The organism is Cupriavidus campinensis, assembly GCF_905397395.1.
Lineage (GTDB): Bacteria > Pseudomonadota > Gammaproteobacteria > Burkholderiales > Burkholderiaceae > Cupriavidus > Cupriavidus campinensis.
Genome location: NZ_CAJPVH010000003.1, coordinates 110,772 through 166,304, shown reverse-complemented (window position 1 = coordinate 166,304; position 55,533 = coordinate 110,772). Strand labels below are relative to the sequence as shown.

At 65.5% G+C, this 55,533-nt stretch carries 55 protein-coding genes and 1 other RNA gene (2 of these 56 running past the window's edge); 38 read left to right on the top strand and 18 right to left on the bottom strand.

The features are described 5' to 3' along the window. Positions 1-874: the final stretch of a cyanophycin metabolism-associated ABC transporter gene (locus KHO18_RS03535; protein WP_144197424.1), read on the top strand. The gene continues 1,427 nt to the left of window position 1, outside the view; only the last 874 of its 2,301 coding nucleotides appear in the window; the start codon falls outside the window, past its left edge; its stop codon occupies positions 872-874. A gap of 34 nt (positions 875-908) precedes the next feature. Next, positions 909-1,379, top strand: a complete 471-nt coding sequence (locus KHO18_RS03530; RefSeq protein WP_144197528.1) for a cyanophycin metabolism-associated DUF1854 family protein — start codon at positions 909-911, stop codon at positions 1,377-1,379. 70 nt (positions 1,380-1,449) lie between these two features. Here KHO18_RS03530 and KHO18_RS03525 read toward each other — a convergent pair whose 3' ends face one another. Beyond that, positions 1,450-1,854, bottom strand: a complete 405-nt coding sequence (locus KHO18_RS03525) for a hypothetical protein (RefSeq protein WP_144197529.1) — start codon at positions 1,852-1,854, stop codon at positions 1,450-1,452. Between the two features lie 141 nt (positions 1,855-1,995). Between KHO18_RS03525 and KHO18_RS03520 the strand changes: the two genes are divergently transcribed. Then, complete coding sequence (locus KHO18_RS03520; protein ID WP_144197425.1) at positions 1,996-2,364, top strand: hypothetical protein; 369 nt, start codon at positions 1,996-1,998, stop codon at positions 2,362-2,364. A 121-nt stretch (positions 2,365-2,485) separates the two neighbouring features. On the opposite strand, the gene ssrA is transcribed toward KHO18_RS03520, so the two are convergent. From ssrA to ompA, 4 genes are all read right to left on the bottom strand, one after another. Further along, positions 2,486-2,846: a transfer-messenger RNA gene (gene ssrA / locus KHO18_RS03515) on the bottom strand. Positions 2,847-2,900: 54 nt separating this feature from the next. After that, positions 2,901-3,560, bottom strand: a complete 660-nt coding sequence (gph, locus tag KHO18_RS03510; RefSeq protein ID WP_144197426.1) for a phosphoglycolate phosphatase — start codon at positions 3,558-3,560, stop codon at positions 2,901-2,903. A 3-nt stretch (positions 3,561-3,563) separates the two neighbouring features. Next, entirely contained in the window at positions 3,564-4,319 is a 756-nt protein-coding gene (gene ubiG / locus KHO18_RS03505) for a bifunctional 2-polyprenyl-6-hydroxyphenol methylase/3-demethylubiquinol 3-O-methyltransferase UbiG (RefSeq protein WP_144197427.1), read from the bottom strand. A gap of 135 nt (positions 4,320-4,454) precedes the next feature. Next, positions 4,455-5,111: an outer membrane protein OmpA gene (ompA, locus tag KHO18_RS03500; RefSeq protein ID WP_144197428.1), complete on the bottom strand. Its 657-nt coding sequence runs from the start codon at positions 5,109-5,111 to the stop codon at positions 4,455-4,457. Between the two features lie 447 nt (positions 5,112-5,558). Between ompA and gyrA the strand changes: the two genes are divergently transcribed. The 7 genes from gyrA (at position 5,559) to aroA (ending at position 14,888) form a co-directional block, all read left to right on the top strand. Further along, entirely contained in the window at positions 5,559-8,309 is a 2,751-nt protein-coding gene (gene gyrA, locus KHO18_RS03495) for a DNA gyrase subunit A (protein ID WP_211942777.1), read from the top strand. Between the two features lie 81 nt (positions 8,310-8,390). Next, complete coding sequence (locus KHO18_RS03490; RefSeq protein WP_144197430.1) at positions 8,391-8,960, top strand: DUF2059 domain-containing protein; 570 nt, start codon at positions 8,391-8,393, stop codon at positions 8,958-8,960. Positions 8,961-9,076: 116 nt separating this feature from the next. Next, the gene (gene serC, locus KHO18_RS03485; RefSeq protein WP_144197431.1) at positions 9,077-10,240 is read left to right on the top strand and encodes a 3-phosphoserine/phosphohydroxythreonine transaminase; all 1,164 of its coding nucleotides are present in this window, start codon (positions 9,077-9,079) and stop codon (positions 10,238-10,240) included. A 57-nt stretch (positions 10,241-10,297) separates the two neighbouring features. Next, a complete protein-coding gene (pheA, locus tag KHO18_RS03480; RefSeq protein WP_144197432.1) occupies positions 10,298-11,446 on the top strand; it encodes a prephenate dehydratase in 1,149 nt (382 codons plus the stop codon). Between the two features lie 16 nt (positions 11,447-11,462). After that, positions 11,463-12,608 carry a histidinol-phosphate transaminase gene (gene hisC / locus KHO18_RS03475; RefSeq protein ID WP_144197433.1) on the top strand — a complete coding sequence of 382 codons (1,146 nt, stop codon included), beginning with the start codon at positions 11,463-11,465 and terminating at the stop codon, positions 12,606-12,608. 48 nt (positions 12,609-12,656) lie between these two features. Continuing rightward, positions 12,657-13,553, top strand: coding sequence for a prephenate dehydrogenase (locus tag KHO18_RS03470; RefSeq protein WP_144197434.1), 897 nt, complete (start codon positions 12,657-12,659; stop codon positions 13,551-13,553). A 21-nt stretch (positions 13,554-13,574) separates the two neighbouring features. Next, entirely contained in the window at positions 13,575-14,888 is a 1,314-nt protein-coding gene (gene aroA / locus KHO18_RS03465) for a 3-phosphoshikimate 1-carboxyvinyltransferase (protein ID WP_144197435.1), read from the top strand. Positions 14,889-14,901: 13 nt separating this feature from the next. Here the strand turns inward: aroA and KHO18_RS03460 are convergent, their stop codons facing one another. Beyond that, on the bottom strand, positions 14,902-15,132 hold the full coding sequence (locus tag KHO18_RS03460; RefSeq protein WP_144197436.1) for a DUF2061 domain-containing protein: 231 nt from the start codon (positions 15,130-15,132) through the stop codon (positions 14,902-14,904). Between the two features lie 168 nt (positions 15,133-15,300). Here KHO18_RS03460 and cmk point away from each other — a divergent pair, with 168 nt between their 5' ends. From cmk to cysM, 11 genes are all read left to right on the top strand, one after another. Beyond that, on the top strand, positions 15,301-15,963 hold the full coding sequence (gene cmk, locus KHO18_RS03455; RefSeq protein WP_211942776.1) for a (d)CMP kinase: 663 nt from the start codon (positions 15,301-15,303) through the stop codon (positions 15,961-15,963). Positions 15,964-16,003: 40 nt separating this feature from the next. Next, entirely contained in the window at positions 16,004-17,791 is a 1,788-nt protein-coding gene (gene rpsA / locus KHO18_RS03450) for a 30S ribosomal protein S1 (protein ID WP_280527750.1), read from the top strand. A 30-nt stretch (positions 17,792-17,821) separates the two neighbouring features. Further along, positions 17,822-18,229, top strand: a complete 408-nt coding sequence (locus tag KHO18_RS03445) for an integration host factor subunit beta (protein WP_144197439.1) — start codon at positions 17,822-17,824, stop codon at positions 18,227-18,229. A gap of 211 nt (positions 18,230-18,440) precedes the next feature. Beyond that, a complete protein-coding gene (locus KHO18_RS03440; protein ID WP_092298428.1) occupies positions 18,441-18,764 on the top strand; it encodes a lipopolysaccharide assembly protein LapA domain-containing protein in 324 nt (107 codons plus the stop codon). 3 nt (positions 18,765-18,767) lie between these two features. Beyond that, positions 18,768-19,997 carry a lipopolysaccharide assembly protein LapB gene (gene lapB / locus KHO18_RS03435; RefSeq protein WP_144197440.1) on the top strand — a complete coding sequence of 410 codons (1,230 nt, stop codon included), beginning with the start codon at positions 18,768-18,770 and terminating at the stop codon, positions 19,995-19,997. A gap of 44 nt (positions 19,998-20,041) precedes the next feature. Beyond that, positions 20,042-21,415 (top strand): UDP-glucose dehydrogenase family protein, encoded by a 1,374-nt coding sequence (locus KHO18_RS03430; protein WP_144197441.1) that lies wholly within the window; start codon positions 20,042-20,044, stop codon positions 21,413-21,415. A 6-nt stretch (positions 21,416-21,421) separates the two neighbouring features. Continuing rightward, the gene (rfaE1, locus tag KHO18_RS03425; protein ID WP_144197442.1) at positions 21,422-22,363 is read left to right on the top strand and encodes a D-glycero-beta-D-manno-heptose-7-phosphate kinase; all 942 of its coding nucleotides are present in this window, start codon (positions 21,422-21,424) and stop codon (positions 22,361-22,363) included. A 42-nt stretch (positions 22,364-22,405) separates the two neighbouring features. Continuing rightward, positions 22,406-23,401 (top strand): ADP-glyceromanno-heptose 6-epimerase, encoded by a 996-nt coding sequence (gene rfaD / locus KHO18_RS03420; RefSeq protein ID WP_144197443.1) that lies wholly within the window; start codon positions 22,406-22,408, stop codon positions 23,399-23,401. Positions 23,402-23,584: 183 nt separating this feature from the next. Next, complete coding sequence (locus KHO18_RS03415; protein ID WP_377731476.1) at positions 23,585-23,959, top strand: ComEA family DNA-binding protein; 375 nt, start codon at positions 23,585-23,587, stop codon at positions 23,957-23,959. A gap of 147 nt (positions 23,960-24,106) precedes the next feature. Continuing rightward, a complete protein-coding gene (locus KHO18_RS03410; RefSeq protein WP_144197445.1) occupies positions 24,107-25,420 on the top strand; it encodes a solute carrier family 23 protein in 1,314 nt (437 codons plus the stop codon). A gap of 133 nt (positions 25,421-25,553) precedes the next feature. Next, a complete protein-coding gene (gene cysM, locus KHO18_RS03405; protein WP_144197446.1) occupies positions 25,554-26,456 on the top strand; it encodes a cysteine synthase CysM in 903 nt (300 codons plus the stop codon). A 70-nt stretch (positions 26,457-26,526) separates the two neighbouring features. Here the strand turns inward: cysM and KHO18_RS03400 are convergent, their stop codons facing one another. The 3 genes from KHO18_RS03400 to mltB all read right to left on the bottom strand — a co-directional run bounded on the left by KHO18_RS03400 (position 26,527) and on the right by mltB (position 28,547). Then, the gene (locus tag KHO18_RS03400; RefSeq protein WP_211942775.1) at positions 26,527-27,012 is read right to left on the bottom strand and encodes an SRPBCC family protein; all 486 of its coding nucleotides are present in this window, start codon (positions 27,010-27,012) and stop codon (positions 26,527-26,529) included. Next, positions 26,984-27,352 carry an ArsR/SmtB family transcription factor gene (locus KHO18_RS03395; protein ID WP_211942774.1) on the bottom strand — a complete coding sequence of 123 codons (369 nt, stop codon included), beginning with the start codon at positions 27,350-27,352 and terminating at the stop codon, positions 26,984-26,986. The genes KHO18_RS03400 and KHO18_RS03395 overlap by 29 nt, the downstream gene beginning before the upstream one ends. A gap of 88 nt (positions 27,353-27,440) precedes the next feature. Beyond that, entirely contained in the window at positions 27,441-28,547 is a 1,107-nt protein-coding gene (gene mltB / locus KHO18_RS03390) for a lytic murein transglycosylase B (RefSeq protein WP_144197449.1), read from the bottom strand. Positions 28,548-28,677: 130 nt separating this feature from the next. Between mltB and KHO18_RS03385 the strand changes: the two genes are divergently transcribed. From KHO18_RS03385 to KHO18_RS03355, 7 genes are all read left to right on the top strand, one after another. Continuing rightward, positions 28,678-29,601, top strand: coding sequence for a histone deacetylase family protein (locus KHO18_RS03385; protein WP_144197450.1), 924 nt, complete (start codon positions 28,678-28,680; stop codon positions 29,599-29,601). A gap of 212 nt (positions 29,602-29,813) precedes the next feature. Further along, positions 29,814-30,848, top strand: coding sequence for a methionine ABC transporter ATP-binding protein (locus KHO18_RS03380; RefSeq protein ID WP_144197451.1), 1,035 nt, complete (start codon positions 29,814-29,816; stop codon positions 30,846-30,848). After that, a complete protein-coding gene (locus KHO18_RS03375) occupies positions 30,838-31,491 on the top strand; it encodes a methionine ABC transporter permease (protein ID WP_092301909.1) in 654 nt (217 codons plus the stop codon). The genes KHO18_RS03380 and KHO18_RS03375 overlap by 11 nt, the downstream gene beginning before the upstream one ends. Before the next feature lie 39 nt (positions 31,492-31,530). Continuing rightward, entirely contained in the window at positions 31,531-32,328 is a 798-nt protein-coding gene (locus tag KHO18_RS03370; protein ID WP_144197452.1) for a MetQ/NlpA family ABC transporter substrate-binding protein, read from the top strand. Between the two features lie 235 nt (positions 32,329-32,563). Continuing rightward, on the top strand, positions 32,564-33,313 hold the full coding sequence (locus KHO18_RS03365; RefSeq protein WP_144197453.1) for an electron transfer flavoprotein subunit beta/FixA family protein: 750 nt from the start codon (positions 32,564-32,566) through the stop codon (positions 33,311-33,313). A 17-nt stretch (positions 33,314-33,330) separates the two neighbouring features. Next, the gene (locus tag KHO18_RS03360; protein WP_092301918.1) at positions 33,331-34,266 is read left to right on the top strand and encodes an electron transfer flavoprotein subunit alpha/FixB family protein; all 936 of its coding nucleotides are present in this window, start codon (positions 33,331-33,333) and stop codon (positions 34,264-34,266) included. 120 nt (positions 34,267-34,386) lie between these two features. Continuing rightward, the gene (locus KHO18_RS03355) at positions 34,387-36,171 is read left to right on the top strand and encodes an acyl-CoA dehydrogenase (RefSeq protein ID WP_144197454.1); all 1,785 of its coding nucleotides are present in this window, start codon (positions 34,387-34,389) and stop codon (positions 36,169-36,171) included. A gap of 90 nt (positions 36,172-36,261) precedes the next feature. Here KHO18_RS03355 and KHO18_RS03350 read toward each other — a convergent pair whose 3' ends face one another. Continuing rightward, positions 36,262-37,566 (bottom strand): D-amino acid dehydrogenase, encoded by a 1,305-nt coding sequence (locus KHO18_RS03350; protein ID WP_211942773.1) that lies wholly within the window; start codon positions 37,564-37,566, stop codon positions 36,262-36,264. A 109-nt stretch (positions 37,567-37,675) separates the two neighbouring features. Here KHO18_RS03350 and KHO18_RS03345 point away from each other — a divergent pair, with 109 nt between their 5' ends. Both KHO18_RS03345 and KHO18_RS03340 read left to right on the top strand, forming a co-directional pair. After that, on the top strand, positions 37,676-38,170 hold the full coding sequence (locus KHO18_RS03345; protein WP_092301927.1) for an Lrp/AsnC ligand binding domain-containing protein: 495 nt from the start codon (positions 37,676-37,678) through the stop codon (positions 38,168-38,170). Between the two features lie 16 nt (positions 38,171-38,186). Next, complete coding sequence (locus KHO18_RS03340; RefSeq protein WP_144197456.1) at positions 38,187-39,359, top strand: PA0069 family radical SAM protein; 1,173 nt, start codon at positions 38,187-38,189, stop codon at positions 39,357-39,359. Positions 39,360-39,640: 281 nt separating this feature from the next. Here the strand turns inward: KHO18_RS03340 and KHO18_RS03335 are convergent, their stop codons facing one another. Next, the gene (locus tag KHO18_RS03335) at positions 39,641-40,135 is read right to left on the bottom strand and encodes an NINE protein (protein WP_144197457.1); all 495 of its coding nucleotides are present in this window, start codon (positions 40,133-40,135) and stop codon (positions 39,641-39,643) included. 318 nt (positions 40,136-40,453) lie between these two features. Beyond that, positions 40,454-40,861 (bottom strand): hypothetical protein, encoded by a 408-nt coding sequence (locus tag KHO18_RS03330; RefSeq protein WP_144197458.1) that lies wholly within the window; start codon positions 40,859-40,861, stop codon positions 40,454-40,456. Positions 40,862-41,215: 354 nt separating this feature from the next. Here KHO18_RS03330 and rpsP point away from each other — a divergent pair, with 354 nt between their 5' ends. The 5 genes from rpsP to KHO18_RS03305 all read left to right on the top strand — a co-directional run bounded on the left by rpsP (position 41,216) and on the right by KHO18_RS03305 (position 44,292). Further along, entirely contained in the window at positions 41,216-41,467 is a 252-nt protein-coding gene (gene rpsP / locus KHO18_RS03325) for a 30S ribosomal protein S16 (RefSeq protein ID WP_144197459.1), read from the top strand. Positions 41,468-41,528: 61 nt separating this feature from the next. Then, a complete protein-coding gene (gene rimM / locus KHO18_RS03320; RefSeq protein WP_144197460.1) occupies positions 41,529-42,206 on the top strand; it encodes a ribosome maturation factor RimM in 678 nt (225 codons plus the stop codon). 28 nt (positions 42,207-42,234) lie between these two features. Next, positions 42,235-43,017, top strand: coding sequence for a tRNA (guanosine(37)-N1)-methyltransferase TrmD (trmD, locus tag KHO18_RS03315; protein ID WP_144197461.1), 783 nt, complete (start codon positions 42,235-42,237; stop codon positions 43,015-43,017). A gap of 76 nt (positions 43,018-43,093) precedes the next feature. After that, positions 43,094-43,483 carry a 50S ribosomal protein L19 gene (gene rplS, locus KHO18_RS03310; RefSeq protein WP_144197462.1) on the top strand — a complete coding sequence of 130 codons (390 nt, stop codon included), beginning with the start codon at positions 43,094-43,096 and terminating at the stop codon, positions 43,481-43,483. 128 nt (positions 43,484-43,611) lie between these two features. Beyond that, positions 43,612-44,292: a CoA pyrophosphatase gene (locus KHO18_RS03305; protein WP_144197463.1), complete on the top strand. Its 681-nt coding sequence runs from the start codon at positions 43,612-43,614 to the stop codon at positions 44,290-44,292. Positions 44,293-44,336: 44 nt separating this feature from the next. Here the strand turns inward: KHO18_RS03305 and KHO18_RS03300 are convergent, their stop codons facing one another. Continuing rightward, on the bottom strand, positions 44,337-45,185 hold the full coding sequence (locus KHO18_RS03300; RefSeq protein WP_144197464.1) for a sulfurtransferase: 849 nt from the start codon (positions 45,183-45,185) through the stop codon (positions 44,337-44,339). A gap of 195 nt (positions 45,186-45,380) precedes the next feature. On the opposite strand from KHO18_RS03300, the gene dnaE reads away from it, so the two are divergent. Then, positions 45,381-48,890, top strand: a complete 3,510-nt coding sequence (gene dnaE / locus KHO18_RS03295) for a DNA polymerase III subunit alpha (protein WP_144197465.1) — start codon at positions 45,381-45,383, stop codon at positions 48,888-48,890. Next, positions 48,883-50,133 (top strand): glycosyltransferase, encoded by a 1,251-nt coding sequence (locus KHO18_RS03290; protein WP_244844493.1) that lies wholly within the window; start codon positions 48,883-48,885, stop codon positions 50,131-50,133. The genes dnaE and KHO18_RS03290 overlap by 8 nt, the downstream gene beginning before the upstream one ends. Here the strand turns inward: KHO18_RS03290 and KHO18_RS03285 are convergent. After that, positions 50,063-50,848, bottom strand: a complete 786-nt coding sequence (locus KHO18_RS03285; protein ID WP_211942772.1) for a glycosyltransferase family 2 protein — start codon at positions 50,846-50,848, stop codon at positions 50,063-50,065. The two genes, KHO18_RS03290 and KHO18_RS03285, sit on opposite strands and share 71 nt — an antisense overlap. 96 nt (positions 50,849-50,944) lie before the next feature. On the opposite strand from KHO18_RS03285, the gene msbA reads away from it, so the two are divergent. Beyond that, positions 50,945-52,711 carry a lipid A export permease/ATP-binding protein MsbA gene (msbA, locus tag KHO18_RS03280; RefSeq protein WP_144197467.1) on the top strand — a complete coding sequence of 589 codons (1,767 nt, stop codon included), beginning with the start codon at positions 50,945-50,947 and terminating at the stop codon, positions 52,709-52,711. A 24-nt stretch (positions 52,712-52,735) separates the two neighbouring features. On the opposite strand, the gene KHO18_RS03275 is transcribed toward msbA, so the two are convergent. From KHO18_RS03275 to phnL, 4 genes are all read right to left on the bottom strand, one after another. Then, the gene (locus KHO18_RS03275) at positions 52,736-53,248 is read right to left on the bottom strand and encodes a hypothetical protein (protein ID WP_144197468.1); all 513 of its coding nucleotides are present in this window, start codon (positions 53,246-53,248) and stop codon (positions 52,736-52,738) included. A gap of 206 nt (positions 53,249-53,454) precedes the next feature. Next, complete coding sequence (locus KHO18_RS03270; protein ID WP_144197469.1) at positions 53,455-54,027, bottom strand: MOSC domain-containing protein; 573 nt, start codon at positions 54,025-54,027, stop codon at positions 53,455-53,457. Then, entirely contained in the window at positions 54,027-55,235 is a 1,209-nt protein-coding gene (locus KHO18_RS03265) for an alpha-D-ribose 1-methylphosphonate 5-triphosphate diphosphatase (protein ID WP_144197470.1), read from the bottom strand. The genes KHO18_RS03270 and KHO18_RS03265 overlap by 1 nt, the downstream gene beginning before the upstream one ends. Before the next feature lie 15 nt (positions 55,236-55,250). Continuing rightward, positions 55,251-55,533, bottom strand: partial view of a phosphonate C-P lyase system protein PhnL gene (gene phnL, locus KHO18_RS03260; protein ID WP_144197471.1) — the end only. Its footprint extends 455 nt past the window's final position; 283 of the gene's 738 nt are visible here — the last part of the coding sequence; its start codon lies off the right edge, out of view; its stop codon occupies positions 55,251-55,253.

The following is a 55,533-nucleotide window of genomic DNA, read 5'->3' as shown; positions in this document are numbered from 1 at the left end:
CGGCGCCAAGCGGATCTTCGACATCCTCGACCATGTGTCGAGCGTGCCGGAGCCGCAGCGCCCGGTGCACCTCGAGAAGGTGGAGGGCGCCATCGAACTGCGCGACCTCGGCTTCCGCTACGGCAACCGTGCTGTGATCCGTGGCCTGAACCTGTCGATCCGGCCGGGCGAGATGATCGGGCTGGTCGGCCACAGCGGCTCGGGCAAGAGCACGCTGGTCAACCTGATCTGCCGTTTCTACGATGTGTCCGAGGGCGCGATTCGCGTGGACGGCATCGACATCCGCTCGCTGCCGGTATCCGAATTCCGCCGCCATATCGGACTGGTACTACAGGAGCCGTTCCTGTTCTTCGGCACGATTGCCGACAACATCGCCTACGGCAAGCCCAGCGCCACGCGCGAGGAAATCGTCGCCGCAGCGCGCGCCGCGCATGCGCACGAGTTCATCCTGCGCCTGCCGCACGGCTATGACTCGCTGGTGGGCGAGCGGGGGCAGGCGCTCTCGGGTGGCGAGCGCCAGCGCATCTCCATCGCGCGTGCGCTGCTGATCAATCCGCGCATCCTGATCATGGATGAGGCCACGTCGTCGGTGGACACCACCACGGAGAAGGAAATCCAGAAGGCGCTGGACAACCTCGTGCAGGGCCGTACGACGATTGCCATCGCGCACCGGCTTTCCACGCTGCGCAAGGCCGATCGGCTGGTGGTGATGGATCGCGGGCAGATCGTCGAAGTCGGCAATCACGACGAACTGCTCGCACGCGAAGGGGCCTACTACAAGCTCTACCAGGCGCAGGCGCGCAACGTCGATACCGAAGCGGAGTTGCCCAGCGCGGGCGAACGCCTCGATACGGAGGCCGTCAATGCGCAGTGATACCCCTGGTGATTCGATTTCTCGGCAAACGGCTATGCAGACGCCCGACTACACGTTGTCCCGCAACCCGTTCGGCAAGCTCGTCCTGACGATGGCGGACGGCATGGCGCACGAGGGCGTGGTGCCCGTGCGCGCCTTCCCGATTGCCGCGCCGGACGACGGTGTCGGCATGATCAGCACCGATGGCCGCGAGTTGGCGTGGATTCCGCGCCTCGATGTCCTGCCGCCGCCAATGCGCGCCCTGATCGAGGCCGAGCTGGCCGCGCGCGAATTCATGCCGGAAATTCGTAGCATTGTGGGAGTGTCCACCTATGCCACGCCGAGCGTGTGGACGGTGCGGACCGATCGCGGGCAGACCGATCTCGTCCTGCGTGGCGAAGAGGACATCCGGCGACTGACCGGCAGCACGCTGCTGATCTCCGACAGCCACGGCATTCATTACCTGATTCGCGACCTGTTCGCGCTCGACAAGCCGAGCCGCAAAATACTCGATCGCTTTCTTTGATTTATAGTCTTGTTCGCGCAAGCAAAACGGCACGCCCCAGGGCGTGCCGTTTCAATTTCCGGTGGTGGATTTAGTGCAGCATGGACGGCATATCGTCGTCTTCGTCATCCCAGTCTTCATGCGTGATGGGAGACTCCGGCGCCATATCCCACACCATGGAATGGAAACGCGGCGTGAACCATTCGCGGAACATGGCCAGGGACATATTCTCGGGCCACATGGAATCATCAAACCATTCGCCCAACATGAATTCGAAGAACGCCTGCCAGCGCTTTTCCACCCAGCGCATAGCAGTCTCCGGGGAATCCGCCACTTCCGACGGCAACAGGAAGACGCTGGCGTCGTCGCGGACGTCCTCGAGCGACAGGCCTGGCACGGGCTCCGGGTCGACGGCCTTGATCCAGTCCAGGAACGGCTGCTCGGGCAGCAGCATGACCATGGAGCGGTTGAGGGTGAAGCGGGGATGGTCGGTCATGGGGTTGGGCAGGAAGAGGCGGGCGTCCATTGTAGCCCCGCGCGGCCAAGGGACCCATGCGTTATCTCGTGTCTTTGCGGAAGGGTTCAGGAAAATGGCAAATCTGCCGATATCCATGGGATCTGGCATTGGAGATTGGCAATGAGCCTGACATTCCAAGCGCCCGGAGAAGCGGTCGCCCAGACGGCGACGGAGCGCTTTGCCGAGGCGGAGAAACACGAAGACCGGCAAGTGCGCTGGGCTGCCCAAGCGGCCATTGCGCTGGATTCCGGCGATATGTACCTGGTGGGCCTGGTGCTGTTCAAGGCCATCCAGGAGCACGGCATGGAAGCGTTTGCCGAACTCAGCGGGCAGACCCCCGGCCGCCTGCAGCGGCTGTGGATGCCGGGTGTGCTGGTATCGGTGAACGAGGCTGCACATCTCTTCGGCCTGCTCGGCGTGCACGTGGTGCTGGACCGATTCTATGCCGCACGCCTGGCAGCGAGCCAGCCGGCGGAATCGGTGCATTGAGGGTGCACTGAGCGGCACACGGATTTTGGGTCGGCAGAAAAGAAAAAACCCCGTCATCGATTGACGGGGTTTTCGCTTGTCCGGCGTTTCCTGAAGAAAAAGGAATGTCGGACGGTAATACTGGTGGAGCCGGCGGGAATCGAACCCGCGTCCGCAAGCCCTCCACAGAGAGTTCTACATACTTAGTTCTGTCATTTGATTTAACCGCCGCATCGCGGACGAACACGCTCTACGACGGCGAGTCACTAGGTTTTCGTCCTCGGGCCCGTGACACTCCCGAAGCTTATCTGACGTAAATGACCTCGCCAGTTCTTGCGAACCCTAGCCCGTCAGCGAGCCAGTGCGAGGACGGCTAGCCCTTAGGCTGCCAGTGCGTAACGTTCGTCGTTAGCAGTTATTGCATTCCCATTGATTAACGAGGTGACGGGTCCTCGGTATGCCCTCCACTGCTTCGCAACCCACGTCGAAACCAGGTCGGCCCCAGTGTGAAGATGTAGGAGTCGGATTGTACTCGCTTTGGCCGCTGGCCGGGGGCTTCAGTTCCCGAACAGCGCCAGCAGCTCGGCCGGGTGACGGATCAGGTAGTCTGCGCCCCAGGCTTCGGGCGGCTCGCCGTCGCCGCAGTAGCCGTACGCGGCGGTCACCGTGGCCATGCCGGCCGCCTTGCCGGCCTGGATGTCGCGCAGGTCGTCGCCCACGTACAGGCAGCGTGCCGGCGCCACGCCGCTGACCTCGGCCGCGTGCAGCAGCGGGGCGGGGTGGGGCTTGGCATGTGCCGTGGTGTCGCCGCTGACCACGGCCGAGGCGCGGGGCGCGAGGCCGATCGCGGCCACCAGCGGTACCGTGAAGCGGGTGATCTTGTTGGTCACGATGCCCCAGCGGATGCCGGCGGCTTCCAACCGGGCCAGCACGTCGTCCATGCCGTCGAACAGGCGGGTGTGTACCGCGATGTCGGCCTCGTAGTAGTCGAGGAACGTATCGCGCAGGGCGGGGAACTCGGGGTCGTCGGGCGACTTGCCGAACGCCGCGCCGATCAGGCCGCGTGCCCCGTGCGAAGCCACCGGCCGCAGCTTCTCATAGGCCACGGGCGGCAGGCCGTGTTCCACCACGAGCCGGTTGGCGGCTGCGGCCAGGTCGGGGGCCGTGTCGGCGAGCGTGCCGTCGAGATCGAAAAATACCGCGTCGAAAGTGCGCATGGGTCAGCCCGCCGCCTTCGCCGCCGTCTTGCGGAAGGCCATCATGTAATTGACGCCCGTGTCATGGCCGAGCGAGTACGTTTGCGACAACGGGTTGTAGGTCATGCCGCGCATCTCGATCAGGTCCAGCCCGGCCTGGCGCGCGAAGCGGGCCATCTCGGATGGCGTGATGAACTTCTCGTAGTCGTGGGTACCGCGCGGCAGCATGTTCAGCACGTACTCGGCGCCGACGATAGCCAGCAGGTAGGCCTTGAGATTGCGGTTGATCGTCGAGAAGAACACGTAGCCGCCCGGGCGGACCAGCGTGGTGCAGGCGTGCACGATGGAGGCGGGGTCGGGCACGTGCTCGAGCATTTCCATGCAGGTCACCACGTCCACGCTGCCGGGAATGCGCGCGGCGAGGTCTTCGACGGCAATTTCCTCATAAGTGACGGGCACGCCCGACTCCAGGCTGTGCAGGTCTGCCACCTTGAGGGCCTTGGTCGACAGATCGATGCCGCGTACGGTGGCGCCAAGCCGCGCCATGCTTTCGGACAGGATGCCGCCGCCGCAGCCCACGTCGATCACCTGCTTGCCGGGCAGGTGCGCGATGCCGTCGATCCAGCCCAGGCGCAGCGGGTTCAGGTCGTGGAGTGGCTTGAACTCGCTGTTGGGGTCCCACCAGCGGTGGGCCAGCTCGCTGAACTTGTCGATCTCTTTCGGATCGGCGTTGCGGCCGGGGGGGCTGCCAGCAGGGGAGAGGGTGGAGGTTTGCGACATCGTCAAAGGAGTGGGGTCCCCGGCGCACGGCCCGGAACCTGAGTGCGGAGAGAAGCGTCCGGCAACTGTACCAAAAATAGCGGGCAAAAAAAAAGCCCAGCTTGCGCTGGGCTTTCTTCATCGGAGAGGATCCGATTAACGTGCGCTGCGGGTGCCGACCACTTCGACTTCCACGCGGCGGTTCGGCTGCTGGCAGGCGATCTGTGCCGTGCGGTTGCCCTTGCACGACTTCGGATCCACCTTCAGCTGGCGCTTGCCCTTGCCTTCGGTGTACACGCGGTTGGCTTCCACGCCCTTGCTCACCAGGTAAGCCTTGACGGATTCAGCACGACGGATCGACAGGCGATCGTTGTACTTGTCCGAACCGAACGCGTCGGTGTGGCCCACGGCGATGATCACTTCGAGGGTGATGCCTTGCAGCTTCGAGACCAGGTCGTCCAGCTTGGCCTTGCCTTCGGGCTTCAGAACAGCCTTGTCGAAGTCGAACAGGGTGTCAGCTGCGAAAGTGACCTTCTCGCTCGACACAACCGGAGGAGCCACCGGGGTCGGTGCCGGAGCCGGAGCAGCAGCCGGAGCCAGTGCGCCATCGCACAGGGCATTGGCCGTTGCCGGGGTCCAGGAACTGTCGCGCCAGCAGAGCTCGTTCGTGCCATTCTTCCACACGTACTCGCTCGTACCGTTGCCCCAGTTGTCGTTCACAGCCTTCTTTTCATAGGGGACGGACTGGGCTTGAGCGGATGCAGCCATTACTGCGGTAGCTGCAACGAGCGCGAGCTTGGCAAATTTTTTCATATTTCTCCTCTCAGGATGAGATCACCGCAGGGTTACTGCGAGCAAATGGACGAAAACAAGTCATACATTCTTCGGAGTATAACATTCTCGATGTGGTGGATGCTCCACTTCGAACAATGTCTGGCTCTTCGCTGGGGAATTGTGCCACAAGGCTCGTTTCCTAAGAAGTAAATATATTCGATTCAACCCTGGGGTTTTGGGCCTGTGGTGTTTGTGCAACATCACGCTTGCGGTGCCCGCAAACCCTTGTCCCGTATGGCTTGCGGGCGGTAGGCGCCGCGCCGCGGAGGGCGCCGGCGGGCCCGTTTCCGGGCCGTCCGGTGGGCGTCGGGAAGGGGTGGCGCGCGTGGTAGAATGCCATGTTGCCCGTCCCGGACAGGCGCCCCCGCCGGCGCTCCTGGGGCCAGGGTCTCATTCGCTAAAACCCGCCGCATAAACCAAGCCGCAATGGATCAATTCGCCAAAGAAACGCTTCCGGTTTCCCTGGAAGAGGAAATGCGCCGCTCATACCTGGATTACGCGATGAGCGTTATCGTCGGGCGTGCGCTTCCCGACGTCCGGGATGGCCTGAAACCAGTACATCGGCGCGTGCTCTTTGCGATGCATGAGCTGAATAACGACTGGAACCGAGCCTATAAGAAATCGGCCCGTATTGTCGGTGATGTGATCGGTAAGTATCACCCGCACGGCGACACCGCCGTTTATGACACGATCGTCCGCATGGCGCAGAATTTCTCGCTGCGCTACATGCTGGTAGACGGGCAGGGCAACTTCGGCTCGGTCGATGGGGATAACGCGGCAGCCATGCGTTATACGGAAATCCGCCTGTCGAAGATCGCGCATGAAATGCTCCACGATATCGACAAGGAAACTGTCGATTTCGAGCCGAACTACGACGGTTCTGAAAAAGAACCGAGTATTTTGCCGGCGCGTATTCCGAATTTGCTGATCAATGGCTCGTCGGGTATTGCGGTGGGTATGGCCACCAATATCCCCCCGCATAACCTCAATGAGGTGGTGGACGCCTGCCTGCATCTGCTGCGCAATCCCGACGCCACGGTGGATGACCTGATCGAACTGGTGCCGGCGCCCGATTTTCCGACGGCCGGCATTATTTATGGCATCCAGGGCGTGCGAGAAGGCTATCGCACCGGCCGGGGCCGCATCGTCATGCGTGCCCGGACGCACTTCGAGGACATCGACCGCGGCCAGCGCCAGGCGATCATCGTCGACGAACTGCCGTACCAGGTGAACAAGCGGACACTTCTCGAGCGCATCGCCGAGCTGGTGACCGAGAAGAAGGTCGAGGGCATTTCAGACATCCGTGACGAGTCCGACAAGTCGGGCATGCGCGTGGTGGTCGAGCTGAAGCGCAACGAGGTGCCCGAGGTCGTTCTCAACAACCTATATAAGAACACCCAGCTGCAGGACACCTTCGGCATGAACATGGTGGCGCTGGTCGACGGCCAGCCGCGCCTGCTGAACCTGCGTCAGATGCTGGACGCGTTCCTGTCGCACCGGCGCGAGGTGGTCACCCGCCGCACCGTGTTCGAGCTGCGCAAGGCGCGCGAGCGCGGCCATGTGCTGGAAGGCCTGGCGGTGGCGCTGGCGAACATCGACGAGTTCATCGCGATCATCAAGGCCGCGCCGACGCCGCCGGTCGCCAAGCAGGAGCTGATGGCCAAGTCGTGGGACTCGGCCCTCGTGCGCGACATGCTTGCGCGTGCCGAAAGCGACACTGCCGGCGGCCGTGCCTCGTATCGCCCGGATGGCCTGCCCGCCGTGTTCGGCATGCAACCGGATGGCCTGTATCGCCTCTCCGACGGCCAGGCGCAGGAAATCCTGCAAATGCGCCTGCAACGCCTCACGGGCCTGGAGCAGGACAAGATCGTCCAGGAATACCGCGAAGTGATGGCGGTGATCGCAGACCTGCTGGACATCCTGGCGCGTCCGGAGCGTATTACGACCATCATCTCCGACGAACTCGGCGCCATCCGCGCCGAATTCGGCGACGAGCGCCGCTCCACCATCGAACTGAACGCGACCGAACTCGACACCGAGGATCTGATTACGCCGCAGGACATGGTGGTCACGCTCTCGCACAGCGGCTATATGAAGAGTCAGCCGATCTCCGAGTACCGCGCGCAGAAGCGTGGCGGGCGCGGCAAGCTGGCTACGGCCACCAAGGAAGACGACTGGATCGACACGCTGTTCGTGGCCAACACGCACGACTACATCCTGTGCTTCTCCAACCGTGGCCGGCTGTACTGGCTCAAAGTGTACGAAGTGCCGCAGGGGTCGCGCAACTCGCGTGGCCGTCCGATCGTTAACATGTTCCCGCTCGCCGATGGCGAGAAGATCAATGTGATCCTGCCGGTGCGCCAGTTCGACGCCGAGCACTTCATCTTCATGGCCACCGCGCGCGGCACGGTCAAGAAGACCGCGCTGACCGAGTTCTCGAACCCGCGCAAGGCCGGCATCATCGCCGTGGACCTGGACGAGGGCGATTTCCTGATCGGTGCCGCCGTGACCGATGGCCAGCATGACGTGATGCTGTTCTCCGACGCCGGCAAGGCCGTGCGCTTCGACGAGAACGACGTGCGTCCGATGGGCCGTCAGGCTCGTGGCGTACGCGGCATGAATCTCGAGGAAAGCCAGTCGGTCATCGCCATGCTGGTAGCGCCGGCAGAAACTGCGGTGGCGGAATCGGCCGAATCGGCAGCGTCGACCGAAGGCGACGCAGGGTCCGAGGGCGCCGTCGCGGCGGTGGGCAGCGTGCTGACCGCCACCGAGAACGGCTACGGCAAGCGCACGCCGATCTCGGAATACACTCGACATGGCCGCGGCACCAAGGGCATGATTGCGATCCAGACCAGCGAGCGCAATGGCCGCGTGGTGGCCGCCGCGCTGGTATCTCCCGAAGACGAGATCATGCTGATCACGACCGGCGGCGTGCTGATCCGCACCCGTGTGGCCGAGATCCGCGAGATGGGCCGCGCCACGCAGGGCGTGACGCTGATCAACGTGGACGAGGGCACCAAGCTGTCGGGCCTGCAACGGATTGTCGAGACCGATGCCGATAATGGCGCCGGGATCGAGGGTGCCGAGGATGCGGACGCCGATGTGGTGGAAGGTGCCGCTGGCACCGCCGGTGCAGAAGGTGCCGACGGCGCAACCGACGCGGACGCGAATTCGTAATTTGTTGCAACAACAGGACGACGGCCGGAACTCGCCAGACGGCCGTGCGGACTAATCGGACATATTTTCCAGGGAGTCATAATGCTCAAAACCTATCGACGTATTGCTGTTCTGGCTGCTTTTGTCCCGACGATGATGGTGGCCCAGGCCGCCCACGCTCAGGCGCAGGATGCCGACAAGACCGCCGCTATCAAGGAACTGCTCTCCGTCATGCAGGCCGACCAGGCCGTGAAGGGCCAGGCCGAAAACTGGCAGAACGGCGCCAAGCAGGAAGCTCCGCTGGTCCTCGAGCAGGTCCTCGTGGAAAACAAGACGCTGAACGACAAGCAGAAGCAGGCCGCTGTCGACAAGCTGAAGAAGAACGGCGCAGTGCAGCGCATGGTGGATGGCGCCGGCACGGCGTTCAACACCGACGGTTTCCGTCAGGACGCCATCAAGGCCCACTACGACGCGTTCGGCAAGTACTACAGCACCCAGGAAATCAAGGACCTGACCACGTTCCTGAAGTCGCCGACGGGCCAGAAGTTCATGGCCAACCAGGGCAAGGCGACCCAGGAAATCTGGGGTTCGATGATGCAGAAGTACGGCCCGCAGGTTGGCAAGTCGATGCGTGACTCGGCCGAGAAGGAAATCGCCGCCGCTGCGAAGTAAGTGATCCGCAAGGAATCGACGGCCGATCCGGCCGCCGAGCCGCTGCCCTGGCGGCGCGCGTTTGAGGGATAATGGCTGCCTGGTTCAAACCGGCAGCCATTTTTCCTTCTTCCTCCATGAACGATCCCCAGAATCCCGCCCTCGCTGGCCTGCAACGCAACGTGGCCGAGCGCGTGTTCAATTTCTCGCCCGGTCCGGCCGCGCTGCCGACCGAAGTCCTGCAGCAGGCGGCCGAGGAAATGCTGTCGTGGCGTGGCACCGGCGTGTCGGTCATGGAGATGAGCCACCGCAGCCGCGAGTTCGAGGGCATCCACAATGAAGCCCTCGCCGATCTGCGCGAACTGCTCCATGTGCCGAAGAACTTCCGCATCCTGTTCCTGCAGGGCGGGGCGATTGGCGAGAATGGCATCGTGCCGCTGAACCTGGCCAGCCGCGTCAATGCGGCCAAGCCGAAGACCGATTTCGTCGTGACCGGCACGTGGTCGGTCAAGACCGAGCAGGAAGCACGCCGCTATGGCGAGGTCAATATCGCGGCCTCGAGCGCGGATCGTAAATTTACGAAAATTCCGGATGTCGCCAGCTGGAAGCTGTCGGACGACGCGGCCTATGTGCACCTGTGCACGAACGAGACCATCGTCGGCGTGGAATTCCAGGAGATTCCCGACATCGGTCAGACCGGCACGCACGACAAGGGCCGCATCGTGGTGGCCGACGCGTCCAGCCATATCCTGTCGCGCCCGATCGACTGGTCGCGCGTGCAGGTGGTCTACGGCGGCGCGCAGAAGAACATCGGCCCGGCCGGCGTGACCATCGTCATCGTGCGTGAGGACCTGATCGGCTTCGCGCATCCGCTGTGCCCGTCGGCGTTCAACTGGCGCCAGGTGGCCGAGCATGATTCGATGTACAACACGCCGCCCACCTATGCGATCTATATCGCCGGCCTCGTGTTCAAGTGGCTCAAGGCCCAGGGTGGCGTGCCCGGCATCGAGCAGCGCAATATCGCCAAGGCGCGCGCGCTGTACGACTTCCTGGACCAGAGTGACTACTACCGTAACGAGATTGACCCCAGCTGCCGCTCGCGCATGAACGTACCGTTCTTCCTGCGCGATGAATCGCGCAACGAAGCGTTCCTGACCCAGGCGCGCGCGAACGGCCTGGTACAGCTCAAGGGCCACAAGTCCGTGGGCGGCATGCGCGCCAGCATCTATAACGCGATGCCACTGGAAGGCGTGACCGCGCTGATCGACTTCATGCGCGAATTCGAGCGTACTGCCGCCTGACGGCGGGTTTGCACCGATTCTTCCCGGCCGCCCCGGCGCGGCCCACCAGGCTTTGACATGACTAGCGAAGACAAGCGCGCGAACAACGACGCGCCGCCCACAGGGAACCCCGGTCCCAGCGCCCAGGAGCAGGCGCTGTCCGCCGACCTCGCGCCGCTGCGCGGCCAGATCGACGCGGTGGACCGCGAACTGCTGGCGCTGCTGAACCGCCGCGCCCAGCTCGCCCTCGATGTGGGCGAGGTCAAGAAGAAGTACGGCGCGCCCGTGTTTCGCCCCGAACGTGAACTGCAGGTCATCCGCAAGGTGCAGGCCGCCAATCCGGGCCCGCTGCTGGGCGAGAGCGTGGCGTCGATCTGGCGCGAGGTGATGTCCGCCTGCCGTGGGCTGGAAAAGCCGCTCGAGATTGCGTTCCTCGGCCCGGCCGGCACGTTCTCCGAGCAGGCGCTGTACGCCCATTTCGGCCATGAAGTGAGCGGCGTGCCGTGCCCGAGCATCGACGAGGTGTTCCGTGCCGTGGAAGCCGGCACCGTCGAATATGGCGTGGTGCCCGTGGAGAACTCGACCGAGGGCGCGGTGTCGCGCACGCTCGACCTGTTCCTGCAGACCTCGCTGAAGATCAGCGGTGAGATTGCGCTCAAGGTCCATCACAACCTGATGGCTTCCACGCCGGACATGAAGGGCGTGACCGTGGTCCGCGCGCACGCCCAGGCGCTGGCGCAGTGCCAGCACTGGCTCACGGCCAACTATCCGCACCTGGAGCGCCAGGCCGTCTCCAGCAACGCCGAGGCCGCGCGCATGGCGAGCGAAGACCCCACCGTGGCGGCCATCGCCGGCGAGTCGGCGGCCAACCGCTACCACCTGCATCTGGTGCGCACGCATATCCAGGACGATCCGCATAACCGCACGCGGTTTGCCGTGATCGGCCGCTATGAGACCGAGCCGTCGGGCAGCGACCAGACGTCTCTTATCCTGTCGGTACCGAACAAGGCCGGCGCGGTGTACCAACTGCTGGCGCCGCTGGCCGAGAACGGCGTGTCGATGTGCCGGTTCGAATCGCGCCCCGCGCGCAGCGGCGCGTGGGAGTACTACTTCTATGTGGACGTGGAAGGCCACCAGCACGAGCCCGCCGTGGCGCGCGCCCTGGCGGAACTGAAGCGCAACGCCGCGTACTTCAAGGTGCTCGGCTCGTACCCGTCCAGCAAGTAAGGTTCAAGGAGCGAACATGGCAGAACCCGGCCGCGCCACCGACGACGCGCAGAATGCCGCCCACTATTTCGGGCCGTCCTATGTGAGAAAGATCTCGCCGTACATCGCTGGCAAGCCGATTGCCGAGGTGGCGCGTGAGTTCGGGCTCGACGAGGCGCGTATCGTCAAGCTGGCCTCGAATGAGAACCCGCTCGGCATGCCGGCCTCCGCCAGGTCCGCGATTACGGCGGCGATGGATGAGCTGGGCCGCTATCCGGACAGTAACGGTTTCGAGCTGAAGGCGAAGCTTTCGGCGAAGTACGATGTCCCGGCCGAATGGCTGACGCTCGGCAACGGCAGCAACGACATCCTGGAGTTGGCCGCCCATGCGCTGGTGCGGCCGGGCGAGTCGATCGTCTATGCCGAATACTCGTTTGCCGTCTATGCGCTCGCCACGCAGGAAGTCGGCGCGCGCGCCATCGAGGTGAAGGCACGCGATTACGGCCATGATCTCGACGCGATGGCAGCGGCGATTGCGCCCGACACGCGCCTGGTCTTCATCGCCAATCCGAACAACCCCACCGGCACGTTCATTCCGGCGGCCGAGATCGAGGCGTTTCTGGCGAAAGTACCATCCAACGTGGTGGTCGTGCTGGACGAGGCCTATAACGAATATCTCGATGCGGACCAGCAGTACGAGTCCGTGGCGTGGGTGCGCAAGTATCCGAACCTGATGGTCTCGCGCACGTTCTCGAAGGCCTACGGCCTGGCCGGGCTGCGCGTGGGCTACGGCGTGGCCCAGCCGCAATTGACCGATCTGCTGAACCGCGTGCGCCAGCCGTTCAACGTGAACAGCCTGGCCCAGGCTGCCGCCGTGGCGGCGCTTGGCGATGCCGGTTTCCTCGCCCGCAGCGCCACGCTGAACCGCGAAGGCAAGGCGCAGCTGGTGGCCGCGTTCGACCGGCTTGGTCTCCAGCATGTGAAGTCATCCGGCAATTTCGTCATGGTCCGCGTGGGCACCGACGACGGTGCCGGCGCGCGCGTGAACCTGGCGCTGCTGAAGCAGGGCGTGATCGTGCGGCCGGTGGCGAACTACGGCCTGCCGCAGTGGTTGCGCGTGACGATTGGCCTGTCTGAGGAGAACGCCGCGTTCATCGCGGCGCTCGAGCAGGCATTGCAGTGATGAAGATGTCCGATTTTAAGCTTTCTGCCACGCTGGTGGCCTGATACCGTGAGCGCTCTGCATTTTTCCCGGGTTGTGATTGTCGGCGTGGGCCTGATTGGCGGCTCGCTGGCGTTGTCGCTGAAGCGCGCAGGCGTGGTGGGCACCGTGGTGGGCGTGGGACGTTCGGCGGCTTCGCTCGAGAAGGCCAAGTCGCTGGGCGTGATCGACGAGATTGCCTCGCTCGAAGACGCCGCGCGCGGCGCCAGCCTGATCGTGCTGTGCGCGCCGGTCGCCCAGAACTTTGCGCTGTTGCACGCGCTGGAGCCGCACCTGGAGCCGGGCACGATCGTGACGGACGCAGGCAGCACCAAGTCCGACGTGATCATGGCCGCCAAGACCGCCCTGGGCGACAAGGTGGCCCAGTTCGTCCCCGCCCACCCGATTGCCGGCCGCGAGCTGAGCGGCGTGGAGGCGGCGCTGAACGACCTCTACCTCGGCAAGAAGGTAGTGCTGTGCCCGCTGCAGGAGAACGCGCGGACCGACGTGGCCGCCGTGCGCGCGATGTGGGAATCCACGGGCGCCGACTGCCATGTGATGTCCGCGGTACAGCACGACGCCGTGTTCGCGGCGGTGAGCCACCTGCCGCACCTGCTGGCCTTCGCGCTGGTCGCCCAACTGGTCAATGCCGAGGATGCCGCGCTGAAGCTCGATTTTGCCGGCGGCGGGTTCCGCGATTTCACGCGCATTGCGGGCTCCTCGCCCGAGATGTGGCGTGACATCTGCATCGCCAACAAGGAGGCGCTGCTGCGCGAGATCGACACCTATGAAAAGGTGCTCGCGCACCTGAAGACCCAGATCAAGGAAGGCGATGCCGAGGGCCTGGAGCGCGTGTTCACGCGGGCCAGCGGCGCCCGCCAGAAGTGGGGCACCGCGCGTGCGGCTGTCACCAACGTCGAACCCTGAAGCGCTGAATCTGCCCACATCATGGAACATCTGACCCTCGCCCCCCTGACGCGTGCTTCCGGCACGGTGCGGCTGCCCGGCTCGAAGAGCATCTCCAACCGCGTGCTGCTGCTGGCGGCGCTTGCCACCGGCCAGACGCGCGTGCGCGATCTGCTGGACTCGGACGACACCCGCGTCATGCTCGACGCCCTGAAGGTGCTCGGCGTGAGCTGGCAGCGCGATGGCGGCGACTGCATCGTCACCGGCGCGGGTGGCAATTTTGCGAATAAATCGGCCGATCTGTTCATGGGCAACGCCGGCACGGCGATCCGTCCGCTGACCGCGGCGCTGGCCCTGCAGGGTGGCACGTACCGGCTCTCCGGGGTGCCGCGCATGCACGAGCGGCCCATCGGCGATCTGGTCGACGGTCTGCGCCAGGTGGGTGCGTCCGTGGATTACCTCGGCACGGAAGGTTACCCGCCGCTCCAGATCAACCCGGCGCAGATCCGCATCGACGCGCCGATCCGCGTGCGCGGCGATGTATCGAGCCAGTTCCTGACCGCGCTGCTGATGACGCTGCCGATGGCCAGCGCGCCGTCCGGCCGCATCGAGATCGAGGTGGTTGGCGAGCTGATTTCGAAGCCGTATATCGAGATCACCCTGAACCTGCTGGCGCGCTTCGGTATCGACGTGGAGCGGCAGGGCTGGGAGCGCTTCATCCTGCCGGCCGGCGCGCAGTACCGCTCGCCGGGTGAGATCTACGTGGAAGGCGATGCCTCCACGGCATCGTATTTTCTTGCGGCCGGCGCGATTGGCGGCGGACCGGTGCGCGTGGAAGGTGTGGGCTTGTCCAGTATCCAGGGCGACGTGCGCTTTGCCGATGCACTGAACCGGATGGGCGCCAACGTGATGGCTGGCGACAACTGGATCGAGGTACGAGGCACCGAGCGCGACGACGGCCGGCTGAACGGCATCGAGCTCGACTGCAACCACATTCCCGACGCCGCGATGACGCTGGCCGTGGCTGCGCTGTTCGCGGAAGGCACCACTACGCTGACCAATATCGCCAGCTGGCGGGTCAAGGAAACGGACCGGATTGCGGCGATGGCGACCGAGTTGCGCAAGCTCGGCGCCACGGTGGAAGAGGGCGCCGACTACCTGCGTGTGACGCCGCCGGCATCTGTAGCCGACTGGCGCACGCCAGCCGAAGGCATCGGCACCTATGATGATCACCGCATGGCGATGTGCTTCTCGCTGGCGGCATTCGGCCCGCTGCCGGTGCGTATCAACGAACCCGGCTGCGTGGCCAAGACATTCCCGGAATACTTCTCGGTGTTTGCCGGGGTGGCGCGGTAAGGGGTCACTCCGGTCAAATAGTGGCCGTGGCGGGCACCCCGTGTCCGGCGTGCGCGCTGGCGGCGCCGGATGCACTGCGTTCGCGCCGTTCCCAGAACTTGTCGAAGAAGTAGTGGGCCACGGTATTCACGGCCGGCTCGATGAAGGTGATGGCACCGCTGATGGCCAGATTGCCAGTCAGCGCATAGGTCACGCTGAAGGCGATGCCCAGGTGCATGATGCCGAAAGTCAGGGTCTTGGCCATGATAGATTGCCTCGCATTCTTGGAGTTGGCTCGGGGATTCGGGGTGGCTCGCCCGGGCTGTTCTGTGGGGATGGGTGGCGGGGAGGCCGCCCGTGCGAGCCATGGAACAAATAATAATGATTCTTAATTGATTTTCAAAATCAATAGTTTTTAGCGCACCAATAACCAATGACTATGATCGACGTCATCACCATTGATGGCCCCACGGCGTCCGGCAAGGGCACTGTGGCGCACAAGGTGGCCGACGCCCTTGGCTTTCACCTGCTCGACAGCGGCGCCCTCTACCGGCTTGTGGCGCTGGCGAGCGACCGCGCGGACGTGGACCTGCAGGACGTGTCCACCCTTGCAAAGATGGCGGCCCGCCTCGATGTGAAGTTCGGCCCGGACCGGGTCTGGCTGTCCGGCGAGGAGGTGAGCCAGGCCATCCGCGCCGAAGCTATCGGCAACCGGGCCTCGGCCATCGCCGTGCACCAGCCGGTGCGGGATGCGTTGACAGCACTCCAGCGCGGCTTCCGCAAGCTGCCCGGGCTGGTGGCCGACGGCCGCGACATGGGCACGGTGATCTTTCCCGAGGCCCGCCTCAAGGTCTTCCTGACCGCAAGTGTCGAGGCCCGCGCCCGCAGGCGCTATAAACAATTGATTGATAAGGGAATTTCTGCTAATATCGAAGACCTTTTGCGTGACCTCGAGGCGCGCGACGCGCGGGACCGTTCCCGTGCCGCCGCCCCGCTGCGTCCCGCCGAAGACGCGCAACGGCTCGATACCTCCGACATGTCGGTGGATGAAGCCGTGGCGCAGGTGCTGGAGTGGTACGCCGCCGTGCGGCGTTGAACCGGTCCGGCACCGGCTGGAGCCTTGCCCCGGATGACCGGTGCGAGGCGTTCATCAACTAACCCCGCTGCGATGGCAGACTGAGCGCGATTGTCGCGCCGGCCAGCGTACTGCGGACTGCTCACACACGTTTATGTCCGACCTGCAAACTAACGAATCCTTTGCCGCACTGTTCGAGGAATCCGTCGCCCGCTCCAATATGAAGGCTGGCGAAGTGATCTCCGCTGAAGTCGTGCGCATCGACCACAACTTCGTGGTCGTCAACGCCGGCCTCAAGTCCGAGGCATTCGTGCCGGTGGAGGAGTTCCTGAACGACCAGGGCGAACTCGAAGTGCAGGCCGGCGACTATGTCTCCGTGGCCATCGATGCGCTCGAGAACGGCTATGGCGACACGATTCTGTCCCGCGACAAGGCCAAGCGCCTGGCATCGTGGCTGAACCTCGAGAAGGCGCTGGAAGACGGCGAGATCATCTCGGGTACCGTGACCGGCAAGGTCAAGGGCGGCCTGACCGTGATGGTCAATGGCATCCGTGCCTTCCTGCCCGGTTCGCTCGTCGACGTGCGTCCGATCAAGGACACCACGCCGTACGAAGGCAAGACCCTCGAATTCAAGGTTATCAAGCTCGACCGCAAGCGTAACAACGTTGTGCTGTCGCGCCGTGCCGTGGTGGAAGCCACGCTGGGCGAAGAGCGCCAGAAGCTGATGGAAACGCTGAAGGAAGGCGCCATCGTCAACGGTATCGTCAAGAACATCACCGACTACGGCGCGTTCGTGGACCTGGGTGGCATCGACGGCCTGCTGCACATCACCGACCTGGCATGGCGTCGCGTGCGTCATCCGAGCGAAGTGCTGTCGGTTGGCCAGGAAATCACCGCCAAGATCCTCAAGTTCGACCAGGAAAAGAACCGCGTCTCGCTGGGCGTGAAGCAACTGGGCGAAGATCCGTGGGTGGGCATCTCGCGCCGCTACCCGCAAGGCACCCGCCTGTTCGGCAAGGTGACCAACCTGACCGACTACGGCGCGTTCGTCGAGATCGAAGCCGGTATCGAAGGCCTGGTCCACGTGTCCGAAATGGACTGGACCAACAAGAACGTGGCTCCGTCGAAGGTTGTCCAGCTGGGCGACGAAGTGGAAGTCATGGTTCTGGATATCGACGAAGACAAGCGTCGTATCAGCCTGGGCATGAAGCAGTGCAAGGCCAATCCGTGGGACGATTTCAGCCGCAACCACAAGAAGGGCGACAAGCTGACGGGCCAGATCAAGTCGATCACCGACTTCGGCGTGTTCATCGGCCTGCCCGGTGGCATCGATGGCCTGGTGCACCTGTCCGACCTGTCCTGGCAAGAAACCGGCGAAGAGGCCGTGCGCAAGTACAAGAAGGGCGACGAAGTGGAAGCCGTGGTACTGGGCATCGACGTCGACAAGGAACGCATCTCGCTGGGTATCAAGCAACTGTCGGGCGACCCGTTCAACAACTTCATCTCGGCCAACGACAAGGGTTCGCTGGTCAACGGCGTGATCAAGGCCGTTGATGCCAAGGGCGCCGTGGTGCAGCTGGCTGACGACGTGGAAGGCTACCTGCGCGCCTCGGAAATCTCCGCGGACCGCGTGGAAGATGCCCGCAACGTGCTGAAGGAAGGCGAGCAGATCACGGCCCTGGTGGTGAACGTGGACCGCAAGTCGCGCAACATCAACCTGTCGATCAAGGCCAAGGACAACGTGGAACAGCAGGAAGCCATGCAAAAGTTCGCGGCTGACACCGGCACGGCTGGCACGACCAACCTCGGCGCACTGCTGAAGGCCAAGCTCGGCCAGGACAACCAGTAATCGTCAGCGCCCGCGCCCGCGAGACCGCCCATGACCAAGTCCGAGCTCGTCGAAAAACTGGCTGCCCGTTTCCCGCAGTTGTTGCTGCGGGATGCGGACATCTCGGTGAAAACGATTCTCGACGCGATGTCCGAAGCCCTGGCCGATGGCCATCGCATCGAGATTCGCGGCTTCGGCAGCTTTGGTTTGAATCGGCGGCCTCCGCGTGTGGGCCGCAACCCCAAGTCCGGCGAACGCGTGCTGGTGCCCGAAAAGCGGGTGCCGCACTTCAAGGCGGGCAAGGAGTTGCGCGAACGCGTGGACCGCAGCCCGGGGCCGTCGCATCACGGCCAGACCGTGCATCACGGCAATGGCTCGCACGGCGACCACGCCGCGCAGGTATCGGCTCCGGCCGGTACGCTGCACGAGGATGGCCAGCTCAACCTGGTTCGGTCCTGACGCGAACGCGGTGATAATCTGGAAGTCTGTTGGAAAGCGCTCCCTCGGGAGCGCTTTTTTGTTTGGGGTGCCACGGTGCGCCGCGCGACCAAACGTTACCGTTTGCCTGAAGTGATTCCGCTACAATGCCGGGAACCCGTCGCCGGGAGCCATGGCGCACATTACGCGCGTCCATGCTTTCGCTGTCCTGAGTCCCGATGGCCGTCACCGCATGAAACTCATCGCCTGGATTTTCCGCATCGTCCTGTTCGCCCTGCTGTTCGTCCTGGCATTGCGCAACACCGAGGATGCGTCCCTGCAGCTGTTCCTTGGCGCCGTGTGGCATGCGCCGCTGATCCTGATTCTGCTGGCCGCGTTCGGGCTGGGTATCGTCGCGGCGCTGGCCGCGGTGGCGCCGGCACTGATGCGTCAGCGGATGGAGGCCACGCGCCTGCGCCGCGCGCTGGCCCAGGCGCGCGTGCCGATGCCGGCGGACACCGTGCCGCCCGAGGCCAAGCCCGGTGTTCCCTATAACGTAGTCGGCCCGAAAGTCTGATCCATGATGTTTGAAACCTGGTGGCTGCTGGTATTGCCGCTTGTCTTTGGCCTTGGCTGGATGGCGGCGCGGCTCGACCTGCGCCAGCTGATCAGCGAGCAAGGCGCACTGCCGCGCTCGTATTTCAAGGGCCTCAATTTCCTGCTCAACGAGCAGCCGGACCAGGCCATCGACGCCTTCGTCGAGGTGGCCCGGCTCGACCCGGAAACCACCGAACTCCACTTTGCGCTGGGCGCGCTGTTCCGCCGCCGGGGCGAGACCGAGCGCGCGATCCGCGTCCATCAGAACCTGGCCACGCGCCCGGACCTGCCCGAGCCCGAGCGCGAGCACGCGCTCTATGAACTGGGCCAGGACTTCCTGCGCGCCGGACTGCTCGACCGCGCCGAGGAGTCGCTGCGCCGGCTGATGTCGGGCCCGTACGCGGCGTCGGCCAAGCGCGTGCTGCTGGAGCTGTACGAAGTCGAGAAGGAATGGCAGAAGGCCATTGATGCCGCGCGCGAGCTGCAGACACTCGAGCAGAAGGACTACCGCGTGCAGATCGCCCAGTTCTGCTGCGAACTGGCGCAGGACGCGCTCCAGAAAAAGCGTCCCGAGGACGCCGTGGCGTGGCTGCGGCGCGCGAGCGAGGAGAACCCGGCCAATGTGCGCGCGCCGATCCTGCTCGGCGACGTGGCGATGGCCAGTGGCGACGCCCGCGCCGCGCTGGGCCACTGGCTCGGCATTGAGACGCAGGATGCAGCTTACCTGCCGCTGGTGGCCGACCGCGTGGTCAAAGCCTACGGCACGCTGGGCGAGCAGGGCCAGGCCATCGACTGGCTGCGCGGGCTGCTCAAGGGCAACCTCGCGCCGGAACTGCTCGATACCGCCTATCGCACCGAACTGGACGTGAACGGTCCGGAGGCGGCTGCCGCGTTGATGCGCGAGCAGCTGCGCCGCCAACCCACGCTGCTGGCGCTGACCCGCTATTTCGAGGCGCAGGCCGCCGAGATGCAGGCCGCGGAAGCTGCTGTTGCCGAAGGCGCCGCCGTGGCCACGGCTGGCGGCGAAGCGGTCGCGCCGGACCAGACGTCGGAAGTGGCCGCCATCCGCGACCTGCTCCAGGTGCGCACGCGCAACCTCGCCCGCTACACCTGCCGCGAATGCGGCTTCCGCGCCCGGCTGTTCTACTGGCAGTGCCCCGGCTGCAATCGCTGGGAAACCTATGCCCCACGCCGCTCCGAAGCGCTTGGCTGATCGCTGTCTCTTGTTGAGCCCCTCCCTGTTCTGGAGCTTCTGCTATGAAAGTCACAATTATCGGTAGCGGCTATGTCGGCCTGGTCACCGGCGCCTGCCTGGCGGAACTCGGCAATTCGGTGTTCTGTCTCGATGTGGACGAACGCAAGATCGCCATGCTCAATGCTGGCGGCGTGCCGATCTATGAGCCGGGCCTCAAGGAGCTGATCGAGCGTAATCGCGCTGCCGGCCGCCTGACGTTTTCGACCGACGTGGCGGCCAGCGTGGAGCACGCCGACGTGCAGTTCATTGCCGTGGGCACGCCCCCGGACGAGGACGGCTCGGCGGACCTGCAATACGTGCTGGCCGCCGCGCGCAACATCGGCCGCCACATGACCGGCTTCAAGGTGGTGGTGGACAAGTCCACCGTGCCAGTGGGCACCGGCGACCGCGTGGCCGCCGCCATCCGTGAGGAACTGGCCGCGCGCGGGCTGGAAGACCTGCAGTACTCGGTGGTCTCGAACCCCGAGTTCCTGAAGGAAGGCGCGGCTGTGGAGGATTTCATGCGCCCGGACCGCATCGTGCTCGGCTGCTCGCCCGACGTCGCCGGCCGCCACGCCAAGGCCATCATGCGCGAGCTGTACTCGCCGTTCAACCGCAACCACGAGCGCACCTTCTATATGGATGTGCGCTCGGCCGAGTTCACCAAGTATGCGGCCAACTCGATGCTGGCGACTCGCATTTCCTTTATGAACGAGCTGGCCAACCTGGCTGACGAGGTGGGCGCGGACATCGAACTGGTGCGACTGGGCATCGGCTCCGACCCGCGCATCGGTTACAGCTTCCTGTACGCCGGCGCCGGCTACGGCGGCTCGTGTTTCCCGAAGGACGTGCAGGCGCTGATGCGCACGGCCACCTCGTACGGCAAGCCGATGCGGGTGCTGGAGGCCGTGGAGGCCGTCAACGACGCCCAGAAGCAGGTGCTGGCCAACAAGGTCATCAAGCGCTTTGGCGAAGACCTGACGGGCAAGACCTTCGCGGTCTGGGGCCTCGCATTCAAGCCAAATACCGATGACATGCGTGAAGCGCCGTCGCGGGTGCTGGTGCGCGAACTGGTGTCGCGCGGCGCCGTGCTACGCGTGCACGACCCGGTGGCGATGGCTGAGGCCCGCCGTGTGATCGAGGCGGATCTTGCCGACATCGAAGGCGGCGCGGGGCGAGTACACTTCTGCGAGGCGCAGATGGATGTCCTCGAGGACGCCGACGCGCTTGTGATCGTGACCGAGTGGAAGGTATTCCGCAGCCCGGATTTCAGCGAGATCCGCGCCAAGCTGAAGACCCCGGTCATCATCGACGGCCGCAATCTCTATGAACCCGATGCCATGGCGACTGCCGGCATCGAATACCACGCGATCGGGCGCTCTGCCTCGATGCGCTGAGACCCTATGAGCAAGAATCAGATTTCGCAGGACCAGATTCGACAATCGCAGGTGCTGGTGGTGGGCGACATGATGCTGGACCGTTACTGGTTTGGCGACGTGGAGCGCATTTCCCCGGAGGCGCCGGTGCCGGTGGTGCAGGTCAAGCGCAGTGACGAGCGCCTGGGCGGCGCCGCCAACGTGGCCCGCAATGCCGCAGCGCTGGGCGCACAGGTAGGCATGCTCGGTGTGGTGGGCGACGACGAGCCGGGCCGCACGCTTGAGGCGCTGCTGGCCGAGAGCCACGTGCAGCCCTACCTGCAACGCGATCCCACCCTCAACACGACGATCAAGCTGCGCGTGCTGGCCCATCAGCAGCAGCTGCTGCGCGTCGATTTCGAGAGCGCACCGGCCAACGAAGTGCTGGCTTCGGTACAGGACCGCTTCAACGCCCTGGTGGCCGACTACCAGGTGCTGGTCCTGTCCGACTATGGCAAGGGCGGCCTGGCGCACGTCGGGCGCATGGTGGAGGCGGGCCGCGCTGCCGGCCGCACCGTGCTGGTGGACCCCAAGGGCGACGATTATTCGCGCTACCGGGGCGCCACGCTGATCACGCCGAACCGCGCCGAGATGCGCGCCGTGGTGGGCGCCTGGAAGACCGAGGCGGACCTGACCATCCGTGCCCAGAACCTGCGCCGCTCGCTCCAGCTCGAGGCGCTGCTGCTGACGCGCTCGGAAGAGGGCATGACGCTCTACACCGAAGCCGAGGTGCTCCATGTCTCGGCCCAGGCGCGCGAAGTCTATGATGTATCGGGGGCCGGCGATACCGTGATTGCCACGCTCGCCACCATGCTCGGCGCCGGTGTGCCGCTCAAGGAAGCCGTGCAGCACGCCAACCGGGCCGGCGGCATCGTCGTCGGCAAGCTGGGTACCGCTGTTGTCACGTATCCCGAACTGTTCGGCGCCTGAGGCGCGTGTCGTAAAAGTCCGAAATTCGAGTCTGAAACTACCATGACCATCATCGTGACCGGCGCCGCCGGCTTTATCGGCAGCAACCTCGTCAAGGGCTTGAACGAGCGCGGCGAGACCAATATCGTCGCGGTCGACAACCTGACCCGGGCCGAGAAGTTCGGCAACCTCGTGGACTGCGAGATCGCCGACTACCTCGACAAGTCGGAATTCGTCCAGCGCTTTGCGCGGGGGGACTTCGGCAAGGTTCGCGCGGTGTTCCATGAGGGCGCGTGCTCCGACACCATGGAGACCGACGGCCGCTACATGATGGAGAACAACTACCGCTACACGCTGGCGCTGATGGAAGCCTGCCTGGAGCAGGGCACGCAGTTCCTCTACGCCTCGTCGGCGGCCACCTACGGCGCGTCGACGATGTTCCGCGAGGACCGCGAGTACGAGCGCCCGCTGAACGTGTACGGCTATTCGAAGTTCCTGTTCGACCAGGTGGTGCGGCGCCGGCTGCCGGCGACCCACTCGCAGATCGTCGGCTTCCGCTACTTCAACGTGTATGGCCCGCGCGAGTACCACAAGGGCCGCATGGCGTCGGTGGCGTTCCACCACTTCAACCAGTTCCGGGCCGAAGGCTCGGTGAAGCTGTTCGGCGAGTACAACGGCTACGCGCCGGGCACGCAGAGCCGCGATTTCGTGTCCGTGGAGGACGTGGTCAAGGTCAACCTGTACTTCCTCGATCATCCGGAAAAGTCCGGCATCTTCAACCTTGGCACCGGGCGCTCGCAGCCGTTCAACGACATCGCCGCCAGCGTGGTCAACACGCTGCGCGAGATCGACGACAAGCCGCCGCTCTCGCTCGAGGAGATGGTGCAGGAAGGGCTGGTCGAATACGTGAAGTTCCCCGACGCGCTGCGCGGCAAGTACCAGTGCTTCACCCAGTCCGACGTGTCGCGCCTGCGCGCGGCGGGCTATACCGCCCCGTTCCTCACGGTGCAGGAAGGCGTGTCGCGCTACTGCAAGTGGCTGCTCGAGCGTAACGGCTAACCGATTCGGACGTTTCCCACGGCCGATTGCAACCCCCTCGTTGCAGTTGGCCACACATCCGCGCGGATGTTGTGAACGATTGTGGCCGACTGCGCGTCTGGCCGTCACCCGCTCCTATCCTGACAAGGCTCCGTCGCCATCCCGGCGCGGAGCCTTGATTCCAATATGGAAAGGAGCTTTCTGATGCGCAATCCCTTCGATGTTTCCCTGATCCAGTGCATGCGCCGGATGCTGGCGGCGCTGCTGGTGTCACTCGCGTTCGGTGGTGCCGCCTATGCCAATGTGGACGTCAACGTGGCCGACGAGGCCGCGCTGACCAGCGTGAAGGGCATCGGGCCGGCCACCGCCAAGCGCATCCTCGACGAGCGCGATAAGCATGGCGCCTTCAAGGACGCCGGCGATCTCTCGGACCGGGTGCCCGGCGTGGGGCCGAAGTCGGTGGCCAACCTCGAGGCTGCCGGGCTGACGTTCGGCAAGGCAGCGCCGGCCAGGAAGGATGCCAAGGACGCCAGGACCAAGGCCAGCGTGGCGCCGTCGCCGCAGAAGGCGGCACGCTGAGCCATCCGGCAGGCCAGGCCCCGGGGCGTCAACAGCCTGGGGCTGGTATGCGTTGTGCTTCCTTGTCGGCCGGCGCCGGCCCGGTCGCTTCGCGGCCAGGGCGGCGCGGAGTATCATGCGCGACGTCGATAACAGGGAGAAAACAACATGGCGAATGGCGAGGACACGGGCTTCCTGCCGAAATGGCGGCTCAAGACATCGGGCGTGATCGGCCCGGACGAGCGGCTGCCCGCGGGGCAGACGATACTGGCGGGCATCCAGCACGTGGTGGCGATGTTCGGCTCCACGGCCATCGCGCCGATCCTGATGGGCTTCAACCCGAATATCGCCATCCTGTTCTCGGGCATCGGCACGCTGATCTTCTTCCTGTTCGTGCGCGGGCGCGTGCCGAGCTACCTGGGGTCGAGTTTCGCGTTCATCGCCGTGGTCATCGCGGCCACCGGCTATGCCGGCAGTGGCCCGAACCTGAACATCCCGGTGGCGCTTGGCGGCATCATTGCGGCGGGGGCGGTCTATACGGTGATCGGCCTGATCGTGCAGGCGGTGGGCTACGCCTGGGTGGAGAAGCTGATGCCGCCTGTGGTGACTGGCGCCATCGTCGCGGCAATTGGCCTGAACCTGGCGCCGGTGGCTGTCAAGGCTGTCAGCGCCGCACCGCTCGATACCTGGATCGGCCTGCTGACCGTGCTGGCCGTGGGCCTGATCGCCGTGCGCGCGCCGGGCATGCTGGGGCGCCTGCCGGTGCTGCTGGGTGGGCTGGGCGGCTACCTTGCCTATTACATTGCCACCAATGTGATGGGCATGGGCAAGGCCATCGACTTTTCGGGCGTGGTGTCGGCTGCCTGGTTTGGCCTGCCCGCGTTCACGGCGCCAGTGTTCGAGCCGAGCGCGATGCTGCTGATCGCCCCGGTGGCGATCGTGCTCGTGGCGGAAAACCTCGGCCACATCAAGGCCATCGGCGTGATGACGGGCCGCAACCTGGACCCGTATATCGGCCGGGCATTCATCGGCGACGGCGTGGCCACGATGCTGTCCGCCTCGGGCGGCGGCACGGGCGTGACCACATACGCGGAGAACATGGGCGTGATGGCGGTGACGCGCATCTATTCGACGCTGATTTTCGTGGTGGCGGCGGCGGTGGCCATCCTGCTCGGCTTCTCGCCGAAGTTCGGCGCGCTGATCCTGACGATTCCGGGCCCGGTCATCGGCGGCCTGACCATCGTCGTGTTTGGCCTGATCTCGGCCACAGCCGGGCGGATCTGGGTGCAGAACGGCGTGGATTTCTCCAGCTCACGCAACCTGATCACGGTGGGTGCCACGCTGACCGTGGCGGCCGGCGACCTGACGCTGAAGCTTGGCGGCATGACGCTCGGTGGCATCGGCACAGCCACCTTCGGCGCCATCCTGCTGTATCACCTGCTGGGCAAGGGCCGCGACGAAGAAACCGCGCTGCCGCACTGATCTGGCGGTAGGGCGGGGACGGCTGGGATGGCGGAATGCCCGCCCTGCCGGTGCGGGTAAGGTGGGTGCATTACAATGACCAGCGACAACAAAGACATTGGCGACACCCCCTCCCGCGACATTCCCCTGCACCATGGCCTACAAGACGATCGAAGACACCATCGGCAACACGCCGCTGGTCAGACTCCAGCGCATCCCGGGCGCCGCCATCGAGGCGCGCGGCAATGTGATTCTCGGCAAGCTCGAAGGCAATAACCCGGCCGGTTCCGTCAAGGACCGTCCCGCGCTGTCGATGATCCGTGGCGCCGAGGCGCGCGGCCGTATCAAGCCGGGCGATACGCTGATCGAGGCCACCTCGGGCAATACAGGCATCGCGCTGGCCATGGCTGCGGCCATCCGCGGCTACCGCATGGTGCTGATCATGCCGGAGGACCTGAGCCTCGAGCGCCGGCAGAGCATGTCGGCCTACGGCGCGGAGATCATCCTCACGCCGGTCAAAGGCGGCATGGAGTACGCCCGCGACCTTGCCGACGCCATGGAGCGCGAAGGCAAGGGCGTGATCCTCGACCAGTTCGCCAATCCGGACAATCCGCTGGCGCATTACGAGACTACCGGGCCGGAACTCTGGGCGGAAACCGAGGGTCGCATCACGCACTTTGTGTCGGCGATGGGCACCACGGGCACGATTACCGGCGTCTCGCGCTTCCTCAAGGAAAAGAATCCGGCGATTCAGATCGTCGGCGCGCAGCCGGCCGAGGGCTCGCGCATCCCCGGCATCCGCAAATGGCCGGAAGCCTACCTGCCGAAAATCTACGATCCGAAGTCCGTGGACCGCCAGGAACTGGTGTCGCAGGCCGACGCCGAGCACATGGCCCGTCGCATGGCGCGCGAGGAGGGCATCTTCTGCGGTATCTCCGCCGCCGGCGCACTGTGCGTGGCGCTGCGCGTGGCCGAGGAAGTGGAAAACGCGACGATCGTATTCGTGGTCTGCGACCGCGGTGACCGCTACCTGTCGACTGGCGTGTTCCCGGCCTGATCGGTCATCGGTTCCACGTTTCTCGTACTTGTAAGAAGGCCCCGCGCGATTTGCCGGGGCCTTCTTCTATTTAGCGCAGAGCCAGCGCGAAGTCGTCGAGCTGGGTGATGCAGGTGTTCCAGCCGTCGAAGAAGCCCAGCTTCTCGTGCTGGTCCCGCGTTTCGTCATCGGGGTGCATTACCGTAGCCGTGTAGCGGCTGCCCGTACCTTCGTCGGCCATCGTGATGATGGCCGTGAAGCCAAGCCACGGCTTGGCCGGACGCCAGCCGCCAGTCAGCATCGACGTCATCACCAGGCGCGCTTGCGGCACCACCTCGAGAAAGCTGCCGGGGTTGTCGCTGACGCCACCGTCGGGGCCGCGCATGATGGTATGGAAGGCGCCGCCCGGCCTGAGGTCGAAGGCCAGCACCTCGGTGGTCCAGGGCTTGGGGCACCACCATTCCTTGAGCAAGGCGGGGTCCGACCAGGCGCGCCACAATGCGGCGCGCGGCGCACGGAGCACGCGGGAGATGACGAGGTCGCGGGATTCAGCGTTGTCGGCTGGGCCGTTTGACATGGGCTTGCTCCTCCTGATGTAGACGTTCGACAAATTGGGCCATGCGGTCGGACCTGGCCTCCCAGACGGCGCGTTGCTCGGCCATCCACTGCTCGGCCTGCGACAGCCGCTCCGGCAACAACTCGCACGTGCGGGTGCGCCCGAGCTTGTGCGTGCGGATCAGGCCGCTGCGTTCGAGCACGGTCAGGTGCTTCATGAACGAGGGCAGCGCCATGTCGAACGGCGCCGCCAGCGTGGACACCGACTGCGCGCCGCCGCCCAGCGCGCTGACAATCGCACAGCGGGTGGGGTCGGCGAGCGCGTGGAACACCTCGCTGACCGACGCTCGATAGTTAGCCATATGGGTAACTATAGGCCAAAAGAAAATCCCCGGCAAGGCGGGGCCTCTGCTCGGGGATTTGGGACGGGCGAAGGCGCGAGCCGCGTGATCAGCCCATCGCCGCCTTCACCGCCTCGCCGAGCTGATACACCGCCAGCGCGTAGAAAAAGCTGCGGTTGTAGCGCGTGAGCACGTAGAAATTGCGCAGGCCGATCAGGTACTCGGTGGGCTGGTCCGGCGTGGGCAGGTCCACCACCAGCACGCCGGTCTCGCCTTCGCGCTGGAGGTCGATCGGCTCGTCCACGCGCAACCCGGCGCGGGTGAGCTGGTTCAGCGTGCGCGTAGGCCACGGCTCGCCGTCTGCGGCAGCCACGGCAATGCCCCGGCTGCCTTCGTCGCCGGCAATACGCCAGATCACGGGCCGGCCCTGCTCCCAGCCGTGCAGTTGCAGGAAGCGGCCCACGCTACCGATGGCATCGACGGTGCTGTTGCGCAGGTCGACGTGCCCGTCCTTGTCATAGTCGAGTGCGTACTCGCGCAGGCTGGTCGGCATGAACTGCGGAATGCCCACCGCGCCCGCGTACGAGCCGAGCACCGAATAGACATCGGTACGGGTCTCGCGGCACCAGAGCAGGTAGTCCGCCAACTGGTCGCGGAACAGCTTGGTGCGCGCGTCGCGGTTCGGGGTGTCCGGGTAGTCGAAGGCCAGCGTGGAGAGCGAATCCAGCACGCGGAACGTGCCCATATCGCGCCCGTAGATGGTTTCCACGCCGATGATGCCGACGATGACCGACGCCGGCACGCCGAATTCGGCCTCGGCGCGGCGCAGCGTGTCGCGGTTTTCCTGCCAGAAGCGCACGCCCGCGTTGATGCGGATCGGCTCGATGAAGCGCGAGCGGTACGTCCGCCAGCTCTTCCGCCCCGGCGTGCTCGGCGGCATGATCAGCCGCGACACCGTGGCCGAATACACGGCCTGGCTGAAATACGTGTCCAGCTCGGCGCGCGGGAAGCCGTGGCGCGCCACCATGTCGTCGATGAACGCGCGGGTCTGCGGATGATTTCGATAGCGGCCCGGTTCGATTTCTTCTTCCCGGACGCTCACACGACGCTTGCCGGCAGCCATCAGTCGAGGAGAAACGCCGCACAGGCCCAATGCGGCAGCGGTGAGTGCGGCGCCCAGCAGCGGGCGGCGCAAGGAGCGCTGTTTGTCGGTCATGTTGTCCTTTGCAAGTCGCACCGAGTATAGCGGATGCCTCCCGGTGCCAGCGCCTCCGCCGGCTCACGGATGATGTGGCACGTCATGTGCTAACGTATCGATTGGAGACAAACTTGACCCGGAAACGACAATGCCAACGGGCTATTACACACATCCCGCATTCCAGTTGCACGAGATGGGACATTTCCATCCGGAATGCCCGGAACGGCTGCAGGCGATCGAGGATCACCTGATCTCGCACGGGCTGGACGGGCTGCTGGACCGCCGCGACGCGCCCGCCGCCACCGAAGAGCAGATCGAGCGCGTGCACCGGCCCGACTATGTCTCCCAGCTGGCGTCCGTGAGCCCCGCGAGCGGCTACCACGCGATCGATCCGGATACCACCATGAATTGCCACACGCTGACCGCTGCCACGCACGCGGCCGGCGCCGCCGTGGCCGCCACCGACGCCGTGATGGCCGGCGAACTGGAAAACGCGTTCTGCTGCGTGCGCCCGCCGGGCCACCACGCCGAGCCGGACCGCGCCATGGGCTTCTGCTTCTATAACAACGTGGCAATTGCCGCCCGTCACGCGCTGGCCGCGCACGGCCTGGAGCGCGTGGCCGTGATCGATTTCGATGTCCACCACGGCAACGGCACCGAGGCGGCCTTCCGCAACGACCCGCAGGTGCTGATGTGCAGCTTTTTCCAGCATCCGTTCTATCCGTACAGCGGCACGGAGCACATTGCGTCGAACATGTCGAACATCCCGCTGCCCGCCTATACCAACGGCATGGCCGTGCGCGAGGTGGTGGAGACGATCTGGCTGCCGCGCCTGAACGAATTCCGGCCCCAGATGCTGTTCATCTCGGCCGGCTTCGATGCCCACCGCGAGGACGACCTCGGCCAGATGGGCCTGGTAGAGCAGGACTACGCGTGGATCACCGAGCGGCTGATGGAGGTGGCGCGCGTGCACGCCAAGGGCCGCATCGTGAGCTGCCTGGAGGGCGGCTACAACCTCAGCGCGCTGGGCCGGAGCGTGCTTGCGCACCTGAAGGTGTTGATGGAAGGCTGAAAACCTCGTCAATCGTCAATCGTCGATTCAAGTGATTCATAATTCGCAAAAATGCGATCGACGGTGCTTCTATATGCTCTCAATGCATAAGGAGATCGAAAAAATCTCGTTTGAGGTATGAAGCGGATCGCATAAAATGCGAGCTTCAGAAAAATAATGCGCGGCAACAACGCTGGAGACCCCACGCTGTTGCCGTTTTCTTTTCTCTTTCCATGATCGAACTGCAAGGACTCTCGCAGCGATTCCCCGGCGGGTCGGGGGAAGTGCATGCGCTGCGCGACGTCAGCCTCTCCATCGCGCCCGGTGAAGTCTTCGGCATCATCGGCCGAAGCGGGGCCGGCAAGAGCACGCTGGTGCGTGCCATCAACCTCCTGAACCGGCCCAGCGCTGGCCGGGTGATCGTCGACGGCCACGATTTGACCGCGCTGGACGCCAACCGCCTGCGCGCGGCGCGCCGCGAGATCGGCATGATCTTCCAGCATTTCAACCTGCTGTCGTCGCGCACGGTCTATGACAACGTAGCGCTGCCGCTGGAGCTGGCCGGCAAAACCAAGTCAGAAATTGCCGCGACGGTGCTGCCGCTGCTGGACCTCGTGGGCCTGTCGGCCCTGCGCGACCGCTATCCCGCGCAGATCAGCGGTGGGCAGAAGCAGCGCGTGGGTATTGCGCGTGCGCTGGCCAGCAAGCCGAAGGTGCTGCTGTCCGACGAAGCCACCTCCGCGCTGGACCCCGAGACCACGCGTGCGATCCTCGACCTGCTCAAGCAGATCAACCGCGAGCTGGGCCTGACCATCGTCATGATCACGCACCAGATGGAGGTCATCAAGCAGGTCTGCGACCGCGTGGCCGTGCTCGAGGCCGGCCAGGTCGTGGAAACCGGCCGCGTGATCGACGTCTTCCTGCGCCCGCAGCACGCCGTCACGCGCGCGATGATCGGCGACGTGATCGCCCAGGAGCTGCCGGCCAGCGTGCTCAAGCGCGTGGAAAGCCGGCTCGGCAACGGCCGCGACCACGTCTACCGGCTGGCTTTCACGGGCGAGAACGTCGACCGGCCGGTGCTGGCCCAGGCGATCCGCCAGCACGGGCTGGACTTCAACATCCTGCACGGCCATATCGACGAGATCCAGGGGCAGGCGTTCGGCTCGCTGGCGATCATGGCTACGGGCGAGCCGGCCGCGGTGCGCGCGGCCATGGAGTATTTGCAGACGCAGGGCGTTGTGGTGGAGGAGATCGAACATGTGGTCTGAAATGTTTGACCTGTTCCTGGCGTCGTTCGGCGAGACGCTGTTGATGGTGTCGATCTCGGGCGTGGTGGGCGCATTGTTCGGCGTGCCGCTGGGCGTGCTGCTGCACCTGACCAACCGGGGCGGCGTGCTGTCGCATCCGCTGTTCAACCGCTCCATCGGCGTGGTCGTGAACGCGGTGCGTTCGATCCCGTTCATCATCCTGCTGGTGGTGGTGATCCCGTTCACGCGCTTTATCGTCGGTTCGTCGATCGGCACGACGGCGGCCGTGGTGCCGCTGACGATCGCGGCGGTGCCGTTCATCGCCCGGCTGGTCGAGGCGGCGCTGCGCGAGGTGGACAAGGGCCTCGTGGAAGCCGCGCAGTCGATGGGCGCCACCACGCGCCAGATCGTCTGGAAAGTGCTGCTGCCCGAGGCGATGCCTGGCATCGTGGCCGGCCTGACCATCACCTTCGTGAGCCTGGTCGGCTATTCGGCCATGGCCGGCGCCATCGGCGGCGGCGGGCTGGGTGACCTGGGCATCCGCTACGGCTACCAGCGCTATATCACCGAGGTCATGGTCGCCGTGGTGGTGATCCTGATCGTCTTCGTACAGGCCGTGCAGAGCTTTGGCGACTGGCTCGTGCGCCGCATCAGCCATCGTTGATCGGCTTCAATTCTTTGGGAAACTAGGGGTAAATCGAAAATGCAACGTCGTAATTTGCTGAAGACTGCTGCTGCAGTGGCGCTGGGCCTGGCCGTTTCCACGGGCGCGCTGGCGCAGGAAAAGCCGATCAAGGTTGGCGTGACGGGCGGCCCGCACGCGCAGATCATGGAGCAGGTGAAGAAGGTGGCGGCCAAGGACGGCCTGAATATCCAGGTGGTGGAGTTCAGCGACTACATCCAGCCGAACGCCGCGCTGGCCGCAGGCGACCTCGACGCCAACAGCTACCAGCATCTGCCGTACCTGGAAGCCCAGATCAAGGATCGCGGCTACAAGTTTACGCACGTGGGCTTCACGGTCACGTTCCCGATGGGCGTGTACTCGAAGAAGGTGAAGTCGCTGGACCAGATCAAGCAGGGCGCCCGCGTGGGCGTGCCGAACGATCCGACCAACGGCGGCCGCGGCCTGTTGCTGCTGCAGGCCAAGGGCCTGATCAAGCTGCGTCCGGATGCCGGCCTGAAGGCCACGCCGCTGGACATCGTGGAAAATCCGAAGAAGATCAAGATCGTCGAACTGGACGCCGCCCAGCTGCCGCGCTCGCTTGACGACCTGGATGCCGCCGCGATCAACGGCAACTACGCCGAGTCCGCCGGCCTGTCGCCCACGCGTGATGCAATCGCCACAGAAGGCCCCAAGGGCCCGTACGCGAACCTGATTGCCATCCGCGCGGCGGACAAGGACAAGCCGTGGGTGGCCAAGCTGGTCAAGGCCTACCACTCGGCCGAGGTGAAGCAGTACATCACCAACACCTACAAGGAGTCGGTGATCACCGCCTGGTAATCATCACTCGGGTGCCGGTCAGGGACGATTTTCGAGGAAATCGTCCAAACCCTGTGCACGCGGGGCATCCTGCGGCACAATGGGCGCAGATTTCTTCGATTGCCGGGCTAGCCCCGGCAATTCTTTGTCTATAAAATAGTACGATCGTTCGAAAAACTAAAGCTGCGCCACCCCGGTGGTTATAATGGCGAGCGATTCAAATCTTTGGACTATCAGCTATCAGTGGAGTGAGCGCATGAAAGTACTCGTCGCAGTCAAGCGGGTGGTGGACTACAACGTCAAGGTCCGCGTGAAGTCGGATGGCACGGGCGTCGACCTGGCCAACGTCAAGATGAGCATGAACCCGTTCGACGAAATCGCCGTGGAAGAGGCCGTGCGCCTGAAAGAAGCTGGCGTCGTCACCGAAGTGATCGCCGTGTCGTGCGGTGTCACGCAGTGCCAGGAGACCCTGCGTACCGCGATGGCCATCGGCGCCGACCGCGGCATCCTGGTGGAATCGAGCGAAGACCTGCAGCCGCTGGCCGTGGCCAAGCTGATCAAGGCACTGATCGACAAGGAGCAGCCGCAACTGGTGATCCTGGGCAAGCAGGCCATCGACGATGACTCGAACCAGACCGGCCAGATGGTGGCCGCGCTGGCCGGCCTGCCGCAAGCCACGTTCGCCTCGAAGGTAGTGGTGGCGGATGGCAAGGCATCGGTGACCCGTGAAGTGGATGGCGGTCTGGAAACGCTGTCGGTCAAGCTGCCGGCCGTGGTGACCACGGACCTGCGCCTGAACGAGCCGCGCTACGTGACGCTGCCGAACATCATGAAGGCCAAGAAGAAGCCGCTGGAAACCGTGAAGCCCGAAGACCTCGGCGTGGATGTGGCCCCGCGTCTGTCGACCGTGAAGGTCGTGGAGCCGGCCAAGCGCAGCGCAGGCGTGATGGTGCCGGACGTGGCCACGCTGGTGCAAAAGCTGAAGTCTGAAGCCAAGGTTATCTGAGCGCGGGGAGAGAAAACATGACTGCACTCGTCATTGCTGAACACGACAATCAATCGATCAAGGCCGCCACGCTGAACACCGTGACGGCTGCCGCCCAGTGCGGTGGCGACGTCCACGTGCTGGTAGCCGGCGCCAACGCCAAGGCTGCCGCCGATGCCGCTGCCAAGATCGCCGGCGTTACCAAGGTGCTGCTGGCCGATGCCGCCTATTTCGGCGACGGCCTGGCCGAGAACGTGGCCGAGCAGGCGCTGGCCATCGCCAACGACTACAGCCACATCCTGGCGCCGGCTACGCCGTACGGCAAGAACATCCTGCCGCGCGTGGCCGCCCGCCTGGACGTGGCCCAGATCTCGGAAATCTCCAAGGTCGACGCACCGGATACCTTCGAGCGCCCGATCTACGCTGGCAACGCCATTGCCACCGTGAAGTCGGCCGACAAGATCAAGGTCATCACCGTGCGCGGCACGGCGTTCGACGCGGCTGCCGCCGAAGGTGGCTCGGCTGCGGTCGAGACCCTGCCGGCCGTGGCTGACCTGGGCATCTCGCAATTCGTCTCGCGCGAAGTGGCCAAGAGCGATCGTCCGGAGCTGACCGCCGCCAAGATCATCGTGTCCGGTGGCCGTGGCGTGGGTTCGGGCGAGAACTACACCAAGGTGCTGACGCCGCTGGCTGACAAGCTGGGCGCCGCGCTGGGCGCCTCGCGCGCAGCCGTGGATGCCGGCTTCGTGCCGAACGACTACCAGGTCGGCCAGACCGGCAAAATCGTCGCACCGCAGCTGTACATCGCCGTCGGTATTTCGGGCGCGATCCAGCATCTGGCCGGCATGAAGGACTCCAAGGTGATCGTCGCGATCAACAAGGACGCCGAAGCCCCGATCTTCTCGGTGGCGGACTACGGCCTGGTGGGCGACCTGAACACCGTGGTGCCGGAACTGGTGGCAGCACTGGGCTGATGTCTGGCCCGCGCCGGGCCGCGTACCGTCAGGTATGGGCGCCGGCGCCACAACAAGAAGAATGAAGCCGTTCCGGGAGCATCCCGCGAGCGGCTTTTTTACAAGATCCAGGAGACTTCGATGACTTATCGCGCACCGCTCAAGGACATGCTGTTCGTCATGAACGAACTGGCGGACCTGAACGCCGTCAGCCAGATGCCGGGCTACGAGGAAGCCACCCCGGACACGGCGCAGGCCGTGCTCGAGGAAGCGGCCCGGTTCAACGAGGAAGTGGTGGCCCCGCTGAACCGCGCGGGCGATCTCGACCCCAGCAGCTGGAAGGATGGCGTGGTCACCACCACGCCCGGGTTCCGCGACGCGTTCCGCCAGTTTGGCGAGGGCGGCTGGCAGGGTGTGCTGCACCCGAGCGATTTTGGCGGCCAGGGTTTGCCCAAGCTCGTCGCCACGCCGTGCATCGAGATGCTGAACAGCGCCAACCTGTCGTTCGCGCTGTGCCCGCTGCTGACCGACGGCGCCATCGAAGCCTTGCTGACTGCCGGTACCGACGAACAGAAGGCGGTCATCCTGCCCAAGCTGATCGCAGGCGAGTGGACCGGCACGATGAACTTGACCGAGCCGCAGGCCGGCTCTGACCTGGCCGCCGTGCGCACGCGCGCCGAGCCGCAGGGCGACGGCACGTTCAAGCTGTTCGGCACCAAGATCTTCATCACGTACGGCGAGCACGACATGGCGAAGAACATCGTCCATCTGGTGCTGGCCCGCACGCCAAGCGCGCCGGAGGGCGTCAAGGGCATCTCGCTGTTCGTCGTGCCGAAGTTTCTGGTCAACCCCGACGGCACGACCGGTGCGCGCAACGACGTGCACTGCGTGTCGATCGAGCACAAGCTTGGCATCAAGGCCAGCCCGACGGCGGTGCTCCAGTTCGGCGACCATGGCGGCGCCATCGGCACGCTGGTCGGCGAGGAGAATCGCGGCCTCGAATACATGTTCATCATGATGAACGCGGCGCGCTTCGCGGTGGGCATGCAGGGCATCGCGGTGTCCGAGCGCGCCTACCAGCACGCCGTGGCCTATGCGCGGGACCGCGTGCAGAGCCGGCCGGTCGATGGCTCGGCGCGCGAGGCCGTGACGATCATCCATCACCCCGACGTCAAGCGCATGCTGATGACGATGCGCGCGCTGATCGAGGGCGCACGCGCCGTGGCCTACGTGGCCGCCGCGGCCAGCGATGCCGCCCACCAGCATCCGGACGAGGCGACGCGCCGCGAAAACCAGGCGTTCTACGAGTTCATGGTGCCTGTGGTCAAAGGCTGGAGCACCGAGCTGTCGATCGATGTGACCAGCCTTGGCGTGCAGGTGCACGGCGGCATGGGTTTCATCGAGGAAACCGGCGCGGCCCAGTACTACCGCGATGCGCGGATCCTGCCGATCTACGAGGGCACCACGGCCATCCAGGCCAATGACCTCGTGGGGCGCAAGACCGTGCGCGATGGCGGTGCCGTGGCGCGCGCGATCTGCGCGAAGATCGCCGAGACCGAGGCCGCGCTGGGCCAGCATGGCGGCGCTGCCTTCGTGGCAGTGCAGGGCCAGCTCAAGCGGGGCCGCGAGGCGCTCGAGGCCGTGGTGCGCTTCGTCGTGGAGAATGCCAAGGGCGATCCGAACGCGGTATTCGCAGGCAGCGTGCCGTACCTGAAGCTGTGCGGCATCGTGTTCTCGGGCTGGCAACTGGGCCGCGCGATGCTGGCGGCCGATGCCAAGCGCGGCGAAGATCCGTCGTTTTACGATGCCAAGATCGCCACGGCGCATTTCTTCGGCGAGCACATCCTGTCGCAGGCGACGTCGCTGCGCGACGCCATCGTGGCCGGTGCCGAGCCGGTCAAGGCGATGTCGGTGGACCAGTTCTGACGCGCAGCTTGCGTTGGGGATGAAAAAGGGCGACCCGAAGGTCGCCTTTTTTTCGTCGAAGTACGGACGCTCAGGAACGCTCAGAACCGATCAGGCCGGCACAGGACGCGGCACGCCGTGTGCGCGCGCGGGCTGGCGGTAGCGGTCCACCGACAGGTCGTCGGCGCGGATCGCCGGCTGCGTGCCGGAGACCAGGTCGGACAGCAGCTTGCCCGAGCCGCAGGCCATGGTCCAGCCGAGCGTGCCGTGGCCGGTGTTGAGCCACAGGCCGCGAATGCCGGCGGGGCCGACCACTGGCGTGCCGTCCGGCGTCATCGGACGCAGGCCGGTCCAGAACGTGGCGCGGCTGACATCGCCGGCGCCGGGGAACAGGTCCGTCACCACGTGTTCGAGCGTGCGGCGCTTGGCCGGGTCGAGCGAACGGTCATAGCCGACGATCTGCGCCATGCCGCCCACGCGGATGCGGTCGTCGAAGCGCGTGATCGCCACCTTGTAGGTCTCATCGAGCACCGTCGACACCGGGCTGCGTGCGGCATCGGTCATCGGCACCGTGATCGAGAAGCCCTTGAGGGGATACACCGGCAGGTTCGACAGTCCCGGCAGCACGTTGCGGACGAACGGCGTGGACCAGCTGCCCAGGGCCACCACCACGGCCTCGGCATACATCGGCTGGCCGCCGACCACGGCACCGGTCACGGCGTCGCCCTGGGTCATCAGGCCGTCGATCGAGCGGTTGTACAGGAACTGCACGCCAAGCGATTCGGCCATGGCTGCCAGCCGCTGGGTAAACAGCTGGCAATCCCCGGTTTCATCGTTCGGCAGGCGCAGGCCGCCGGCCAGCTTGTGGCCTGCGGCGGCCAGCGCCGGTTCGCTCGCGCCGAGTTCCTCGCGCGAAAGCAATTGATAGGGCACGCCCGCTTCCTCGAGCACGGCGATGTCGCGCGCGGCGGCTTCGAGCTGCGTCTCCGTGCGGAACACCTGGAGCGTGCCCTGCTGGCGGCCTTCGTAGGCAATACCGGTCTCGGCCCGCAGCGTGCGGATGCAATCGCGGCTGTACTCGGCCAGTCGCACCATGCGTTCCTTGTTCACGGCATAGCGTGCCGGCGTGCAGTTGCGCAGCATCTGCCACATCCACTGGAGCTGGAACAGCGTGCCATCCGGCCTGATGCTCAGCGGGGCGTGTTCCTGGAACATCCACTTGATGGCCTTGAGCGGCACACCCGGCGCGGCCCACGGCGACGCGTAGCCCGGCGAGATCTGGCCGGCATTGGCAAAGCTGGTGCCAAGCGCCGGCGCGGCCTCGCGATCCACGACGGTCACTTCATGACCGGCACGGGCCAGGTACCACGCGCTGGTCACGCCAATAACACCACTGCCAAGCACAAGAACACGCATTTCGATGACTCCGGACCTGCGAAAGAATGAAATGGAAGGATTCGTATCTATACTATTGACTTCAAAGCAGTGTTAGTTACCGATTAATTTAGAAAAACAGGAAAAAGTCATGAGAACGACGCGTCAGCCAGTGCGCGGCCTCGATCGGCTGGATCGGAAGATTCTTACGGTGCTCCAGGACGACGGGCGGGTGTCGATGAAAGACCTGGCGGAGCGGGTGGGGCTGACCATCACGCCGTGCATCGAGCGCGTGAAGCGGTTGGAGCGCGACGGTGTCATCATGGGCTACTACGCCCGGCTGAATCCGGGGCTGCTGGGTAGCGCGCTGCTGGTATTCGTGGAGATTTCGCTGGGCAACAAATCGGGCAATATGTTCGAGCAGTTCCGGCGCGAGGTGCTGCGGATTCCCGAGGTGCTGGAGTGTCACCTTGTCTCGGGCGACTTCGACTACCTGATCAAGGCGCGGATTCGCGAGATCAGCGAGTACCGCCGCCTGCTCGGCGACATTCTGTTGCAGTTGCCGGGCGCAGCCCAATCCAAGAGCTATGTAGTGATGGAAGAAATCAAGGAGACACTGGCCATCTCGGTGGAAGAACGCGAGTAAGGCCGTCCGACGCAAGATGGGTGACGATCACGATTTCGGCGGCGACGGGGAGGGCGAAGGTGCCCGCCGCCCGCCCGTGGCCCGCAAGGGGCGCGGCGCCGTCAGCAATCTCCAGGGACGCTTCGAGCGCGACCAGCGCGAGGCGTTCGACGACGGCTGGGCGCCGGCCGACGACGTGGCTCCCGCCGATGGCGCGCTGCCGCCCAGGCTCGTCACCCAGGTCACGCTGGAGCAGGCCCGCTCGATCCTGACGCGCAACGCCTCGCCAGACATCCCGTTCGATGTCTCGATCAATCCTTACCGGGGCTGTGAGCACGGCTGCATCTACTGCTTCGCCCGGCCGACGCACGCCTATCTGGACCTGTCGCCGGGGCTCGATTTCGAGACGAAGCTCTACGCCAAGACCAATGCGGCCGAGCGCCTGCGTGACGAATTGTCCAGGCCGTCATATCGCTGCGAAACCATCGCGCTGGGCGTGAACACTGACGCCTACCAGCCCATCGAGCGCGAGCAGCGCATCACGCGCAGCCTGTTAGAGGTATTGCAGGAGACCGACCACCCGGTGGCGCTGATCACGAAGTCGTCACTGATCGAACGTGATATCGACTTGCTGGCGCCCATGGCCGCCAAGCGGCTGGCGGTGGGGGCTGTGACGATCACCACACTCGACGCTGGCATCGCCCGCACGCTGGAGCCACGCGCGGCCACGCCGGCGCGGCGACTGCGCACCATCCGCGAACTGACCGATGCGGGGATTCCAGTGGGGGTGAGCGTGGCGCCGATCATCCCGTTCGTCACCGAACCGGACCTCGAGCGCGTGCTGGAAGCCGCCCGGGAGGCCGGGGCGGTCTATGCCAACTACATCGTGCTGCGTCTGCCGTGGGAGGTGCGCCCGCTATTCCAGGAGTGGCTGGAAGCGCATTTCCCGGACCGTGCCGAGCGGGTCATGAACCGTGTACGCGAGATGCGGGGCGGCAAGGATTACGATGCCGACTTCGCCTCGCGCATGCGCGGCACGGGGATCTGGGCGGATCTGATGCGTCAGCGGTTCTACAAGACCGCCGAGCGGCTAGGCTTCCGTTACAACCGGTTCGAACTGGATACGTCGCTGTTCAGGCCGCCGCCCAGGCCGATCCGGCCCACCGGGCGACCCCGCGACACCGATGACCGGCAGGGTTCGCTGTTCTGAGGCGCCGCCTGCTGGTCCTCGATCATGCGGCAGGCCAACTCCAGCGCGGCCTTCGCACTGGTCGCCGGCAGGCCGGACGACAGGGCCAGCCTGACCGCGATGGCAGCCAGGCGTCCTTCTTCATACGTGGGATGTTCCATCGGGCGCTCCTTTGCATCGACCCGCCATGGCGGGCCATGCTCCATACCGTGCGTACTCGGACTTACCAGTATGGGCGATTTGCAGGAGCGCGTTTGACCAATGTCATCCCATTGTCATGTTGCAGCGAAAGTGCGCGCTAACTATTGGGAAAGCGCCTTGGCCGCCTCCACCTGCGACTCGAAGAACGTCTGGAAGCTGATGGCGAGCCCGGCCATCAGGAGGCCGGTACCGATCAGCAGCGACAGGATGACCAGGATCACCACGGGCCAGCCGGAGCGCGTGGGTGTGCCGTGTGCGTTGTAACGCGCATCCCAGCGGTCGTCGGGACGCAACCCGAACACGATGGCGGTCAGGAATGCCGCAATTACCGAGGTGCCGCCCGCTACTGCGAACGTCCAGTTCAGCGCGGTGGAGCCGGCGCCTGTCACCAGCGAGGCAATCCCGATCGCGCCGGCCAGCGTGGCCAGCAGGTGCGCCCAGCCGAACTTGTCGCCGAAACCCTTCAGATAGAAGCGATGCGCGCCCAGGCTGCCGAACAGGAACGCCAGGGCGACGGTGATCAGCTTGGACTTGCCCCGGGCCGGGCGGCGTGCATCGGCGCCGAGGGCGGGGGCTTGGCTTGCGGTGGTAGGCATTGTGGGTGGCGATGTGGCAGGCACGGGGGCTGACAATCGTCACATTGTACGTGGAGGCTGCGCCCGGCGAGGATATCGGGACAAGACCGGAGTGGCCGGAGCCGGACCAGTGGGTGCCGGGCAGAGGCAGGTCAGTTCGATTGCCGTCTGCGCAACGACGGCACGCTGCGAGGGCGCCGGGGTTGAACCCCGTCTGGAATCGCCGACTGCACCGGGCGGCAGCCTGTACGGGCACGAGGCACGCACATCCTGAGAGACACGGCAAAACGGCCGGAGTTCCGGCCGTTCGAGAAAGGGGAGTGGGGAGGGGCGGGGATCTCAGCGCCCGCCATCGCGGCCGCGCGCCTGCCAGCCCGGGCCCATGCCCGCCGGGCGCATGTCGTTGCCGCGACCCGGGGTAGCATTCATGCTGCTGCGGTCGGACGTCTGCCGCACCGGGCGGTCATCGTCGCGTCCCGCGGCTCCGGGCGGGCGCCCGCTCAGGCGGTCGTCATTGCGCGCCCGCTGTTCCATCCGTTCGATCTGCGCCCGCACATGGTCCCGGCTTTCGGCACGCACACTCGCCATTTCCCAGCCACCGGCAACGCGATTGACGCGCGCCGATTGTTCGGCCCGGGCGGTGTGCCAGAAGGCAACTTGCGCGTGGCTGGCGGCAATACTGCCGATCAGGCCCGAGAGGGCCAAGGTACCAGCCACCAGGAGACGCAGGTGGGGGCGGGTAAGCATGCGAGATCCCAAGATCCTTAGCAGGGAAAAGAGTCAGGAAGATGGGTTCATGGTACGCAGGCGCCGTGTGACCGCCTATGCCAATCCCGTTACCCGTGTAACCGATTGTTTCGACATTTTTGCCAGCTTTGTAACGTCGTGCCGGCCGGAGATTTCGCGACAGGTTTCACAGCGGGTTTCACGGCGAGTTGCAACGGTTTACGCGACGGTGCCAGCAGCCCATGTTGCGCCAACGGCGCACAAAGGGCCGGGCGCGGCGCGAAATGCGCGCTAAGTGTTTGTTTGGCATCGGGAACTGGGCTATACTCTTGCGTTTCGTGTTCGCACACCCCCGTTTTTTCGAGGAATAACCCCATGGTCGTAATCCGTCTGGCTCGCGGCGGCAGCAAGAAGCGCCCCTTCTTCAATATCGTTGCCGCTGACTCGCGCAACCGTCGCGATGGCCGTTTCATCGAGCGCGTTGGTTTCTATAACCCGCTCGCCTCCGGCAAGGAAGAAAGCCTGCGCCTGGTGCAAGACCGCCTGACGTACTGGCAAGGCGTTGGCGCGCAGCTGTCGCCGACGGTTGCCCGCCTGGTCAAGCAAGCCGCCAAGGCCGCTGCCTGATTGCCGCCATGGCGCGCGGCCCGTTGTGGCGCGTGCCTGACGCATCGGACGCATCGTCTCAGTGACTGGCAACGCCCCCGGCCGCAAGCCGTTGAACCGGCAAGGTACCGCGGCGCAGGCCGAGGTATCGGGCCAGCCGCCCAAGCCCCGCAAGCTGCCCGCTGCGCTGCTGTTCACCGACAGCCTCCCCGACGATCTCGTCGAAGTGGGCTATGTGGGCGCCGCCTATGGCATCCGTGGCTGGATCAAGGTCCTGCCGCACGCGGACGACGCCTCCGCATTGCTCCACGCCCGCCGCTGGTGGCTGCTTCGCGCGCCGCAGGCCGGCGTGGTGGTGGCGCCGGCACAGCCGGACGAGGCGTTGTGCGTCAAGATTGCCCAGTCGCGCGAACATAGCGGCACCGTGGTGGCCCAGGCCACCGGCGTAGCGGACCGCAATGTGGCCGAAGCCCTGAAAGGGCGTCGCGTCTGGATCCGGCGTGCGGATTTTCCGCCGCCGGAAGAGAATGAGTTTTACTGGGTCGACCTGATCGGTTGCGCCGTGATCAACGAACAGGGCGAAACCCTGGGCGAGGTATCCGGCCTGATCGACAATGGCGCCCACCAGATCCTCCAGGTGGCGTACACGCTGCCGGATGGCAAGCCCGGCGAGCGGCTGGTGCCGTTCGTGGACGCGTTCCTGCGCACGGTGGATACCGCCGCCCGGCGCATCGTGGTGGACTGGGGGCTCGACTACTGAAGTACCGAAGCACACCAAGGGGCCGCGGATGCAGTTCGATGTAATCACGCTGTTTCCCGAGATGTTTCGGGCGCTGACCGACTGGGGCATTACCAGCCGGGCGGCCAAGCAGCAGCGTTACGCGCTGCGCACCTGGAATCCGCGCGACTTCACGGTCGACAATTACCGCACCATCGACGACCGGCCTTACGGCGGTGGTCCTGGCATGGTGATGCTGGCCAAGCCGCTGGACGACGCGATCGACGCGGCGGCCGCGGCGCAGGCGGAAGCCGGTGTGGCAGTCCCACATGTGGTACTGATGTCGCCGCAGGGCGCCCCGCTCACGCATGAGAAGGTGATGTCGCTGTCGCGGCGGCCCGGGCTGGTGCTGTTGTGCGGCCGCTACGAGGCCATCGACCAGCGGCTGATCGACCGCCGCGTGGTCGAGGAAATCAGCCTCGGCGATTTCGTCCTGTCCGGTGGGGAACTGCCGGCCATGGCGCTGATCGACGCGGTGGTGCGGCATCTGCCTGGCGTGCTGGGCGATGCGCAGTCGGCCGTGCAGGACAGCTTCGTCAACGGCCTGCTGGATTGTCCGCATTACACGCGGCCGGAAGAATACGAAGGTGTGCGGGTGCCCGATATTTTGCTCGGGGGCCATCACGCCGAGATCGAGAAATGGCGGCGCCAGCAGGCGCTGGCCAACACCGCGCGCAAGCGTCCCGATTTGATCGAGGCGGCGCGCGGACAAGGTTTGTTGTCCAAGGCCGATGAGAAGTTTCTGTCGGAGTGGACGGCGAAAGCAGGGCGGGAGTTCGCTCCCGTCAAATGAAACCCCATCCTCTGCCGGGGCCCGGGCCAAGTCCTGGGGCATACAACGCTGGCATGATGGTAATGGAGAAGAAACGATGAACCTCATCGAGCAAATCGAGCAGGAAGAGATTGCGCGCCTGACCGCGAACAAGACCATTCCCGCGTTCGCCCCGGGCGACACCGTGATCGTCAACGTGAACGTCGTGGAAGGCACCCGCAAGCGCGTGCAGGCCTACGAAGGCGTGGTGATCGCCAAGCGTAACCGTGGCCTGAACTCGTCCTTCATCGTGCGCAAGATCTCGTCGGGTGAAGGCGTGGAACGTACGTTCCAGCTGTACTCGCCGCTGATCGCCGGCATCGAAGTGAAGCGTCGTGGCGACGTGCGCCGTGCAAAGCTGTACTACCTGCGCGAGCGTTCGGGCAAGTCGGCACGTATCAAGGAAAAGCTGGTCTCGAAGGCTGCGAAGGCTGCTGCCGCCGAGTAAGGCGATGCCGTCCGGCACCGGGCAACCGGTGCTGTATCGGATTCGGAAAGGACACCTTCGGGTGTCCTTTTTGCTTATATGTGTGCTGCAGCGCGACATGGCGCGCTTCTGTCATACTCGATGGTGTCATGCGCCCCAAATTCGACCCAGAAACCTTGCCGGTCATCGGCACCGATGCCCTCCGCGCGCCGCTCTCGGCGCCCCGGATGCGCCCGGACTTTATCCGCCACCGCCTGCTATCGCCGCCAGCCTGGGAACCCGAGCTGACTGACGAGTCGCGTGTCTACGACAGGAGCCGGGGCCTGCGCGAAGCCGCCGTACTGGTGCCGCTGGTGGACCGTACCGACGGCCTGACCGTGCTGCTGACCGAACGCAACGCCAACCTCAATGCCCACGCGGGCCAGATCAGCTTTCCGGGCGGGCGGCAGGAAACCTACGATGCGGACCGCATCGCTACCGCGCTGCGTGAGACGAAGGAAGAGATCGGGCTTGATCGGGACTATATCGAGGTGCTCGGCTCGCTGCCCGACTACATCACGGGCACCGGCTACCACGTCAGCCCCATTGTGGGGCTGGTGCGCACCGGCTTCGCGCTGGAGGCTGATGCCGGCGAGGTGGCCGACATCTTCGAAGTGCCGCTGGCCTTCCTGATGGACCCGTCACGCCACGAGCGGCGGCTGTTTCGCTGGGAGGAGGGCGAACGTCAGTTTTATTCGATGCCGTACCCGCGCGAGGAAGGTGGCCACCGCTTCATCTGGGGTGCCACCGCAGGCATGCTGCGCAACCTCTATCACCTGCTCGCCGCGTAAGAACTCGGCGAATTGCCAGGTGAATTCGCGTTGGGATGTGTGCGTCAGGCGGCCGCCTGACCGCTCTGCGCCGCGCAATGCGGGCATTGCTTGCCCACCACATAGCTTGGATGTTGCTGTTCCTCTGGCGTGACCACCGCACGGCAGGCAAAGCACTGCACCGGGCCGGCCGGCTCGAGGCTGGGGTTCAGCGCGGTTCGATAGTCGAACACGAAGCAGTCGCCCTTGTAGTGGCTGCCGCCCACTTCCTCGAAGTACTTCAGGATGCCGCCTTCGAGCTGGTAGATGTGCTCCATGCCCACTTCCTGCATGTGGATGGCAGCCTTCTCGCAGCGGATGCCGCCGGTGCAGAACGACACTACGGTCTTGCCCTCCAGTTCGGCCTTGCGGGCGGCCACGGCGGGCGGAAAATCGCTGAACTTCGCAATGTCGTATTCCACCGCGTTCTCGAAGGTGCCCACGGCCACCTCGAACGCATTGCGTGTATCGAGCATCACCACGGGGCGGCCGGCGTCGTCGTGGCCCTGGTCGAGCCAGCGCTTGAGATCCACGGGCCGCACGGACGGCGCCCGGCCCGCCTCGGGGCGGATCAGCGGCATCTTCATGGTGATGATTTCTTTCTTGGCGCGCACCAGCATCCGCTTGAATGGCTGGTTGTCCGACAGGCTCTCCTTGGGCGCGATGTCCGCGAAGCGCGCGTCGGCGTGGAGCCAGGCCATGAAGGTGTCGATGGCGTCGCGCGGGCCGGCCAGGAACATGTTGATGCCCTCGGGCGCCAGCAGGATCGTGCCCTTGAGGCCGGCCGCCTCGCAGCGCGCGCGCATTTCCGGACGCAGGGTCTCGATGTCGTCCAGCGTGACGAATTTGTAAGCGGAAATATTGACGATCTGCATGGGATGGGCGCTGCCGGACCGCGCGGCGGGCCGCGCGATAACTGCCTGATTGGAAAGGCGAAATTATAGCCGCTTGCGAGCCTGGCTGACACCCTGTTTCCAGGCACCCTGGGCCGGGCCAGGCGTCGCCCGAGCCCCGCATTTTCCGAAAAGTCTCAAGTTTTCAGGCGGGGGGAGCCGGTACAATGGCGCCCTATGTCTGCACCCCGCTTCGTACACCTCCGCCTGCATTCCGAATACTCCGTCGTGGACGGCATCGTCCGCCTGGAGGATGCCGTCAAGGCCGCCGCCAAGGATGGCATGGGCGCGCTCGCCCTGACCGACCTCGCCAACGCCTTCGGCCTGATCCGCTTCTACAAGGAAGCGCGCGGGGACGGCGTGAAACCGGTAGTGGGCGCTGACGTCTGGCTGACCAACGCCGATGACCGCGACAAGCCCGCGCGCATGCTGCTGCTGGTGCAGGACCGCCGTGGCTACCTGAACCTGTGCATGCTGCTCTCGCGTGCGTGGCTGGGCAACCAGCACAAGGGCCGCGCCGAGATCGAGCCGGGCTGGTTCGACGAACCCGGCGAGGACGGGCTGCCGCTGGCCACGGGCATGATCGCGCTATCCGGCGCCATGGGCGGCGATATCGGCCAGGCGCTGGCCAACGGCAACGAGGAAGGCGCCCGCCGCGCCGCGCAGCACTGGGCGCGCGTGTTCCCGCAGCGGTTCTATATCGAACTGCAACGGGCCGGGCACCCCGGCACCGATGCCTACGTCCAGCAGGCCGTGCAGCTGGCCGCCGCGATGCAGCTACCGGTGGTGGCCACCCACCCGGTGCAGTTCATGACGCCGGACGACTTCACGGCGCACGAGGCCCGCGTCTGCATCGCCGAGGGCGAGCTGCTGGCCAACCCGCGCCGCACGCGCAAGTTCACGACCGACCAGTATTTCAAGACGCAGGACGAGATGTGCGCGCTGTTCGCGGACATTCCTTCCGCGCTGCAGAACGCCGTCGAGATCGCGCGGCGCTGCAACCTGACGCTGGAGCTGGGCAAGCCGCGCCTGCCGCTGTTCCCCACGCCGGACGGCATGTCGCTCGACGACTACCTGATCCACATGGCGCGCGAGGGCCTGGAGAAGCGGCTGGTTGTTCTGTTCCCGGACGAAGCCGAGCGCGAGGCGCAGCGGCCCGAGTACTACGCGCGGCTGGAGTTCGAGACCGGCACCATCATCAAGATGGGCTTCCCGGGCTACTTCCTGATCGTGGCGGACTTCATCAACTGGGCCAAGAACAACGGCGTGCCGGTGGGGCCGGGCCGGGGCTCGGGCGCCGGCTCGCTGGTCGCGTACGCACTGGGCATTACCGACCTGGACCCGCTCAAGTACGCGCTGCTGTTCGAGCGTTTCCTGAATCCGGAGCGGGTCTCGATGCCCGACTTCGACATCGACTTCTGCCAGCACGGCCGTGACCGCGTGATCACGTATGTGAAGGAGAAGTACGGCAAGGACGCCGTATCGCAGATCGCCACGTTCGGCACCATGGCCGCCAAGGCGGCCGTGCGCGACGTGGGCCGCGTGCTGGACCTCGGCTATGGCTTTGTCGACGGCGTGGCCAAGCTGATTCCGTTCAAGCCGGGCAAGCTCGTCACCATCGAGGAAGCCAAGAAGGAAGAGCCGGTCCTGGCCGAGCGCGAGAATAACGAGGAAGAGGTGCGCCAGCTGCTGGAGTTGGCGCAGCGTGTGGAAGGCATGACCCGGAACGTGGGCATGCACGCCGGCGGCGTGCTGATCGCGCCGGGCCGCCTCACCGATTTCTGCCCGCTCTACACCCAGGGCGGCCAGAATGACGGCATGAGCGGCGTGGTGAGCCAGTACGACAAGGACGACGTGGAAGCCGCCGGCCTGGTCAAGTTCGACTTCCTGGGCCTGACCACGCTGACCATCCTCGACTGGGCCGAGCGCTACATCCGCCGGCTGGACCCGAGCAAGGCCGACTGGAATTGCAGCCAGATCCCGCTGGCCGATGGCCCCGCGTTCGACATCCTGAAGACCGCCAACACGGTGGCCGTGTTCCAGCTGGAAAGCCGGGGCATGCAGGGCATGCTGAAGGACGCCAAGCCTGACCGCTTCGAGGACATCATCGCCCTCGTGGCGCTGTATCGCCCGGGTCCGATGGACCTGATCCCGAGCTTCTGCGCCCGTAAGCATGGCCGCGAGAAGGTCGAGTACCCCGATCCGCGCGTGGAACCGGTGCTCAAGGAGACCTACGGCATCATGGTCTACCAGGAGCAGGTGATGCAGATGGCGCAGATCATCGGTGGCTACTCGCTTGGCGGCGCCGACCTGTTGCGCCGCGCCATGGGCAAGAAGAAGGCCGAGGAGATGGCCAAGCACCGCGAGTTGTTCCGCGAGGGCGCCGCCAAGAACGGGCTGTCGTCACAGCAGGCCGACGACATCTTCGACCTGATGGAGAAGTTCGCCGGCTACGGCTTCAACAAGTCGCACGCGGCCGCCTACGCGCTGTTGGCGTACTACACTGCGTGGCTCAAGGCGCACCACCCGGCCGAATTCATGGCAGCCAACATGTCGCTGGCCATGGACGATACGGACAAGGTCAAGATCCTCTACGAGGATTGCCGCCTGAACGGCATCGCCGTGCTGCCGCCCGACGTCAACGCCAGCGAATACCGCTTCGCCCCGACCGATGCCAGGACCATCCGCTACGGGCTGGGCGGCATCAAGGGCTCGGGGCAGGGCGCCATCGAGGACATCCTGCGCGCCCGCGAGGAAAAGCCGTTCGCGGACCTGTTCGACTTCTGCGAGCGCGTGGACCGCCGGCAGGTCAATCGCCGCACGATCGAGGCGCTGATCCGCGCTGGCGCGTTCGACAGCCTCAATGACAACCGAGGCCAGTTGCTGGCCTCGGTGTCCATCGCCATGGAAGCGGCCGAGCAGAAGGCGGAGTCGGCCAATCAGGTGTCGCTGTTCGACCTGATGGGCGACGCCGGCGATGCCCACCGGCCGGAACTGCTCGACGAGCCGCGCTGGACGCCCAAGCGCACGCTGCAGGAGGAAAAGCAGGCGCTCGGCTACTACTTCTCGGGGCACCTGTTCGATGCCTGGCGCGACGAGGTGCGCCGCTTCGTCAAGGGTACGCTGGCCGGGCTCGAGAAGGAAGTGCAAGGCAATGGCGGCGGCTATGGCCGCGACGTGCGGGGCAAGATCGTGGCGGGCGTCATCACCGGCATCCGCACGCAGATGACCCAGCGCGGCAAGATGCTGATCGTGCTGCTCGATGATGGCACGGGCCAGATCGAGATGACCGTGTTCAACGAATTGTTCGACGCCAACCGCCACATGTTCCGCGAGGATGAGCTGCTGATCGCGCAGGGCAATGCCCGCCACGATACGTTCACCGGCGGCGTGCGGTTCACGGCCGAGTCGGTGATGGACCTCGTGGCCGCGCGCGCCAAGTATGCCGATGCGGTCTGCCTGGGCTTCAACGGCAACGCCTCCACCGAGCGGCTGCGCGAACTGCTGACGCCGTACCTTGCCCACACGGCGCGTACGCCGGGCGTGCCAGTGCGTATCCGCTACGTCAACAAGACCGCGCAGTGCGAGGCCACGCTGGGCGACCAATGGCAGGTCACGCCGTCGGACGACGCGCTGACCACCTTCCGCAACGCGCTGGGCGATAGCGTCCGGATGATCTATGGCTGAGGCGGCGGTGCAATCGATGACGCAGGGCGGCAAGCGGCGCATCCTGTTCCATGTCACGCATCTGCTGCATGGGGGAATCGAGACCGCGCTGGTCTCGCTGCTGACCTCGCTGGACCGCAGCCAGTTCGAGATCGGGCTGACGATCACCTATCCGTCGGACGAACTGGCCTCGCATTTTCTTGAGAGATTGCCGAAGGACGTGAAGGTCCACGTGCTGGCGCCCGAGGCCTGGCTGTCGCACTGCCGGCAGCTCAAGAAGAAGCGCAAGCTCGGGCCGCTCGGCAAGATCTACGAGGAACTGCTGCTGCCGCCGGTGCGCAAGCCGGTGCTGAACCGGCGCTTCCGCAAGATCCTGCAGGGCTATGACCTGGTGGTGGACTACGACATGTCCGTGTCGCGGCTGACGGGCAAGCTGCCTGTGCCGATGATGGGCTACCAGCATTTCAGCGTGGCGCACCTTGCGCGCGGGCACGGCCGCAAGCTCCGCAAGCTGCGGCGGCAGTGCCGCGAGCACTACGATGCCGTGGTGGTGCTCAACGACAGCATGCTGCGCGATGCGCAGGCGCTGATCCCCGAGGCGGCAGACCGGTTCGTGCGGCTCTACAACCCGATCGATCTGGACAGCATCCGCGAGAAGGCCAAGGCACCGGTCGATGCGCCGGCCGGGCCGTTCGTCGTGTCGGTGGGTCGGCTCGAGGAAAGCCAGAAGGACTTCACCACGCTGCTGCACGCCTATGCACGGCTGGTGGCGGATGGTATCGAGGACAGGCTGGTCATCGTCGGAGATGGTGCCTCCCGCCCGCAACTCGAGGCGCTGGCGAAGTCGCTCGGCATCGCTGACCGCGTCACGTTCCAGGGTTTTCAGTCGAACCCGTACGCCTGGATCCGGCGCGCGCGCCTGATGGCGTTCAGTTCAAAGATGGAAGGGCTGCCGAATGTTCTGCTGGAGGCGCTGGCGGTCGGTCAGGTTGTGGTCAGTACCGACTGCCCGACCGGGCCGCGCGAGATTCTCGACGAGGGCCGCGCGGGGCTGCTGGTGCCGGTCGGCGATGCGCCGGCGCTGGCCGACGCGATCGGGCGGGGCCTGCGGGATGTCTCGCTGCGTGCCGCGCTGCTGGCGCACGCGGCGGTCCATATCGAGCAGATGGGCTTTGGGCCCACTGCGCGTGAATTCAGCGTGGTGGCAAACCGGCTGATGGCGGGAGTGTCTCCGCTGCCTGCCGGTGCAGCAGCCACAGCTTGACGTACTTGTAGTAACTGGCCTGTCCGTTCATCAGCGCCACGCCGAGCCCCTGCGGGCCGTCGAGGAAGCCGCGCCGGAACAGGTAGGTCCGCAGGAACGCCCAGGTGCCGTGCAGCAGGGCGCTGGCTGGCGAGGCGGTCTTGCCGCGCGCGAAGGCTTGCCGGGCGCCGAGCGTTGAATATTGATCGATCTTGCGCAGCACCTGCGAGAAGTCGTCGTAGGTGTAGTGCAGCAGCGGTGAACGCAGATGGGCCACCGGAGCATCGGTGACCACGTTCTCGTGGACGAGGTCATCGGTGAAGCGGGCCTTGCCCAGCCGGAACAGGCGGGTGAGGCGGTCCGGATACCAGCCGCCGTGGCGGATGAACCGGCCGCAGAACCGCGAGAGCCGGGGCATGTCATAGGCATCGGACTGGCCGGAGTCGATGGCGGCCAGGATCTCGTCGCGCAGCGCGGGCGTGACACGCTCGTCGGCGTCGATGGACAGGACCCACTCACTCTGGGCCTTGGAGAGGGCGAGGTTTTTCTGGGGGCCGAAACCAGGCCACGTGGCGGTTTCGTAGACCTCCGCACCCATGGCGCGGGCAGCCTCCACGGTGCCGTCCGTGCTGCCCGAATCCACTATAATCGCGCGGTCGCACCAGGAGACGCTTTCGAGGCACTCCCGGATATTGTGTGCCTCGTTTTTCGTAATCAGTACGACAGAGATTTTCATAGAGATGCTTGCAAGGTTCCCCTCTTGGAACGCCATTCTAGCGGTAGTCGCAGTCTTGGCAGGCACAACCCCCCGTGCGAGCGGGGCGGAGTCATCGTGAACGAAAACAATAAACAAACGCCCCAGGAAGCCGACACCCTCAAGCGGGTCTGGGCTTATCTGAAGCCCGAGATGCGCCTGTTCGCGCTGGCCATCCTCGCCATGGGCCTGGTGGCCGCCAGCGAGGGGATTATCCCGAAGGTGGTCAACGACCTGCTCGACAAGGGGTTTGGCGGCGACTACGCCGGCAAGCTCTGGCATGTGCCCGCGCTGCTGACTGGCGTGGCGCTGGTCCGTGGCGTGGCGCAGTTCGCGTCCGGCTACCTGCTGGCGCAGATCTCGAACCGCGTGCTGTTCAAGATGCGCATGCAGATGTTCGGCCGGATGCTGCAGGCGCCCGCGCTGTTCTTCCACCGCAACACCGCCGCGTCGCTGATCAATGCCGTGATCTTCGAGGTCAACCAGGTGATGCAGATCCTGACCGGGGTGCTGATCACGCTGGTGCGCGATTCGCTGACCGTGCTGGCGCTGCTGATCTACCTGTTCTATACCAACTGGCGGCTCACCCTGGTGGTGGCGGTGCTGCTGCCGGTGATCGGCTTCATCATGTCGAAGGTGAACCGGCGCCTGCGCCGGCTCAACCGTGACCACCAGACGCTGACCAACGAGGCCGCGTACGTGGTCGAGGAAGCCGCCGGCGGCTACAAGGTGGTCAAGCTGCACGGCGGGGAGGCCTACGAACAGTCGCGCTTCGAGGCCATGGCCGAGCGCCTGCGCGGCTACTCGATGCGCATGGCCGTGGCGGGCGGGCTGAACCAGCCGGTCACCGCGTTCCTGGCGTCGCTGGCGCTGTCCGTGATCCTGACCATCGCGATGATCCAGGCCCAGGGCAACCAGACCACCGTGGGCGGCTTCACCGGCTTCGTCATGGCGATGCTGCTGCTGATCTCGCCGCTCAAGCACCTGACCGACCTGAACCAGCCGCTGCAACGCGGGCTGACCGCCGCCGAGATGATCTTCCGTCTCATCGACGAGCCGATCGAGCCGCAGACCGAAGGGCTGCCGCTGGAGCGTGCCAAGGGCGATCTGGTGTTCGAGGACGTGGGTTTCCGTTATGGCGATGCCGGCCGGGCGGCGCTCCAGCATGTCAATTTCCGGGTGGCCCCGGGCGAGGTGGTAGCGCTGGTCGGTCCGTCCGGCAGCGGCAAGACCACGCTGGTCAATCTCGTGCCGCGCTTCTTCGATCCGACCGATGGCCGGATCCTGCTCGATGGCCAGCCCATCGGCCAGTTTGCGCTGGCCGATCTGCGCCGCCAGATCGCGTTCGTGAGCCAGGACGTGGTGCTGTTCAACGATACCGTGGCGGCTAATGTGGCCTACGGCGTGCATCCGCGTGAAGCGATCGATATGGCGCGCGTGGAGCGTGCACTCGCAGCAGCCTACCTGACCGATACGGTCAAGGGCCTGCCGGAGGGGCTGGAAACCAATATCGGCGACAACGGCATGAAGCTGTCCGGCGGCCAGCGCCAGCGGCTGGCCATTGCGCGCGCGATCTACAAGGATGCCCCGATCCTGATCCTGGACGAGGCCACCTCCGCGCTCGATTCCGAATCGGAGCGGCAGGTGCAGGCGGCGCTGGAGTCGCTGATGGTGGGGCGGACCACGCTCGTGATCGCCCACCGGCTGTCCACGATCGAGAACGCCGACCGCATCGTCGTGCTGGAGCAGGGCCGCGTGGCCGAGCATGGCAGCCATGCCGAACTGCTCGCCGCCAACGGACTCTACGCGGGCCTGCACCGCATACAGTTCGCCACCCAGCAGTAACCCCCTCCGACCACCCCGCAGCGCTTAGCGGATCTCCGCGCAAGCGCCGCTTTTTGGATCGAACAGCACCGGCCACGCCTGCTCGTAGATACCCGGCGTGCAGTGCTTCTCGCAGCGGGCATGGGCCAGCGTCACCCGGCGCGGGTCCTGCCACACCATCAGCTTGCAGGCACTGCCGTCAATCGCGTGCAGTTCGATGTGTGGCGTCTGCTGTACCTGCTTGAAATCCTCCAGATCGAACTGGCACGAACCCTTCCGGGACACCCAGAGCTTCCATTTCAGCGTCTGCACGGCATTGCGCGAGACCTTGACCAGCGCGTCCTCGCGGAAACCATCCTCCTCGGTGCGCTTGCAGCTGCCGGACAGGTCGATCACACGCGTCGCGATGGGCGTGGCGCGGGTTTCAGGCGGCGGCGGGTAGGGCTTGGGGGCGGTGGGGCCCTGCATGGGCGCCGAGCGGTCGGCCAGCATCGGCGGCGTGCATGCCGCACATAAAAAAACAGCCAGCATGGCTGGCAGTGTGGGTTTGAACGGCATGCTGGCTCCTCGGTGCGATCCGGCCGTCCTGCAAGGCGGCCCGCCTTCCTTATATATATAGAGGACGGCGCCGGAACGCGAGCGGGAGGGGATCGGGACAAGTCCTGAGGAACGCGCCCGTCCCGGCAACCTATAGTGAGGGGATGCCCGGCACGCGCCGGTTCTCGTACTTGTCAGACCTGATTTAAACGCGCTTTACACCCGCTTCAGACGCGTTCGAGCCGCTTGTGCGGCAGCGGCGGCAGCGTTGTCTCGATGCCCTGGCCGGGCCGCACCACGCCCCCCGCTACCACCACGCCCATCACGCCAGCCTTGCGCACGATCTCGCCGTGCGCGTCCTTAACCACCACCTGACTCAACAGGCCCTCGCGGAACTGCTCGATCTGCGCGCACGGGTTGCGCAGCCCGGTAATCTCGATCTGCGCATCGCCAATCCGCAAGCGGGTGCCGACCGGCAGCGCGAGCAGGTCGATGCCGGCCGTGGTGATGTTCTCGCCCAGTTCCCCGTAGCCGATGTCGAATCCGGCTGCCGCCAGCGCCGCGTGCAGCTCGGCGTGGATCAGGTGGACCTGACGCAGGTTCGGCTGGGTCGGGTCCACGGCCACGCGCGAGCGGTGCTTGACCGTAGTGCCGGCATGGGCGTCGCCTTCCACGCCGATGCCGGGCAGCAGCCGGATAGACGCCTCGCGCGGCTTGCTGAAGCCGTGCACGGGGCTGCGGCTCACTGCCACCACCTGCGCCAGCCCGGCGGCCTGTTCGTCCGACTGCGCGTCCGCCATCAGGCGACCTCGCGCACGGCTTGGCGCGGCGCGGCATGCTGCACCGCGCCAGCCGGGTAGCCGGCCGAGAACACCAGCCGGCCCGCCGACCACGTGTGCGTGACCATCGGCTGCCCGGCCACGGTGGCCACGGCGATCAGGTCCGCGCGCAGGCCCGGCGCCAGGCGGCCCCGGTCGGCGAGCAGGCAGGCGTCGGCCGGGTTGGCGGTGACCAGCGCCAGCGCCTCGTTGAGCGGCAGGTCGGCCTGCCTGGCGGCGGCGTAGGCCGAGGCGATCAGCGTGGACGGCTGGTAGTCCGAGCAGAGGATGTTGCCCACCCCGGCGTGGATGGCGTCGATGGCGCGCATCGACCCACTCTGGCTCTTGCCGCGCAGCACGTTGGGGGCGCCGAGGATGGTCGGCAGCGCGTGCGTGGCCGCCGCGCGGGCCGTTTCCAGGTTGATCGGGAACTCGCTCATCCGCACGCCGAGTGCCTGCATCGCGGCGATGCGCTGGGGGCTGTCGTCGTCGTGGCTGGCCGTGGGAATGCCCAGCTCGTGCGCCCGGGCCACCAGCCGGTTCACGCGCTCGTGCGCGCCATCCAGCTCGGCCGTCTTCTTGGCGGCGGCATCGGCGGCTTCCTCGCGGCTCATGCCGTGGTTGCCCATCATGTACGAGAGATAGGCGTCCAGCGTCTTGAACTGGCCCTGGCCCGGCGAATGGTCCATCACGGAGAGCAGGTCCACCACGCCTTCGGCCATCAGCATTTCGAGCACGGGCACGGCGGCGGCGTCGGTCACCTCGTAGCGGCAATGGATGCGGTTGTCGACCAGGCTACTCGCACGGTACGCGGCCACGGTGCGCACCAGCGTGGCGGCGGTGTCGTTGTTGCGCACGCCGAACTGGTTGCTGGCGAACGAGAGCGCGTGGTACGGCGTGGTGATGCCGGCGGCGGCGTTGCGGCGGTCCACCTGCGCCACGGCGAAGTCCAGCGGAAACAGCACATTGGCGCGCGGCTCGGCTTCCTTCTCGATGGCGTCGCAGTGCACGTCGATCAGCCCCGGCATGACCGCGTGGCCGCGCAGGTCGATCACGGTGGCGTGGGCCGGCACGGCAGCCGGGGCGGGTTCGATGGCGGCGATGCGGCCATCCTCGATCAGCAGGGCGCTATCTTGCAGCACGCGGTCCGGCAGGACCAGCGTGGCGTGGGTCAGGTAGGTGGTGGTCATGGGGGCGGTCGTCCGTCAGGCGATGGCGGTAGCGGGTTGCAGCGGCAGCAGGCGCGTGGCCACGGCGTCGCGCACGGCTTCGTCGTGGAAGATGCCGATCAGTGCGCGGCCTTCGGCCAGGGCTTCGCGGATCAGGTCGATCACCACGGCGCGGTTGTCAGCGTCGAGCGAGGCGGTGGGCTCGTCCAGCAGCAGGATCGGATGGCCGCCGATCAGCCCGCGCGCGATGTTCACGCGCTGCTGCTCGCCGCCCGAGAAGGTGGCGGGCGGCAGGTCCCAGAGGCGGCGCGGCAGGTTC

What these genes read in the sequence shown, in the direction of transcription:
- KHO18_RS03530 (WP_144197528.1), top strand. Translation starts at nt 909, where the DNA reads ATGCAGACGCCCGACTACACGTTGTCCCGCAACCCGTTCGGCAAGCTC.
- KHO18_RS03525 (WP_144197529.1), bottom strand. Translation starts at nt 1,854, where the DNA reads ATGACCGACCATCCCCGCTTCACCCTCAACCGCTCCATGGTCATGCTG.
- KHO18_RS03520 (WP_144197425.1), top strand. Translation starts at nt 1,996, where the DNA reads ATGAGCCTGACATTCCAAGCGCCCGGAGAAGCGGTCGCCCAGACGGCG.
- gph (WP_144197426.1), bottom strand. Translation starts at nt 3,560, where the DNA reads ATGCGCACTTTCGACGCGGTATTTTTCGATCTCGACGGCACGCTCGCC.
- ubiG (WP_144197427.1), bottom strand. Translation starts at nt 4,319, where the DNA reads ATGTCGCAAACCTCCACCCTCTCCCCTGCTGGCAGCCCCCCCGGCCGC.
- ompA (WP_144197428.1), bottom strand. Translation starts at nt 5,111, where the DNA reads ATGAAAAAATTTGCCAAGCTCGCGCTCGTTGCAGCTACCGCAGTAATG.
- gyrA (WP_211942777.1), top strand. Translation starts at nt 5,559, where the DNA reads ATGGATCAATTCGCCAAAGAAACGCTTCCGGTTTCCCTGGAAGAGGAA.
- KHO18_RS03490 (WP_144197430.1), top strand. Translation starts at nt 8,391, where the DNA reads ATGCTCAAAACCTATCGACGTATTGCTGTTCTGGCTGCTTTTGTCCCG.
- serC (WP_144197431.1), top strand. Translation starts at nt 9,077, where the DNA reads ATGAACGATCCCCAGAATCCCGCCCTCGCTGGCCTGCAACGCAACGTG.
- pheA (WP_144197432.1), top strand. Translation starts at nt 10,298, where the DNA reads ATGACTAGCGAAGACAAGCGCGCGAACAACGACGCGCCGCCCACAGGG.
- hisC (WP_144197433.1), top strand. Translation starts at nt 11,463, where the DNA reads ATGGCAGAACCCGGCCGCGCCACCGACGACGCGCAGAATGCCGCCCAC.
- aroA (WP_144197435.1), top strand. Translation starts at nt 13,575, where the DNA reads ATGGAACATCTGACCCTCGCCCCCCTGACGCGTGCTTCCGGCACGGTG.
- KHO18_RS03460 (WP_144197436.1), bottom strand. Translation starts at nt 15,132, where the DNA reads ATGGCCAAGACCCTGACTTTCGGCATCATGCACCTGGGCATCGCCTTC.
- cmk (WP_211942776.1), top strand. Translation starts at nt 15,301, where the DNA reads ATGACTATGATCGACGTCATCACCATTGATGGCCCCACGGCGTCCGGC.
- KHO18_RS03445 (WP_144197439.1), top strand. Translation starts at nt 17,822, where the DNA reads ATGACCAAGTCCGAGCTCGTCGAAAAACTGGCTGCCCGTTTCCCGCAG.
- KHO18_RS03440 (WP_092298428.1), top strand. Translation starts at nt 18,441, where the DNA reads ATGAAACTCATCGCCTGGATTTTCCGCATCGTCCTGTTCGCCCTGCTG.
- lapB (WP_144197440.1), top strand. Translation starts at nt 18,768, where the DNA reads ATGATGTTTGAAACCTGGTGGCTGCTGGTATTGCCGCTTGTCTTTGGC.
- KHO18_RS03430 (WP_144197441.1), top strand. Translation starts at nt 20,042, where the DNA reads ATGAAAGTCACAATTATCGGTAGCGGCTATGTCGGCCTGGTCACCGGC.
- rfaE1 (WP_144197442.1), top strand. Translation starts at nt 21,422, where the DNA reads ATGAGCAAGAATCAGATTTCGCAGGACCAGATTCGACAATCGCAGGTG.
- rfaD (WP_144197443.1), top strand. Translation starts at nt 22,406, where the DNA reads ATGACCATCATCGTGACCGGCGCCGCCGGCTTTATCGGCAGCAACCTC.
- KHO18_RS03415 (WP_377731476.1), top strand. Translation starts at nt 23,585, where the DNA reads ATGCGCAATCCCTTCGATGTTTCCCTGATCCAGTGCATGCGCCGGATG.
- KHO18_RS03410 (WP_144197445.1), top strand. Translation starts at nt 24,107, where the DNA reads ATGGCGAATGGCGAGGACACGGGCTTCCTGCCGAAATGGCGGCTCAAG.
- cysM (WP_144197446.1), top strand. Translation starts at nt 25,554, where the DNA reads ATGGCCTACAAGACGATCGAAGACACCATCGGCAACACGCCGCTGGTC.
- KHO18_RS03400 (WP_211942775.1), bottom strand. Translation starts at nt 27,012, where the DNA reads ATGTCAAACGGCCCAGCCGACAACGCTGAATCCCGCGACCTCGTCATC.
- KHO18_RS03395 (WP_211942774.1), bottom strand. Translation starts at nt 27,352, where the DNA reads ATGGCTAACTATCGAGCGTCGGTCAGCGAGGTGTTCCACGCGCTCGCC.
- mltB (WP_144197449.1), bottom strand. Translation starts at nt 28,547, where the DNA reads ATGACCGACAAACAGCGCTCCTTGCGCCGCCCGCTGCTGGGCGCCGCA.
- KHO18_RS03385 (WP_144197450.1), top strand. Translation starts at nt 28,678, where the DNA reads ATGCCAACGGGCTATTACACACATCCCGCATTCCAGTTGCACGAGATG.
- KHO18_RS03380 (WP_144197451.1), top strand. Translation starts at nt 29,814, where the DNA reads ATGATCGAACTGCAAGGACTCTCGCAGCGATTCCCCGGCGGGTCGGGG.
- KHO18_RS03375 (WP_092301909.1), top strand. Translation starts at nt 30,838, where the DNA reads ATGTGGTCTGAAATGTTTGACCTGTTCCTGGCGTCGTTCGGCGAGACG.
- KHO18_RS03370 (WP_144197452.1), top strand. Translation starts at nt 31,531, where the DNA reads ATGCAACGTCGTAATTTGCTGAAGACTGCTGCTGCAGTGGCGCTGGGC.
- KHO18_RS03365 (WP_144197453.1), top strand. Translation starts at nt 32,564, where the DNA reads ATGAAAGTACTCGTCGCAGTCAAGCGGGTGGTGGACTACAACGTCAAG.
- KHO18_RS03360 (WP_092301918.1), top strand. Translation starts at nt 33,331, where the DNA reads ATGACTGCACTCGTCATTGCTGAACACGACAATCAATCGATCAAGGCC.
- KHO18_RS03355 (WP_144197454.1), top strand. Translation starts at nt 34,387, where the DNA reads ATGACTTATCGCGCACCGCTCAAGGACATGCTGTTCGTCATGAACGAA.
- KHO18_RS03350 (WP_211942773.1), bottom strand. Translation starts at nt 37,566, where the DNA reads ATGCGTGTTCTTGTGCTTGGCAGTGGTGTTATTGGCGTGACCAGCGCG.
- KHO18_RS03345 (WP_092301927.1), top strand. Translation starts at nt 37,676, where the DNA reads ATGAGAACGACGCGTCAGCCAGTGCGCGGCCTCGATCGGCTGGATCGG.
- KHO18_RS03340 (WP_144197456.1), top strand. Translation starts at nt 38,187, where the DNA reads ATGGGTGACGATCACGATTTCGGCGGCGACGGGGAGGGCGAAGGTGCC.
- KHO18_RS03335 (WP_144197457.1), bottom strand. Translation starts at nt 40,135, where the DNA reads ATGCCTACCACCGCAAGCCAAGCCCCCGCCCTCGGCGCCGATGCACGC.
- KHO18_RS03330 (WP_144197458.1), bottom strand. Translation starts at nt 40,861, where the DNA reads ATGCTTACCCGCCCCCACCTGCGTCTCCTGGTGGCTGGTACCTTGGCC.
- rpsP (WP_144197459.1), top strand. Translation starts at nt 41,216, where the DNA reads ATGGTCGTAATCCGTCTGGCTCGCGGCGGCAGCAAGAAGCGCCCCTTC.
- trmD (WP_144197461.1), top strand. Translation starts at nt 42,235, where the DNA reads ATGCAGTTCGATGTAATCACGCTGTTTCCCGAGATGTTTCGGGCGCTG.
- rplS (WP_144197462.1), top strand. Translation starts at nt 43,094, where the DNA reads ATGAACCTCATCGAGCAAATCGAGCAGGAAGAGATTGCGCGCCTGACC.
- KHO18_RS03305 (WP_144197463.1), top strand. Translation starts at nt 43,612, where the DNA reads ATGCGCCCCAAATTCGACCCAGAAACCTTGCCGGTCATCGGCACCGAT.
- KHO18_RS03300 (WP_144197464.1), bottom strand. Translation starts at nt 45,185, where the DNA reads ATGCAGATCGTCAATATTTCCGCTTACAAATTCGTCACGCTGGACGAC.
- dnaE (WP_144197465.1), top strand. Translation starts at nt 45,381, where the DNA reads ATGTCTGCACCCCGCTTCGTACACCTCCGCCTGCATTCCGAATACTCC.
- KHO18_RS03290 (WP_244844493.1), top strand. Translation starts at nt 48,883, where the DNA reads ATGGCTGAGGCGGCGGTGCAATCGATGACGCAGGGCGGCAAGCGGCGC.
- KHO18_RS03285 (WP_211942772.1), bottom strand. Translation starts at nt 50,848, where the DNA reads ATGAAAATCTCTGTCGTACTGATTACGAAAAACGAGGCACACAATATC.
- KHO18_RS03275 (WP_144197468.1), bottom strand. Translation starts at nt 53,248, where the DNA reads ATGCCGTTCAAACCCACACTGCCAGCCATGCTGGCTGTTTTTTTATGT.
- KHO18_RS03270 (WP_144197469.1), bottom strand. Translation starts at nt 54,027, where the DNA reads ATGGCGGACGCGCAGTCGGACGAACAGGCCGCCGGGCTGGCGCAGGTG.
- KHO18_RS03265 (WP_144197470.1), bottom strand. Translation starts at nt 55,235, where the DNA reads ATGACCACCACCTACCTGACCCACGCCACGCTGGTCCTGCCGGACCGC.